The organism is Rahnella variigena (assembly GCF_003610915.1).
GTDB lineage: Bacteria > Pseudomonadota > Gammaproteobacteria > Enterobacterales > Enterobacteriaceae > Rahnella > Rahnella variigena.
This window is the reverse complement of the sequence record NZ_NSDJ01000001.1, coordinates 2,131,238-2,188,908: the sequence shown is the minus strand read 5'-3', so window position 1 is coordinate 2,188,908 and position 57,671 is coordinate 2,131,238. Positions and strand designations below refer to the sequence as shown.

General features: G+C 51.9%; 55 protein-coding genes, 3 tRNA genes and 1 other RNA gene (2 of these 59 running past the window's edge). 22 read left to right on the top strand and 37 right to left on the bottom strand.

Going from position 1 to position 57,671, the window contains the following annotated elements:
* Nucleotides 1–137, top strand: partial view of an ABC transporter substrate-binding protein gene (locus tag CKQ54_RS10110; RefSeq protein WP_120160438.1) — the 3' portion only. Its footprint begins 643 nt before the window's first position; 137 of the gene's 780 nt are visible here — the last part of the coding sequence; its start codon lies off the left edge, out of view; it ends in the stop codon at nt 135–137.
* A 99-nt stretch (nt 138–236) separates the two neighbouring features.
* Here CKQ54_RS10110 and aphA read toward each other — a convergent pair whose 3' ends face one another.
* Nucleotides 237–950: an acid phosphatase AphA gene (gene aphA / locus CKQ54_RS10105; protein ID WP_112291817.1), complete on the bottom strand. Its 714-nt coding sequence runs from the start codon at nt 948–950 to the stop codon at nt 237–239.
* A gap of 271 nt (nt 951–1,221) precedes the next feature.
* Between aphA and CKQ54_RS10100 the strand changes: the two genes are divergently transcribed.
* The 4 genes from CKQ54_RS10100 (at nt 1,222) to CKQ54_RS10085 (ending at nt 4,931) form a co-directional block, all read left to right on the top strand.
* Nucleotides 1,222–2,259 (top strand): NADP-dependent oxidoreductase, encoded by a 1,038-nt coding sequence (locus CKQ54_RS10100; RefSeq protein WP_120160436.1) that lies wholly within the window; start codon nt 1,222–1,224, stop codon nt 2,257–2,259.
* A gap of 57 nt (nt 2,260–2,316) precedes the next feature.
* Entirely contained in the window at nt 2,317–3,009 is a 693-nt protein-coding gene (locus CKQ54_RS10095; RefSeq protein WP_120160434.1) for a type 1 glutamine amidotransferase domain-containing protein, read from the top strand.
* Nucleotides 3,010–3,045: 36 nt separating this feature from the next.
* On the top strand, nt 3,046–3,528 hold the full coding sequence (locus CKQ54_RS10090) for a kinase inhibitor (RefSeq protein ID WP_095921239.1): 483 nt from the start codon (nt 3,046–3,048) through the stop codon (nt 3,526–3,528).
* 122 nt (nt 3,529–3,650) lie between these two features.
* Nucleotides 3,651–4,931: a putative acyl-CoA thioester hydrolase gene (locus CKQ54_RS10085; RefSeq protein WP_120160432.1), complete on the top strand. Its 1,281-nt coding sequence runs from the start codon at nt 3,651–3,653 to the stop codon at nt 4,929–4,931.
* Nucleotides 4,932–5,025: 94 nt separating this feature from the next.
* Here CKQ54_RS10085 and CKQ54_RS10080 read toward each other — a convergent pair whose 3' ends face one another.
* Both CKQ54_RS10080 and pgl read right to left on the bottom strand, forming a co-directional pair.
* Entirely contained in the window at nt 5,026–6,537 is a 1,512-nt protein-coding gene (locus CKQ54_RS10080; protein ID WP_120160430.1) for a methyl-accepting chemotaxis protein, read from the bottom strand.
* Nucleotides 6,538–6,792: 255 nt separating this feature from the next.
* Nucleotides 6,793–7,791 (bottom strand): 6-phosphogluconolactonase, encoded by a 999-nt coding sequence (gene pgl, locus CKQ54_RS10075; protein ID WP_120160428.1) that lies wholly within the window; start codon nt 7,789–7,791, stop codon nt 6,793–6,795.
* A 370-nt stretch (nt 7,792–8,161) separates the two neighbouring features.
* Between pgl and CKQ54_RS10070 the strand changes: the two genes are divergently transcribed.
* Nucleotides 8,162–8,983 carry a pyridoxal phosphatase gene (locus tag CKQ54_RS10070; protein ID WP_120160426.1) on the top strand — a complete coding sequence of 274 codons (822 nt, stop codon included), beginning with the start codon at nt 8,162–8,164 and terminating at the stop codon, nt 8,981–8,983.
* A 63-nt stretch (nt 8,984–9,046) separates the two neighbouring features.
* Here the strand turns inward: CKQ54_RS10070 and CKQ54_RS10065 are convergent, their stop codons facing one another.
* Nucleotides 9,047–9,334, bottom strand: a complete 288-nt coding sequence (locus CKQ54_RS10065) for a helix-turn-helix domain-containing protein (protein ID WP_120160726.1) — start codon at nt 9,332–9,334, stop codon at nt 9,047–9,049.
* A 144-nt stretch (nt 9,335–9,478) separates the two neighbouring features.
* Between CKQ54_RS10065 and CKQ54_RS10060 the strand changes: the two genes are divergently transcribed.
* Entirely contained in the window at nt 9,479–9,742 is a 264-nt protein-coding gene (locus CKQ54_RS10060) for a helix-turn-helix transcriptional regulator (RefSeq protein ID WP_120160424.1), read from the top strand.
* 18 nt (nt 9,743–9,760) lie between these two features.
* Here CKQ54_RS10060 and CKQ54_RS10055 read toward each other — a convergent pair whose 3' ends face one another.
* From CKQ54_RS10055 to CKQ54_RS10030, 5 genes are all read right to left on the bottom strand, one after another.
* Complete coding sequence (locus tag CKQ54_RS10055; RefSeq protein WP_120160423.1) at nt 9,761–11,077, bottom strand: Fic family protein; 1,317 nt, start codon at nt 11,075–11,077, stop codon at nt 9,761–9,763.
* 114 nt (nt 11,078–11,191) lie between these two features.
* Nucleotides 11,192–12,253 carry a molybdenum ABC transporter ATP-binding protein ModC gene (modC, locus tag CKQ54_RS10050; protein WP_120160421.1) on the bottom strand — a complete coding sequence of 354 codons (1,062 nt, stop codon included), beginning with the start codon at nt 12,251–12,253 and terminating at the stop codon, nt 11,192–11,194.
* A 1-nt stretch (nt 12,254) separates the two neighbouring features.
* On the bottom strand, nt 12,255–12,944 hold the full coding sequence (modB, locus tag CKQ54_RS10045; protein ID WP_120133709.1) for a molybdate ABC transporter permease subunit: 690 nt from the start codon (nt 12,942–12,944) through the stop codon (nt 12,255–12,257).
* Nucleotides 12,945–13,125: 181 nt separating this feature from the next.
* Entirely contained in the window at nt 13,126–13,899 is a 774-nt protein-coding gene (modA, locus tag CKQ54_RS10040; protein ID WP_120160419.1) for a molybdate ABC transporter substrate-binding protein, read from the bottom strand.
* A gap of 244 nt (nt 13,900–14,143) precedes the next feature.
* A complete protein-coding gene (locus CKQ54_RS10030) occupies nt 14,144–14,299 on the bottom strand; it encodes an AcrZ family multidrug efflux pump-associated protein (protein WP_120160415.1) in 156 nt (51 codons plus the stop codon).
* 188 nt (nt 14,300–14,487) lie between these two features.
* Here CKQ54_RS10030 and modE point away from each other — a divergent pair, with 188 nt between their 5' ends.
* A complete protein-coding gene (gene modE, locus CKQ54_RS10025) occupies nt 14,488–15,270 on the top strand; it encodes a molybdenum-dependent transcriptional regulator (RefSeq protein ID WP_120160413.1) in 783 nt (260 codons plus the stop codon).
* A gap of 123 nt (nt 15,271–15,393) precedes the next feature.
* Nucleotides 15,394–16,863 (top strand): molybdate ABC transporter ATP-binding protein ModF, encoded by a 1,470-nt coding sequence (gene modF, locus CKQ54_RS10020; protein ID WP_120160412.1) that lies wholly within the window; start codon nt 15,394–15,396, stop codon nt 16,861–16,863.
* Here the strand turns inward: modF and CKQ54_RS10015 are convergent.
* Nucleotides 16,817–17,647 (bottom strand): hypothetical protein, encoded by an 831-nt coding sequence (locus CKQ54_RS10015; protein WP_244220192.1) that lies wholly within the window; start codon nt 17,645–17,647, stop codon nt 16,817–16,819. The genes modF and CKQ54_RS10015 overlap by 47 nt on opposite strands.
* A 149-nt stretch (nt 17,648–17,796) precedes the next feature.
* Here CKQ54_RS10015 and CKQ54_RS10010 point away from each other — a divergent pair, with 149 nt between their 5' ends.
* From CKQ54_RS10010 to CKQ54_RS09970, 9 genes are all read left to right on the top strand, one after another.
* Nucleotides 17,797–18,696 (top strand): LysR substrate-binding domain-containing protein, encoded by a 900-nt coding sequence (locus CKQ54_RS10010; protein ID WP_120160410.1) that lies wholly within the window; start codon nt 17,797–17,799, stop codon nt 18,694–18,696.
* Between the two features lie 248 nt (nt 18,697–18,944).
* The gene (gene galE, locus CKQ54_RS10005) at nt 18,945–19,961 is read left to right on the top strand and encodes a UDP-glucose 4-epimerase GalE (protein WP_120160409.1); all 1,017 of its coding nucleotides are present in this window, start codon (nt 18,945–18,947) and stop codon (nt 19,959–19,961) included.
* 18 nt (nt 19,962–19,979) lie between these two features.
* Entirely contained in the window at nt 19,980–21,032 is a 1,053-nt protein-coding gene (galT, locus tag CKQ54_RS10000; RefSeq protein WP_113877920.1) for a galactose-1-phosphate uridylyltransferase, read from the top strand.
* Nucleotides 21,029–22,177 (top strand): galactokinase, encoded by a 1,149-nt coding sequence (gene galK / locus CKQ54_RS09995; protein ID WP_112291865.1) that lies wholly within the window; start codon nt 21,029–21,031, stop codon nt 22,175–22,177. Before galT ends, galK begins: the two co-directional genes overlap by 4 nt.
* Nucleotides 22,171–23,217 carry a galactose-1-epimerase gene (gene galM / locus CKQ54_RS09990; protein ID WP_120160407.1) on the top strand — a complete coding sequence of 349 codons (1,047 nt, stop codon included), beginning with the start codon at nt 22,171–22,173 and terminating at the stop codon, nt 23,215–23,217. Before galK ends, galM begins: the two co-directional genes overlap by 7 nt.
* Before the next feature lie 180 nt (nt 23,218–23,397).
* On the top strand, nt 23,398–23,733 hold the full coding sequence (locus tag CKQ54_RS09985; RefSeq protein ID WP_112291867.1) for a PsiF family protein: 336 nt from the start codon (nt 23,398–23,400) through the stop codon (nt 23,731–23,733).
* A gap of 204 nt (nt 23,734–23,937) precedes the next feature.
* Nucleotides 23,938–24,690 (top strand): 2,3-diphosphoglycerate-dependent phosphoglycerate mutase, encoded by a 753-nt coding sequence (gpmA, locus tag CKQ54_RS09980; RefSeq protein WP_112291869.1) that lies wholly within the window; start codon nt 23,938–23,940, stop codon nt 24,688–24,690.
* A 243-nt stretch (nt 24,691–24,933) separates the two neighbouring features.
* Entirely contained in the window at nt 24,934–26,199 is a 1,266-nt protein-coding gene (locus CKQ54_RS09975; protein WP_120160405.1) for a DUF1479 domain-containing protein, read from the top strand.
* A gap of 62 nt (nt 26,200–26,261) precedes the next feature.
* Complete coding sequence (locus tag CKQ54_RS09970; RefSeq protein ID WP_120160403.1) at nt 26,262–26,735, top strand: GNAT family N-acetyltransferase; 474 nt, start codon at nt 26,262–26,264, stop codon at nt 26,733–26,735.
* 65 nt (nt 26,736–26,800) lie between these two features.
* Here CKQ54_RS09970 and aroG read toward each other — a convergent pair whose 3' ends face one another.
* Nucleotides 26,801–27,853 carry a 3-deoxy-7-phosphoheptulonate synthase AroG gene (gene aroG, locus CKQ54_RS09965; protein ID WP_120160401.1) on the bottom strand — a complete coding sequence of 351 codons (1,053 nt, stop codon included), beginning with the start codon at nt 27,851–27,853 and terminating at the stop codon, nt 26,801–26,803.
* A 201-nt stretch (nt 27,854–28,054) separates the two neighbouring features.
* Here aroG and CKQ54_RS09960 point away from each other — a divergent pair, with 201 nt between their 5' ends.
* Nucleotides 28,055–28,384 carry a protein YbgS gene (locus CKQ54_RS09960; RefSeq protein ID WP_112291877.1) on the top strand — a complete coding sequence of 110 codons (330 nt, stop codon included), beginning with the start codon at nt 28,055–28,057 and terminating at the stop codon, nt 28,382–28,384.
* Between the two features lie 127 nt (nt 28,385–28,511).
* Nucleotides 28,512–29,465 (top strand): CDF family zinc transporter ZitB, encoded by a 954-nt coding sequence (gene zitB / locus CKQ54_RS09955; RefSeq protein WP_120160399.1) that lies wholly within the window; start codon nt 28,512–28,514, stop codon nt 29,463–29,465.
* Nucleotides 29,466–29,525: 60 nt separating this feature from the next.
* On the opposite strand, the gene pnuC is transcribed toward zitB, so the two are convergent.
* The 25 genes from pnuC to sdhC form a co-directional block, all read right to left on the bottom strand.
* The gene (gene pnuC / locus CKQ54_RS09950) at nt 29,526–30,248 is read right to left on the bottom strand and encodes a nicotinamide riboside transporter PnuC (RefSeq protein WP_120160722.1); all 723 of its coding nucleotides are present in this window, start codon (nt 30,246–30,248) and stop codon (nt 29,526–29,528) included.
* A 40-nt stretch (nt 30,249–30,288) separates the two neighbouring features.
* Complete coding sequence (nadA, locus tag CKQ54_RS09945) at nt 30,289–31,353, bottom strand: quinolinate synthase NadA (RefSeq protein ID WP_120160397.1); 1,065 nt, start codon at nt 31,351–31,353, stop codon at nt 30,289–30,291.
* A gap of 368 nt (nt 31,354–31,721) precedes the next feature.
* Nucleotides 31,722–31,797: transfer RNA gene (locus CKQ54_RS09940), tRNA-Lys, on the bottom strand.
* Between the two features lie 69 nt (nt 31,798–31,866).
* Nucleotides 31,867–31,986: non-coding RNA, RtT sRNA (locus CKQ54_RS09935), on the bottom strand.
* 14 nt (nt 31,987–32,000) lie between these two features.
* A tRNA-Lys gene (locus CKQ54_RS09930) sits at nt 32,001–32,076 on the bottom strand.
* 73 nt (nt 32,077–32,149) lie between these two features.
* A tRNA-Lys gene (locus CKQ54_RS09925) sits at nt 32,150–32,225 on the bottom strand.
* 197 nt (nt 32,226–32,422) lie between these two features.
* Nucleotides 32,423–33,214 (bottom strand): cell division protein CpoB, encoded by a 792-nt coding sequence (cpoB, locus tag CKQ54_RS09920; RefSeq protein WP_120160395.1) that lies wholly within the window; start codon nt 33,212–33,214, stop codon nt 32,423–32,425.
* Between the two features lie 9 nt (nt 33,215–33,223).
* A complete protein-coding gene (gene pal / locus CKQ54_RS09915; protein ID WP_013576426.1) occupies nt 33,224–33,736 on the bottom strand; it encodes a peptidoglycan-associated lipoprotein Pal in 513 nt (170 codons plus the stop codon).
* 47 nt (nt 33,737–33,783) lie between these two features.
* Nucleotides 33,784–35,076 carry a Tol-Pal system beta propeller repeat protein TolB gene (gene tolB / locus CKQ54_RS09910; protein WP_112289187.1) on the bottom strand — a complete coding sequence of 431 codons (1,293 nt, stop codon included), beginning with the start codon at nt 35,074–35,076 and terminating at the stop codon, nt 33,784–33,786.
* Between the two features lie 130 nt (nt 35,077–35,206).
* Nucleotides 35,207–36,439: a cell envelope integrity protein TolA gene (gene tolA, locus CKQ54_RS09905; RefSeq protein WP_120160393.1), complete on the bottom strand. Its 1,233-nt coding sequence runs from the start codon at nt 36,437–36,439 to the stop codon at nt 35,207–35,209.
* A gap of 113 nt (nt 36,440–36,552) precedes the next feature.
* Nucleotides 36,553–36,984, bottom strand: a complete 432-nt coding sequence (gene tolR / locus CKQ54_RS09900; protein ID WP_013576429.1) for a colicin uptake protein TolR — start codon at nt 36,982–36,984, stop codon at nt 36,553–36,555.
* An 11-nt stretch (nt 36,985–36,995) separates the two neighbouring features.
* Nucleotides 36,996–37,685, bottom strand: a complete 690-nt coding sequence (gene tolQ / locus CKQ54_RS09895) for a Tol-Pal system protein TolQ (RefSeq protein WP_056771666.1) — start codon at nt 37,683–37,685, stop codon at nt 36,996–36,998.
* Nucleotides 37,682–38,086, bottom strand: coding sequence for a tol-pal system-associated acyl-CoA thioesterase (ybgC, locus tag CKQ54_RS09890; protein WP_015698108.1), 405 nt, complete (start codon nt 38,084–38,086; stop codon nt 37,682–37,684). The genes tolQ and ybgC overlap by 4 nt, the downstream gene beginning before the upstream one ends.
* A 149-nt stretch (nt 38,087–38,235) precedes the next feature.
* Nucleotides 38,236–38,529 (bottom strand): cyd operon protein YbgE, encoded by a 294-nt coding sequence (gene ybgE, locus CKQ54_RS09885; protein ID WP_112289185.1) that lies wholly within the window; start codon nt 38,527–38,529, stop codon nt 38,236–38,238.
* 2 nt (nt 38,530–38,531) lie between these two features.
* Nucleotides 38,532–38,645, bottom strand: coding sequence for a cytochrome bd-I oxidase subunit CydX (gene cydX / locus CKQ54_RS09880; protein WP_013576433.1), 114 nt, complete (start codon nt 38,643–38,645; stop codon nt 38,532–38,534).
* A 10-nt stretch (nt 38,646–38,655) separates the two neighbouring features.
* Complete coding sequence (cydB, locus tag CKQ54_RS09875; protein ID WP_037037106.1) at nt 38,656–39,795, bottom strand: cytochrome d ubiquinol oxidase subunit II; 1,140 nt, start codon at nt 39,793–39,795, stop codon at nt 38,656–38,658.
* 14 nt (nt 39,796–39,809) lie between these two features.
* The gene (gene cydA / locus CKQ54_RS09870; RefSeq protein ID WP_120160391.1) at nt 39,810–41,378 is read right to left on the bottom strand and encodes a cytochrome ubiquinol oxidase subunit I; all 1,569 of its coding nucleotides are present in this window, start codon (nt 41,376–41,378) and stop codon (nt 39,810–39,812) included.
* Between the two features lie 699 nt (nt 41,379–42,077).
* Nucleotides 42,078–42,950 (bottom strand): succinate--CoA ligase subunit alpha, encoded by an 873-nt coding sequence (sucD, locus tag CKQ54_RS09865; RefSeq protein ID WP_101077378.1) that lies wholly within the window; start codon nt 42,948–42,950, stop codon nt 42,078–42,080.
* Nucleotides 42,950–44,116, bottom strand: a complete 1,167-nt coding sequence (gene sucC, locus CKQ54_RS09860) for an ADP-forming succinate--CoA ligase subunit beta (RefSeq protein WP_113876027.1) — start codon at nt 44,114–44,116, stop codon at nt 42,950–42,952. Before sucC ends, sucD begins: the two co-directional genes overlap by 1 nt.
* 100 nt (nt 44,117–44,216) lie before the next feature.
* Nucleotides 44,217–45,434, bottom strand: a complete 1,218-nt coding sequence (odhB, locus tag CKQ54_RS09855) for a 2-oxoglutarate dehydrogenase complex dihydrolipoyllysine-residue succinyltransferase (RefSeq protein ID WP_120160389.1) — start codon at nt 45,432–45,434, stop codon at nt 44,217–44,219.
* Between the two features lie 45 nt (nt 45,435–45,479).
* Nucleotides 45,480–48,287 carry a 2-oxoglutarate dehydrogenase E1 component gene (gene sucA / locus CKQ54_RS09850; RefSeq protein WP_120160387.1) on the bottom strand — a complete coding sequence of 936 codons (2,808 nt, stop codon included), beginning with the start codon at nt 48,285–48,287 and terminating at the stop codon, nt 45,480–45,482.
* 405 nt (nt 48,288–48,692) lie between these two features.
* On the bottom strand, nt 48,693–49,409 hold the full coding sequence (locus CKQ54_RS09845) for a succinate dehydrogenase iron-sulfur subunit (protein ID WP_013576440.1): 717 nt from the start codon (nt 49,407–49,409) through the stop codon (nt 48,693–48,695).
* A 19-nt stretch (nt 49,410–49,428) separates the two neighbouring features.
* Entirely contained in the window at nt 49,429–51,195 is a 1,767-nt protein-coding gene (gene sdhA, locus CKQ54_RS09840; protein ID WP_112289181.1) for a succinate dehydrogenase flavoprotein subunit, read from the bottom strand.
* A 3-nt stretch (nt 51,196–51,198) separates the two neighbouring features.
* Nucleotides 51,199–51,546, bottom strand: coding sequence for a succinate dehydrogenase membrane anchor subunit (sdhD, locus tag CKQ54_RS09835; RefSeq protein WP_095921202.1), 348 nt, complete (start codon nt 51,544–51,546; stop codon nt 51,199–51,201).
* Nucleotides 51,540–51,929, bottom strand: a complete 390-nt coding sequence (gene sdhC / locus CKQ54_RS09830; protein WP_015698116.1) for a succinate dehydrogenase cytochrome b556 subunit — start codon at nt 51,927–51,929, stop codon at nt 51,540–51,542. The genes sdhD and sdhC overlap by 7 nt, the downstream gene beginning before the upstream one ends.
* Before the next feature lie 877 nt (nt 51,930–52,806).
* Here sdhC and CKQ54_RS09825 point away from each other — a divergent pair.
* Nucleotides 52,807–54,090, top strand: a complete 1,284-nt coding sequence (locus CKQ54_RS09825; RefSeq protein WP_112289179.1) for a citrate synthase — start codon at nt 52,807–52,809, stop codon at nt 54,088–54,090.
* Nucleotides 54,091–54,570: 480 nt separating this feature from the next.
* Nucleotides 54,571–57,546 (top strand): autotransporter family protein, encoded by a 2,976-nt coding sequence (locus CKQ54_RS09820; RefSeq protein WP_244220191.1) that lies wholly within the window; start codon nt 54,571–54,573, stop codon nt 57,544–57,546.
* Nucleotides 57,547–57,592: 46 nt separating this feature from the next.
* Here the strand turns inward: CKQ54_RS09820 and nei are convergent, their stop codons facing one another.
* Nucleotides 57,593–57,671 carry the 3' portion of an endonuclease VIII gene (gene nei / locus CKQ54_RS09815; RefSeq protein ID WP_120160383.1) on the bottom strand. 716 nt of this gene lie beyond the right edge of the window, so 79 of the gene's 795 nt are visible here — the last part of the coding sequence; its start codon lies off the right edge, out of view — the gene reads right to left on this strand; its stop codon occupies nt 57,593–57,595.

The window sequence follows — 57,671 nt, the reverse complement described above, 5'->3', positions numbered from 1 at the left end:
TCGCATTCGGCCTGCGCAAAGGCGATACCCAGCTGAAAGAGAAGCTGGATAAGGCTATCGTGAAAGTGCAAAAAGATGGCGTGGTGAAAGAGCTTTCGAAGAAATACTTTGGCGATATTGATGTGAGCGTGAAGTAAAGCCGCCTGGAAGACAGGTCTTACTTTTGCTCCTCCCCCTGTGAAGGCTGTCTCTTGATCAGATCTCCTGATCAAGAGACTTCGCAGGGAGGGAGCCACTCAATACTCGGAATTCACAATCACTTCTTCGCCAAACACACCGGCCTGCGGCAATGGTTTGTAGCTTGAGTTAGAAGCGCGCAGTACGCGAATGCCCCTCGCGCTCACGGCCTGAGCGGCAGTGATATCGTTGTCAGAATCGCCGTAAAATATTTTAATCTGTTTGTCTTTCAGCCACTGGACTTTGGTGTTCTGCCCGGCTTTGTCACCGGCAAAAATCACCGGATTCACCTTGTCCTGCGGGATCTGGAAATCGTTCTGCAAGGTTTTAGTCACAGTCTCAGTTTTAGTTTCACTGCGTCCCGTTACGAAGTAAATGCTGTCGCCACGCTTGAGGTGCATGGCAATCAGGCTCTTTGCCACCTCTTTTGGCATGCTGAATTCATCCCAACCGTTATTCATTTTTTCCCAGAATTGCGGGTTCTTCAGGTAATCCTGCTTACCCGGTGAAAACTCGACCTGACCGCGGTAAAAGCCCGGCGAGGAGAACAGCACGGTGTCATCAATATCAAACCCCACCGCCATCGGCGGGCGGCCGCTGAGGCTGTTTTCAATCTGAGCGACAGACACCCAGTGAACTGGAGCTTGCTGCGCGAGTTGCGCGACATTCACACCCGGATAAAGCGGTGCAGGCGTGGCGTCTTTAGCGACAGCCGACTGATTCAGGCTGAGCAGCAGGAAGATGGCACTCAGTGCCAGAGGCGTTTTACGCATTCGGATCCCTTTTTTATGCTTATTAATCTTGCAGATAAAGTGGAGCAACAGGTCAAAAATCTTAACGACCATACCTGCGCAACCTGCAGATTTAAAGGAATTTTCCGGCGGATGTCATAGGAAAAGATGATGGTCACATTTCAGGGTAAAACCGTCTGAATTTTTCCAACATGGCATAAAGCGCTTGGTTCGAAAACTGTTTAGCGTCCTATACTTATTCCCAATTACGTTAGCTTTTAACTTTCTTATAAGAAAACGAAAAGGAATGACTATGCCCCAGTTACAGTCTGAAAACCGCCGCATCGTGCTGGCTTCACGTCCTCACGGTAAACCTGTCGATGATAATTTCCGTCTGGAAAAAGCCCCGTTACCGCAAACCAAAGACGGCCAGTTATTGCTGCGCACCGTCTGGCTTTCGCTCGATCCGTACATGCGCGGAAGGATGAGCGATGCGCCTTCTTACGCCGCGCCGGTACAAATCGGCGAAGTGATGACCGGCGGCGCAGTTTCCCGCGTGGTGGAATCAAAAAGCCCGGATTTCAAAGCCGGTGATTTAGTGGTCGGCAGCACCGGCTGGCAGGATTATTCCGTGGCTGATGCCAAAGCAGTGAAGAAACTGGAAGGCGCAGCACTCAAACAGCCTTCCCTGGCGCTGGGTGTTTTGGGTATGCCCGGCTTCACGGCCTTTATGGGTCTGCTGGATATCGGCGAACCTAAACCGGGTGAAACGTTGGTGGTCGCTGCGGCAACCGGTCCGGTCGGCTCGCTGGTCGGGCAGATTGGTAAAATCAAAGGCTGTCGCGTGGTGGGGATTGCCGGTGGCGAAGAGAAATGCCGCTATGCGGTCGAACATTTCGGCTTTGATGAATGTCTGGATCACCGCGCGCCGAATCTGGATGAACGCCTGAAAGCGGCCTGTCCGGACGGTATCGACGTGTATTTCGAAAACGTCGGTGGCGCGGTATTCGACGCAGTGCTGCCGCTGCTTAACACCAAAGCACGTATTCCGGTGTGCGGACTGGTTTCGCAGTACAACGCGACCGGGCTCAAAGACGGGCAAGATCGCCTGTCGCTGCTGACCGGAACTATCCTGAAGAAACGCATGCGTGTGCAGGGCTTCATTATTTTTGATGATTACGGCCATCGTTATCCTGAGTTTGCAAAACAGATGAGCGAATGGTTTGAAGCAGGAAAAATCAAATTCCGCGAAGATGTTGTGGAAGGATTAGAGAACGCGCCGCAGGCGTTCTTTGGCCTGCTGGAAGGTAAAAACTTTGGCAAACTGGTCGTTCGTGTCGGTCAGGACTGATCTCTCTTTAACGTCAGCTGACGACAACTTCAGCTGACGACGTCCACAGGAGGTAACATGAAATTACTGATTGTATTGACATCACACGATAAGCTCGGCGAAACCGGTAAGAAAACAGGTTTCTGGCTCGAAGAATTTACCGCGCCGTATTATGAGTTTCTGGATGCAGGCGCTGAACTGACACTGGCCTCACCCAAAGGCGGGCAACCGCCGCTGGATCCCAAAAGCTCTGAGCCGGATGCCCAGACGGAAACCACGGCGCGTTTTCACAAGGATGACAACGCCAGACAGGCGCTGGCAAATACCGTGAAACTCAGTGACATCAGTGCTGATGACTTTGATGCCGTTTTCTATCCCGGCGGTCACGGGCCGTTGTGGGATCTGGCGGAAGATGCGGATTCTATTGCGCTGATCGAGGCGTTCTGGAAGGCCGGCAAACCGGTTTCTGCCGTCTGTCATGCGCCGGGTGTTTTGCGCAATGTCCTGATTGATGGCACGCCGCTGGTCAAAGACAAACGCGTGACCGGTTTTAGTAACAGCGAAGAAGACGGCGTCGGCCTGACCGATATCGTGCCCTTCCTTGTCGAGGATGAACTTAAGAAAAATGGCGGTGATTACAGCAAAGCCGCAGACTGGCGTTCTTATGCCATCACCGACGGCAAGCTGATTACCGGCCAGAATCCCGCCTCCTCCAAAGCGGTCGCACAGGCCTTGCTGAAAATGCTGGGCGGGGCTGAAATCAGTAAGTAATCTGCGGGTAACCGTTCACCAAAAGATGAGGATTTTATGGCATTTACACTGACCAGTAATGATTTGCGCGATGGCGAAAAAATGCCGGAAACGCAGGTTTTTAACGGCATGGGCTACAACGGCGACAACCTGTCGCCGCATCTGGCCTGGTCCGGCGCTCCGGAAGGCACCAAAAGTTTTGTGATAACCGTTTATGACCCCGATGCTCCTACCGGCTCAGGCTGGTGGCACTGGGGCGTGGCGAATATTCCGGCTGACGTCACCGAATTGCCGCAAGGCGCGGGCTCCGGTAAAGGCGGTTTACCTGCCGGTGCCGTACAGACCCGCACCGATTTTGGCAAAGCCGGTTATGGCGGCGCAGCACCTCCGCAGGGCGAACACCATCACTATCACTTCACCGTATACGCCATCGATACAGAAACGCTTGAAGTGGATGAAAATGCCAGCGGCGCTTATCTCGGCTTCAATGTGCATTTCCATACTCTCGGCAAAGCATCACTGACAGTGATATACAGCTGATTCCTGTGGTATAAAAGACGCAGAAAAGGTGGTCAGTTTTACTGGCCACCGTTTTTTTATTGCGGCGATGACCGCAACATTGAAAAAAAAGAACAATCTTCTTCATCAAGGAGTCAGTCACAGTGAAAATTTCCACCCTGTCGCGCGCGTGCGCTATGTTGTCTGCCAGCCTGATCCTGGCGGCATGTAGCAGCAGCCATCAAGGCTTATCCAGCCAGGTTGCTCCGGGCACCGCGTCACTGCCCGTGTTATCTGCGGACGAAGCGGCCAACTTTACAGCGAAAAATTACCTGGCCTTTGGCGGCCCTTCTTTGCAGGTTCAGCAGCAGGGCTGGTTCCCTAAACTGGCAAGCACTGACGGCGCGAAAACCGACTTCGTGGTCGGCCCGCAGTTAGGCACCGACGGTGCGGCTTATGCCAACGTTCAGCAGGCAGTCAATGCCGCGCTGGCAGTGCGTAACCACGGCGAACGTATCTTCATTAAAATCCTGCCGGGCACCTATAACGGCGCGGTTTACATTCCTGCTGGCGCACCACCCATCACCCTGTTCGGTGCCGGCAACAGCTCCGCTGATGTGACCCTGGCCCAAGGCCTGGAAGCGTCAGCAGCGCCAGCCGTTTACCGTTCAACCGTCAGCCCTGCCGGTCAGTTCCTGCCAGGTGATCGCGCATTCTATATGTTCCAGAACTGCGCAACGCTGACCACTGAAACCATCGGCACCGGTTGTACCGCGACTGTGTGGTCACAGAGCAGCAGCCTGCAATTGCAGAATCTGACCATTGGTAATTCCCTGCTTGATACCGTGGATGCCGGTGATCACTCCGCTGTGGCACTGCGCACCGACGGAGATAACATCATTCTGGATAACGTGCGCCTGATTGGCCGCCAGAATACCTTTATGGCCAACACCGCCAATATCCACAATCAGACTGACAACAGCCGTTACAGCCGCGTTTACGTGCATAACAGCCTGATCGTCGGTGATGTGGATTACGTGTTTGGTCGCGCCAATGCGGTGTTCGATCACGTTGAATTCCACACTGTCAGCAGCCGTGGCGTGAAACAGGCGTCCATCTTCGCACCGAATACGCCGGCAACCGCACCATACGGTTTCCTGGTGATCGACAGCAACCTGACCGGTGACCGTGGTTTCGAGCAGGCAGCGAAAGCAAAAATGGGTCGTGCGTGGGATGCTGACGGCGCGAGCAGCCAGCTGGTGATCCGCGACAGCAGCTTCGACAACAGCTATGACCAGATGAACCCGTGGGGCGCTTCCGTCTTCTCCGGCCAGCCGTTTACAGGCAACGTGCCGAAAGATGAGAAACAACAGCGTAATCTGAACGATACCGACTTCAACCGCCTGTGGCAGTACAACAATGTGCTGACTCAGCCTGCGAAGTAATGTCGTCTGAGGTTGTGATTTAACATGATGAAGAACCGCCGGGATTAACTCCGGCGGTTTTTTTTCGTTCTGCGGATCGGGTTTCGCAACTACTTCAGAGCGCTTCATTTCCCAGACGGAATACCGACACGGTGCGTTCCAGATTCACCGCCTGTTCATCGAGCGAGGCCGCCGCACTGGCTGACTGCTGAACCAGCGCAGAGTTTTGCTGCGTCACGGTATCCATTTCTGCCACTGCCAGCGCAATCTGACTGATGCCCCGGCTTTGCTCGTCAGAGGCCGAGGCAATCTCATGAATGATCTGCGTGACGTGGCGGACTGAACCGACAATTTCTTCCATCGTGTCACCGGCTTTTGCGACCAGCTGCGAACCGCTGGTCACGTTGGCGACTGATTTACCGATCAGGCCTTCAATTTCTTTCGCTGCCTGACCGCTGCGCTGTGCAAGGCTGCGGACTTCACTGGCGACGACGGCGAATCCGCGCCCCTGCTCGCCTGCCCTCGCCGCTTCGACGGCCGCATTCAGCGCCAGAATGTTGGTCTGGAAAGCGATGCTGTTGATGACGGTGGTGATTTCCGAAATCTGTTTCGAGCTGACGGTAATTTCTTTCATCACACCGACGACATCCCCCACCAGCTTGCCACCGCGAGCGGCAGTGTTTGCGGCATCAGACGCCAGCTGGCTGGCCTGAGTGGCATTGTCGGCGTTCTGTTTCACCGTGGACGTCAGTTGCTCCATACTCGCCGCCGTTTGCCCGAGCGCGGCAGCCTGTTCTTCGGTGCGTGCGGACAGGTCAATATTGCCCGCTGCAATTTCGCCTGAGGCGCGTGTCACCTGCATCACGCCTTCGCGGATATCGCCGATAATGCCGTGCAGGTTCTGGTTCATGGTTTCGATAGCGCGGCTCAACTGTCCGACTTCGTCAAAGCTATGGCTGGAGGCGTGGGTTGATAAATCCCCGGCGGCAATACGCTCGGCGGTTTGCAGCGTGCGGCGCAGCGGCAGTGTCAGCTGACGTGTCATGCGCCACGAAATCAGCGCCCCGGCAATAATGGTCGCCACAATAATCGCCAGCATCTCCGAAATGGTACGGCTTACTTCATGGTTAAGGTTGGTCATTTCATGATTCAGCAAGGTGTTCGACGCAGAAGTCAGCGCCAGTCCCGCGGCGGCAAGTTGTGCGCTTATCTGCTGCGGATCACTGCCTGCGGGCGGATTAAGCGTCTGCTGCCAGCTTTCCCGATAACGGCGGATGTTATCCGGCATGGCATCCACCAGCATCTGGTCGCCGCTGGCCCAGGAATGTGCCGCAACATCGGCGCGGACGGTGTCGAGTTTATCCAGCGCCAGATGGTTTTCTTCAACAAATTTCGTGTCTTTGCTGGCCATGTAGGAAAGCCGTGAAAATTTGGCCTCGTTTAGCAGGTCGTTCATGCTTTTAAGCAGCGTGGATTTTTCGGCGCGTTGATTGATGCTGGTGAGATGGTAAATACCGGATAAAGCGATTGAGGATCCCAGTAGCAGCACCAGCGCAAAGCCTGCGCCGAGCTTGTGAGCGATGGTGGCGTGGCGAACCCGGCCAGCGATCCCTGAAAGTACATTCATTTTCTTCTCCCTGATTTCCAAAAGGACTGACTCTGAAGCGGCAGATGCCACCGAAGAATGAGTGAAATACGGGAGAGTTATCGACCAGTGCGGAATAACATTTAGTGGAAATTGGAAATTATTCTTAACTATTGGTGAGAAGCATCAGGCAATAAAAAAGCCCCTTAATACAGAGGCTTGATCATAATATCATGGCGGGATTATTGATCAGCTGAAAAGTAAACATGAGAAAAACTGACCAGTAACTCAGCGTGATTAATTAATTTCCAGAACGCTTACCCACATCGCGCCTTTGCCCACCGGGTAGGTTTTGAGCGTCGTCAGCTGACCGTTTTTCGGATCAATTTTCGCCACTTCAATCGCATCAGATTTCTGACCGGCAGTGATCACGTACTGACCGGAATGATCGATATTAAAACCGCGCGGCTGTGTCTGAGTGGCGTGATGCCCGACCAGCTCCAGTTCGCTGCCATCCGCGGAGACGGTCATGATGGAAATCAGGCTCGCGGTACGGTCGGAAGCGTAGAGATATTTACCGTCAGGCGTGATGTGCAAATCGGCTGCCCAGCAGGTCCCGGTGAAATCAGCCGGCATAATGCCCAGCGTCTGCACCTGACGATATTCGCCGCTGGCGACATCTTTCTGATACACATCCACACTGCTGTTCAGCTCATTCACACAGTAGGCAAAATGATGATTCGGGTGGAATGCCATATGGCGCGGACCGGCACCTTCTGCCGTTTTCAGCTCAGCGGAAGCATGCGGTGTCGCCTCACCTTTCACGCTGAAATCAAACTGGCGGATGCGGTCTTCTTTAAGCGCAGGGATCATCAGCAGATGGTTGGTTGGGTCGATGTTGGCAGAATGCGGCGCCTGAATATTTTCAAGAACCTGAACCGGTGCCAGCGCGTGACCTTTTTCATTCAAAGGATGAATGCTGACATTGTTGAAGCTGTAAGAAGCCGAGAACACAAAACGCCCTTGCAGATCGATGCCCAGATGCGTCGGACTGCCCGGTAATGGCGCCATCGCACCCTCTTCCAGTTTGCCTTCACCATCAATGTGGTAAGTCAGCACGCCAAATTCAGGGCGAACGCCGACGTACAAGCGATGACCATCAGGATGAATAACCATCGGCTGAACCTGTCCCGGAACTTCAACCGTTTGCAGCAGGCTCAGCTCACCATCGTCCGCCAGACGAAAAGCGTGGATTTGCTGGCTCTCAGGGCTGGCAACGTAGACAACTTGCTTCATCACATCTCCTTATTAAGAATCAAATAGTTGTAATACCCAAAATAGTTCGAGTTGCAGGAAGGCGGCAAACGAGAGACAAATCGGTCAGGAACCGATTTGAACAGCGCTTGCGCTGGCCCGCAGGGTGAGCCTCAGGGACGAGGCTCATTAATCCCGATGAGCTTACTATAGTAAGTGATTCGGGTGAGCGAGCGCAGCCAACGCATCTGCAACTTGAAATATGCCGGGTATTAAGCGTAGCTCAGGTTAACACGATTCCCCAACGCTCTGGCGGCACCTTTAGTGCCGGAAGCGCGGTTTAATTAGCAGGCTAAAAAAGGTAATATGGCGATAATTTCCCCGATCCTCCTTCACTTACGACGGACTGCTCATGACTTATCGCATTATCGCGCTCGATCTCGACGGTACACTGCTGGACCGCCAAAAACGTATCCTTCCTGAATCCCTTGCCGCTCTGGCTGATGCCCGCGCACAGGGTGTCAAAGTGGTCGTGGTCACCGGACGTCATCATGTGGCGATACATCCGTTTTATCAGGCATTGCAGCTCGATACACCTGCTATCTGCTGTAATGGCACGTATTTGTATGATTATCAGGCACGTAAGGTCTTAACGTCTGATCCACTCGACAGTGTGAAAGCCAAAAAAGTGATCGACCTGCTGGAGTATCACGGTATTCACGGTTTGTTGTATGTCGATGACGCCATGCTGTATCAGCAACCCAGCGGCCATGTGAGCCGTTCTATCGCCTGGGGACAAACCCTGCCGGAAAATCAGCGCCCGAACATTATTCAGGTTAACAGCTTGCGCGAGGCGGCTGATGAAGCGCAGTCCATCTGGAAATTCGCGACTTCCCATCAGGATCTCGATGCATTGCATACTTTTGCCGCGCAGGTGGAAAACGAGCTGGGTCTGGCGTGCGAATGGTCGTGGCACGATCAGGTGGACGTCGCCAAAGGCGGCAACAGCAAAGGCCGTCGTTTGCAGGAATGGGTCGAATCTCAGGGCATGAGCATGCAGGATGTGGTCGCGTTTGGTGATAACTACAATGACCTGAGCATGCTGGAAAATGTCGGTCTGGGTGTGGCGATGGGCAATGCGGCGGATGCTATCAAAGAGCGCGCGGCGCTGGTCATCGGTGACCATGAAACGCCAGGAATTGCAGACGTTATCCGCAGTAAAGTGCTGAACTGATGAGCGTTGCACGCCTTCCCATGTCTTACAGGGAAGGCGTTATTCTTCTGACCCGGACATGGGTTATTCTTCTTGCTCTGCTTTCTCTACTTTCACCACTTTCACCTTCGCCGGTCTGACAGAACGGAGGATCCGACAGTTCTTCTCGTCGAAGTAACGGCTTGGCCAGATGCTTGACGGCGGAACACCGAGCGCCTGCGCAATCAGCATTTCACCTTTTGCCCAGGGACGTGCCAGCGCGTTTGCCAGCGTTGAAGACCCCAGTCCTGCCTTGCGTGATACGGCGGCCAGTGTGGTTCTTTTCTTACGTAATCCGGCAATAATATCTGCGGGATGCCAGTCATTTCCCATTTTCATCGTTCTTCCTTTCGTGATTGATACAGCCTTCAGAAATCTGCACTACACTTTTCGGTTACAACGTTCAGTAACTCTAAACAACAATGATGTTAAGGGATGCTTAACATAACGTCAATACAGTTTTTATGGTTATTGGCTATGATCCCTCACCGACTGAAGTCAGCACGAGCAAAAGCAAAACTTACGCAGGAAAAATTAGGTGTTTTAGCGGGTATTGATGAAAGCACCGCACGCTCGCGGGTTTCTCAATATGAAAGCGGCACGTACAGCCCGAACTTCGACACCATGTGTCATTTCGCCCGCGTGCTGAACGTGCCGGAATGTTATTTCTATATCATTGACGATGCGTTTGCCGAACAGGTTCTGGCGCTTTACGAAGCGTATAAAACCGCTAAGTATTAGTGTATAAGACTCTGAGTATTACCAACTGCTCCCGCGTGGAGCAGTTTGAGCATTCCATTTATTTAACTGTGGTAGAGTTTTAGGGGATACGTAAACCGTTTCTTTTCCATCTTTATGGGATTTCAACAGGCCTAATTTCTCCAGCGCAGAGAGGTCTTTACGTGCCGTATTGTCTGAAACAGCCATTCGCTCCCTGACCTCAGCAACCGTGAAAATATTCCCAGACCGGGCGAAAGCGACATTCAGCAGACTGATCTGACGACTGTTCAGCCCCGCAGCAAGACCTGATTCATAGAGAAAACTGTCAAGTTCCTGTCTTACTTTGATCATATGATGAATATATTCAACATATTCACCTAATGACCTGCTCACAATACTGCACTGGTACTCAACGAAATAAGTGAGATCCATATCATCCGTTTCAGAGTAACAATAAGATTTTGCGTAAGCAGTGGACGCTTTTTTTAGTAATTTGCTGACGGATATATGCCGAAATGCACTGTACCCGCAACGCAGCATATACCAGTAAAAGAACGCCCTTGCAGTCCGACCATTACCGTCATAAAACGGATGAAGGTAACCTACCATGAAATGCAAAATGCATGCCTTTACCAGCGGATGTAAGTAATTTTTGCCTTCAAGGCGCTCATGCGGCGTATTCGCCCATGCAAGCAGCAGAATGAGCCTGTGATTTATTTCAGTATGATCCGGCGGGGTATGTATAACGTTATTTTCTGTATCAACAACGACGACATCATTCGATTGTCGAAATCTTCCCGGGAGATATTTTTCGTCATCGATTCCCTCCACAGCAATAACATGTAATTTTCTCAAAAATTCCATGCTCATTTCTTCAGTGCAATGCGAGTTTACGTATTCCATCATGTGGAAATTACCCATGATCATTTTTTCGCTCTCGTCACGTGGAGCACGTTTCACTTTGATCATTTCTAATGCAACACGGCTAGTTGTCGCGGCGCCTTCCAATTGACTGGAGGAAATTGATTCCTCCGCACGCAATTCATCAAGCAGATGTTGATATGCCGCTAAAGGTTCAAGCAATTCAGCCTCACCGCCAGAGGTGGTCAGACGGTCAACCATTGAGGACGTTTGGAGAATAAGTGGGGTATTTTTTATGAAAGCATGTTGAGCATCATTAGAACCCGTCAATGATAAAAACTGACCATCAGCCCGTCTGATCATACTCAACAATGACCAGACACATTCCTCATCAGTTCCTGATGGTAAACGGTGCCGGAGCTGATCCCAATGCAGATAATCTCCCTTTGCTGATAAATCTTTTGCTAATGGAAAGTTAATGACGAAGCTTTCCATGCGGATTTCTGACACGGGAATTTTCTTGGGAGGGCGCTTAATTTTCAACTTACACCTCAAAAAATCGCTAAATTGAGATGAAGGGTGGACTCAACTGATCATTTTTGCAAGGCGTCATCTGTTCACCGACACGCTTTTGATCTGCGCATACAGCCACTGTCCGGCGCGGATCATCAGTTCGTCTCGCGCCCATGGCGTAATGCGGGCCCAGATAATGTGGTCGGCCATCGCCAGTTTCACTTCCACCTGATTGCCGATATCCAGACATTCCAGCACCTTGGCGGGCAGAATATTACGGATACTGCTGTTGTTGGCCGTCGGTTGCAACACCAGTGAAACGTCCGTGGAGTTCACACGAATACGCAGTGGTGTGCCGGGTTCTTCCTCTACTTTGCTTATCCACAACCGCTGATCCCCCACCGCCAGCGCCGTCATTTCATAACGCGGATGATGTTCCAGCACACTGACATTCAGCACGCTGCTCTGCTCTGCTTTTGGCAGCCAGGGACGCATGACATTGCTCGCCCAGACGTCTTCCAGCGCGCCCATCGCCAGCACGTTGCCAGCATCCAGAACCAGCACCTTTTCAGCCAGCCGCAAAATCTCATCCAGGCTGTGCGTTACGTATAAAATCGGAATACTGACTTCCTGCGCCAGACGCTCCAGATACGGCATCAGTTCCCGTTTACGCGGGATATCCAGTGCCGCCAGCGGTTCGTCCATCAGCAGAATTTCCGGCGCAGTCAGTAAGGCACGGCCAATCGCCACACGCTGCTTTTCGCCCCCGGATAAGGTGAGCGGAAAACGATCCAGCAGGGATTCAATACCCAGCAAATGAACGATGCTGTCAAACTGACCGCGCATCGACGCGGCCATGCCGTATTGCAGATTGCCTTTCACGCGATAATGGGGAAACAGCCGCGCATCCTGGAAAACATAGCCCACGCGGCGTTTTTCCGGCGGCAGGAAAATGTTGTTTTGCGCATCTGACAAGATACGACCGTTTAAGGTGATGCGGCCATTATCAGGTTTGGTCAGTCCGCCGATGGCGTTGATCAGCGACGTTTTTCCTGCGCCCGACAGGCCAAAAATGGCCGTGATACCCTGCGCCGGTAAAGTTTGCGTAACCTGTAAATCCAAATCGCCCAGCTTTTGACTGAAATCGAGTTCGAGCATTTCAGCCTCCCAGCCGGATACGGCTGCGTTTTGCCAGCCAGTCAGAAATCAGTAACGCTGCCAGAGACAACAGAATGGCCAGCACGCAAAGGCGCGCGGCGGCACTTTCTGCGCCCGGCGTTTCAATGAGGGTATACATCGCCAGCGGAATGGTGCGGGTCTCGCCGGGAATGTTCGACACGAAGGTAATGGTTGCGCCAAATTCACCCAGTGAACGGGCGAAGGCCAGCACCACGCCGACGATGACGCCGGGCACAGAAAGCGGCAATGTAATGGTGAAAAAGACCCGCCACGGTGAAGCCCCGAGTGTGCGGGCGGCGAGTTCCAGTTTAGGATCAACGGCTTCGAGTGACTGACGTATTGCGCGAACCATCAGCGGGAATGCCACCACGGCAGATGCCAGCACAGCGCCGTGCCAGCTGAAGCTGAAGCTGAAGCCAAACCATTCATATAAACGCTGGCCGATAAAACCGCGCCGTCCCATTACCACCAGCAACAAATAGCCGATGACCACCGGGGGTAATACCAGCGGCAGATGAATAATGCTGTCGAGCAGGGATTTGCCGGGAAAGCGGCAGCGGACCAGGATCCACGCCATCAGAATTCCAAGCGGCAGACTGCAAACTACGGCCAGACTCGATACTTTCAGACTGAGAAGTACCGCCTGCCACTCATATTCACTCAACATCATGTCGGTTTGTTAATCCTGAAGTAAATGTGCCGCTAAAGATAAAATATCGGCAAAAATTTAAAAGCCTTTAATCGCGGAAGCCTGTGTCCGCAAAGTATAAACCTTGATGCAGTGGCGTTGAGACAAAAAAGCCATCCCCAGAGGCGATGGCTTAAGTGTTTCATCTGACGAACAGATGACGTTAACCGCGCGGGGTGAAACCGTATTTTTTGAAGATTTCAGCCGCAGCAGGCGTTTTCAGATAATCATAGAAACCTTTCACGGTGACGTTGTCATGGTCTTTTACAATCGCCATCGGGTATTCAACCGGTTTATGGCTGGATGCCGGGAAGATGCCCACGACTTTCACTTTTTTGCTGGCGACGGCGTCAGAACCGTAAACAATTCCGACCGGCGCTTCTTCACGCTCAACCAGCGCCATTGCGGCACGAACGTCGCTGGCACGCGCCAGTTTAGGCTCCAGCGTGGTCCAGGCACCCAGTTTTTGCAGCGCTTCTTTGGCATAAATACCGGCCGGAACGTGGTCCGGATCCCCGACCGCCAGACGGCTGTCGCCAATCAGTTTGGTCCAATCGGTTTTATCAGAGATGTCGACTTTATCAATTTTGCTGTTGGCCGCAGATATCAGCACCAGTTCATTGCCCAGCAAGGTGTAACGGGTGTTATCGACCATTTGTTGTTTGCCGATCGCGTAATCCATCCACTGCTGATCGGCAGAAATGAACATATCCGCAGGCGCGCCCTGCTCAATCTGGCGAGCCAGCGTAGAAGACGACGCGAAAGAAGAGACAACCTGCACACCTTTTTCTTTCTGATATTGGGTGGCGATATCTTGTAATGCATTGGTCAGGGACGCCGCGGCGAATACAGTGATTTTTTCGGCGGCCTGCGCGTGCATGCTAACGCCTGCCACCAGCACGGTCGCGGTCAGTAATTTGCCCCAGGTGTGTTTCATCGGATTTCCTCTGCTGTTATAGATATGGATACGTTATGTAGAGATGAATATAACGAGAAAAAACACGATGTCATCCGGTTTTTCCGCACTCTGCTGAAGAAGCGGTAGTTTTTTGATCTCAGGCGGAAAATCGAGTCTGTTTCCAAAATGAGCCTGTTTCCAAAATGAGTCTGTTCCCAAAAATAGAAAGCCCGGCACAATGGCCGGGCTTCTGGAAAATGCGTTCTCAGAAAACACTCATGTTTCAGTAATGAGGTTTCTCGCGGGACTCTTTAGAGTGACCCACGTGGGAGATGAGGTTGAATACTTCGCCCAGTCCCCAGATCAGCCCCAGGATCACAGCGATGAAGACTGGCACCATGACGGCAGCGAAAAGCAAACTTTCTAATAGTTCTAACATGATAGCCTCACTTAGCTGGCTGAACCGCCCGCAGACGGTGTAGGACTTCTTGCATGAAGTCAAAAACGTAAATCAAACTGTGGCAGATAATAACAGCACGGGACTGTAAATACTTTAGCATTTAGCCAACTTGCCTGCCTGCGGGTTTAGCGGCGACAATAAAGCATGATTCAATTAAGGAAGCTGCAATGCAAGCCGAAATTCTCTTAACTCTCAAGCTCCAGCAACGCTTGTTCGCCGATCCACGTCGTATCGAATTATTGCGACAAGTGCGTCACACCGGTTCAATCAGCCAGGGCGCGAAGCTCGCGGGGATCAGTTATAAAAGCGCCTGGGATGCCATCAACGAGATGAATCAGCTTGCGGATGAGTCGCTGGTTGACCGCAGTACCGGCGGCAAAGGTGGCGGGGGCGCCGTACTGACGCCTTACGGCGAGCGCCTGATCCAACTTTATGAGCTGCTGGCGCAAATCCAGCAAAAAGCCTTTGACGTGCTTAAAGAAGATTCCCTGCCGCTGGACAGCCTGCTGGCCGCAATTTCCCGTTTTTCACTGCAAACCAGCGCACGTAATCAGTTCTTCGGCACCGTCGTGGAGCGCACCCATCAGACCGTCCAGCAGCATATTGATATCCTGCTGGCGGACGGAAAAACGCAAATTCGCGCCGCCATTACCGAGCAAAGTGCCGACCGTCTGGCGCTGACACCGGGTAAAGAAGTGCTGGTGCTGATTAAAGCGCCGTGGATAACCCTCGGATTTAACGCTGAAAACAGCCACAACGCGCTGCGGGGCGAAGTTATCAGTATTCAGCACGGCGAGAAAAACAGCGAAGTGCTGGTAAAATTACTCAGCAGCGAGACATTGTGCGCCACGGTGCCAAATACTGAGATGGATAAACTGGCGCTGAAAACCGGTCAGACGGTATTTGCTCAGTTTGACGATGACAAAGTCATCATCGCCACCCTTTGCTAAAAACGGGTATTTAATCAGTATCTTGCAAAATCAGCGTTTTCATTTTGCAGAATTGTCAATTGACTTGCGAAGGTGCAGCGCTTATCCCTTATTTTATAATCATTTCAAAATGAGAGATAAAAAATGTCGTCGTTGCATATTTCGCAAGGCGTTTTCCGCCTCAGTGACACCCGAACCCTCACACTTTCCGATCTGACTCTCCGCCAGGCCGACAGCTGGGCATTTGTCGGTTCGAACGGCAGCGGTAAATCCGCCCTCGCCCGTGCGCTGGCGGGCGACTTAACCCTGCTGAAAGGCACCCGTGAAAACAGTTTTGCGCATATCGTTCGCCTGTCTTTTGAACAGTTACAGAAACTGGTCGCAGATGAGTGGCAGCGTAACAACACCGATTTACTCAGTGAAGGTGAAGACGATACCGGTCGCACAACCGCTGAAATCATTCAGGACGACGTACGCGATCCGGCCCGTTGCACCGCGCTTGCCGCGCAGTTTGGTATTGAGAAATTGCTCGACCGCCGCTTTAAATATTTATCGACCGGTGAAACCCGCAAAACGTTGCTGTGTCAGGTGCTGATGCAACAACCCGATTTGCTGGTGCTGGATGAGCCCTTTGACGGCCTTGACGTTAATGCCCGCGCCCAGCTGGCAGAACTGCTTGAGAAACTTTCCGCCGAAGGCCAGACAATGGTGCTGGTACTTAATCGCTTTGACGATATTCCTTCGTTTGTTAAAAATGTCGGCGTGCTAGCTGACTGTACGCTGGCCTCAGTGGGCCCGCGTGAACAGGTGATGGCCGACGCGCTGGTCGCACAGCTGGCCCACAGCGAAAGCCTGAATGGCATGGCCGTGCCGGAAGCTGAAGATCCAACCGCACGCATCAGTCCGCCTGCTGACAGTCCGCTGATCGTGCTGCGTGACGGCGTGGTGCAGTACAACGACAAACCGATTTTGCATAACCTCAGCTGGCAGGTCGATCACGGTCAGCACTGGCAGATCACCGGCCAGAACGGCGCCGGAAAATCCACGCTGCTGAGTCTGATTACCGGCGACCACGCGCAAGGCTACAGCAACGATCTGACGCTGTTTGGCCGTCGTCGTGGCAGCGGTGAAACCATCTGGGATATCAAACGCCACATCGGTTACGTCAGCAGCAGCCTGCATCTGGATTACCGTGTCAGCACCAGCGTGCGCAATGTCATTACTTCCGGCTTCTTCGACTCTATCGGGATTTATCAGGCAGTCTCTGACCGCCAGCGGCTCCTGACGTCGCAATGGCTGGAACTGCTCGGTCTGGGTGGCAATGCCGGTGAGACGCCATTCCACAGTTTATCCTGGGGACAGCAGCGGCTGGCGCTGATCGCCCGCGCGCTGGTTAAACATCCTGCCCTGTTAATTCTCGATGAACCGTTGCAGGGGCTGGATCCGATCAACCGTCAGCTGGTGCGCCGTTTTGTCGATATTCTGATTGGCGAAGGGGAAACACAGCTGCTGTTTGTTTCGCATCACGCCGAAGACGCCCCGCAATGCATTACGCATCGCCTGAGCTTTATTCCTGACGGCGATATTTACCGCTATCAGATTGACGCATTGTAACTTTCTTCCCTTTCCCGGGGGCCATCAGCGCCGTCACAATGCCGGCCAGCGCCAGTGCCCCCAGCAATGAAAACCCGGTTATAACACCCTGATGACCGGGATTATTCCTCAGCAGCAACGTCAGCAGCGCCAGGATCACCGCAGTGCTGCTGACCTGCGCCAGCACGCCCAGCCGTAAAGAATAATGATATTCATCACCGGTAAGCCCCTCTCTGCCAGCACGTGCTGCGTGACCTGTCAGCCCTGCCCCGAAACCTGTCAGCAGCATGCCCGGCAGCAGCGCCAGCCAGAACGGCGTTGCTGCCGGCATCATGGATATCAGTCCCAGACCGCCCGCCGCCAGCATAAAACCCCAAAGTAAAACCGTGGAGGGTGAGATGCCCTGCCCGAGTTTTTCACCGAGCGCCGTGCCCGCCAGCCGCATCAGCAGCCAGGGGAGAAAGCTGAGAATAATGCCCGGTACGCTCACTGCATAAAGCTGATACATCGCCACTGCCAGCAATAAACCCGCAGTATAGGTTACCGCCGGAGAGAAAATGCACGTCCAGAGGCTTATCTGTAACGGCAGCGATGAACGTAACGGACGCGGCAGCAGCGGATCCGGATGATAATTTTCACTGATGATAAACAATAAAAAAAAGAGCGCAGCGGCCCCCGCCAACGTGTGACTCAGCGGTGTATCCAGCCCGTAAAAAGCGACACTTAACAGCGTCAGAACCAGACTCACAATAAACACCACACCCGGGATCAGGGACCACAAGGGCGAACGGAAACGGATCATCATTAATCTTTCCTCTATCAGAATCTTGCAAAAAACATCTGCCATGAAAGATGATTCAATCTCATCCTCAGCATCTTGATAAAGGAGCTTACACCGCCTATTTTAGGCTGTTCAAAGTCATAGATTTCAGCAAAGGATGAAAATAACTCATCATGAAAAAAGTCCGGTTGCCGCCACTTGGCTCGCTCAGGGCATTTGATGTCGTGGCACAGCAGAACAGCTTCAAGCGCGCGGCAGAAGAAATCGGCGTGACCGCCACCGCCATCAGCCATCAGATCCGCGTGCTGGAAGAGGCGCTGGGCACCGCTGTTTTTGAGCGCAGTGCGAGGGAAGTCCGGCTGACGGCCGCCGGGGAGATTTTGCGTCAGGCAACGCGGCAGGCTTTTGCCGGATTACAGGCGGCGGTAGAAGATATTCATCACGCAGCAAGACCCGCGGCGCTGACACTCACCACCACGTCCAATTTTCTGACTCACTGGCTGGTGCCAAGGCTGGCGGATTTGAAAAGTGCGGCACCGGACATGGATTTACGTCTACACACCGGTATCGAACTGGTGGATTTGTCCCGCAATACGGTGGACGTCGCTATCCGTTACAGCGAGTCGGCAGATGAAACGCTGAATTCAACGCTGTTGTATCAGGACACATTTGTGCTGGTCGCCAGCCCTTCCCTTCGTCTGACCACGGCGGAAGATTTAGCTGACGCGACTTTATTTCATGTGGAAAATCGCCACATTCCGCAACCTTCCCCCGACTGGGAAAACTGGCGTCAGCATTTCGGTCCGGCGACATTAAAAATCGACAGCGGGCTGCGTTTCACCGATGAAACGCATGCGATTCAGGCGGCGATTGCGGGTCAGGGCGTAGCCATTGTCAGCAGTTTGCTGGCCCATGATTTCATCGAAAAAGGCATCCTTTCTACCCCGTTCCTGCACCATCTTCCCGGTGCTAATTACTATCTGGTGACGACGAAAGAGAAAGCGGAACGGGCAGATATCGTCATTCTGCGGCGCTGGCTGCTGGATAAAATGAGCACCATTCCCAGGATGTAGTCCGAAAAATCACATAAAACGCTGATTAAGATAATGCAACTAAATCAGTGTAAGCGATTACACTTACCATCAATTCTGACTTAATGCCGGATGTTGCGGGCTTTCTGTACGGCGCACTGTACCTGTTTGCTCATCCTGAAAGGTGCTAAACTGTTTGTGTAAGCGATTCCATTTTATTGGGGATGGATCACCTTTTTCAGCCTTGCAGCGTGATATCGTTGCAGCAAGATAATCATCGGGGAGCTCTTATGTACGTCTTAGTCACAGGTGGTAGCGGTTACATTGGCAGTCATACTTGCGTGCAACTGATTGACGCAGGTTATACGCCAATCATTCTGGATAACCTTCACAACAGTAAAGTCAGCGTGCTTGAACGCATTAATACGCTGACCGGCAAAACGCCGCTGTTCTATGAAGGAGACATCCGCGACCGTGCACTCCTCGATAAAATTTTCAGTGAACATCATATTCATTCCGTCATTCATTTCGCGGGCTGGAAAGCCGTGGGTGAATCTGTGGCAAAACCGCTGGCGTATTACGACAACAACGTCACCGGCACGCTGGTATTGCTTGAAGCAATGCGCTCCGCGGGCGTCAAAAACATGATTTTCAGCTCTTCGGCAACCGTGTACGGCGACCAGCCAAAAACGCCTTATGTCGAAGACTTCCCGACCGGCAATCCTTCCAGCCCGTATGGCCGCAGCAAACTGATGGTTGAGCAAATTCTGGAAGACGTGCAACGTGCGGAACCGGAATGGAGCATGACGCTGCTGCGTTATTTCAATCCGGTCGGCGCGCATCCGTCTGGCCTGATGGGCGAAGATCCGCAAGGCGTACCGAATAACCTGATGCCATTTATCGCGCAGGTCGCGGTAGGTCGTCGCGAATCGGTGGCCATTTTCGGCAACGACTATCCGACCCCGGACGGTACCGGCGTGCGTGACTATATTCACGTGGTGGATCTGGCTGACGGCCACATCGCGGCGATGAAAACCCTGCACAATAAAGCGGGCGTGCATATTTACAACCTGGGCGCGGGCTTTGGTCACAGCGTGCTGGACGTGGTTAACGCCTTCAGCAAAGCCTGCGGCAAGCCGGTGAATTACAAGTTTGCACCACGTCGCGATGGCGATTTACCTGCCTACTGGGCGGATCCGACGAAAGCCGAGAAAGAGCTGCACTGGAAAGTCACCCGCACGCTGGAAGACATGGCCAATGACACCTGGCTGTGGCAGTCGAAAAACCCGCAGGGCTACCCGGATTAAGGAGCACTAAGGAAAGTTATGACAACGTTTAACCCGATTGACCATCCGCATCGCCGCTACAATCCGCTGACCGATCAGTGGGTTTTAGTCAGTCCGCACCGTGCCAAGCGCCCGTGGCAGGGCCAGCAGGAAGCGGTTTCGCAGGAAGTGCTGCCAGCACACGATCCGGACTGTTTCCTGTGTCCGGGAAATACCCGTGTGACCGGTGATGTGAATCCGAAATACACCGGCACCTACGTGTTCACCAATGATTATGCCGCGCTGATGCCGGACACGCCGTTTGCACCGGAAAGCGACGATCCGCTGATGCGCGTTCAGAGCGCACGCGGCACCAGCCGTGTGATTTGCTTCTCGCCGGATCACAGCAAAACTTTGCCTCAGTTGTCAGTTGAAGCACTGACGGAAATCGTCAGAACCTGGCAGGAACAGAGCGCAGATTTGGCAAAAACTTATCCGTGGGTGCAGGTTTTTGAGAATAAAGGCGCCGCGATGGGTTGCTCAAATCCGCATCCGCATGGCCAGATTTGGGCCAACAGTTTCCTGCCTAACGAAGCCGAGCGTGAAGACCGCCTGCAACGCGCCTATCTGGAAAAACAGGGCTCGCCGATGCTGGTGGATTACGTACAGCGCGAGCTGGCAGACGGCAGCCGTACGGTGGTCGAAACCGAACACTGGCTGGCGGTAGTGCCTTACTGGGCGGCGTGGCCGTTCGAGACGATCTTACTGCCGAAAGTGCACGTGAAGCGCATCACTGAGCTTTCTGATGAGCAGCGCAGTGATCTGGCGCTGGCGCTGAAAAAGCTGACCAGCCGCTACGACAATCTGTTCCAGTGCTCTTTCCCGTATTCAATGGGCTGGCACGGCGCGCCGTTTACCGAAGGCGACAACGAACACTGGCAGTTGCATGCGCATTTCTATCCACCGTTGCTACGTTCAGCGACAGTGCGCAAATTCATGGTCGGCTACGAAATGCTGGCTGAAACCCAACGCGACCTGACAGCGGAACAAGCCGCAGAACGTCTGCGGGCGGTGAGTGATGTTCATTATCGTGAGGCCGGAGAAAAACAATGAAACTGAAAACCAAGACCCTGGAAATCTTTGCCGATAAATTTGGCTACCCTGCGACCATCACTATCAAGGCACCGGGCCGCGTAAATCTGATTGGCGAACATACCGACTATAACGACGGCTTCGTATTGCCGTGCGCGATCGACTACGAAACGGTGATCGCCTGTGCGCAGCGCAACGACCGCACCATCCGCGTGATCGCCGCCGATTACGACAATGACGAAGACAGCTTTTCTCTCGACGAACCGATTCTGCATACCGACGCGCACCCGTGGGCCAACTATGTGCGTGGCGTGGTGAAACATCTGATGCTGCGTAACAAAGATTTCTCCGGCGCTGACATGGTGATCAGCGGCAACGTGCCGCAGGGCGCGGGCCTGAGTTCATCGGCATCGCTGGAAGTGGCCGTCGGTCAGGCGCTGAAATCGTTATACGATTTGCCGCTGGATGGCGTCGCCCTGGCACTGAACGGTCAGGAAGCGGAGAACCAGTTTGTCGGCTGTAACTGCGGCATTATGGATCAGCTGATTTCCGCACTCGGCAAGGAAAATCATTCCCTGCTGATCGACTGCCGTTCACTGGAAACCCGTGCGGTGTCTATGCCGACAAACGCGGCGGTGGTGATCATCAACTCCAACGTGAAACGCGGTCTGGTCGACAGCGAATATAATGCCCGTCGCGAACAATGCGAAGTCGCCGCCCGCTTCTTCGGCGTAAAAGCGCTGCGTGACGTGGATCCTGCCCTGTTCTTCTCCATTCAGGATGAACTGGATCCGGTGGTCGCCCGCCGTGCGCGTCACGTGATCACTGAGAACGACCGCACACTGGCGGCAGCAGATGCACTGGCCAGTGGCGACCTGAAACGTATGGGCGAACTGATGGCGGAATCTCACGCTTCCATGCGCGATGATTTTGAAATCACTGTTCCACAGATCGACAAGCTGGTAGAAATCGTCAAAGAAGTGATTGGCGATAAAGGCGGCGTGCGTATGACCGGTGGCGGTTTCGGCGGCTGTATCGTCGCGCTGGTTCCGGAAGACATGGTGGAAAAAGTCCGTCATGCCGTTGAACAGCAATATCACGCCCACAGTGGCCTGAAAGAAACCTTCTATGTTTGCACCGCATCACAGGGAGCAGGCATATGTTAAAACCTGAAAACACACAGCTGGCGCCCGACGGCCAGCCGTTTGAACAGGTGACGCTACAGAATGCGGCGGGTGCCACCGCCACGTTTATGGACTGGGGCGCGACCTGGTTATCCTTCACACTGCCGCTGGCCGACGGCACCTCTCGTGAGCTGTTGCTCGGCTGCGAGTCGCCGCCGGAGTACATGAATCAGAGCGCGTATCTGGGTGCCACCGTGGGGCGTTATGCCAACCGCATCGCCCGCTCGCAGTTTGAAATTGACGGCAAACCGCATCTTGTGGTCGCCAATCAGGGCGTTCATCAGCTGCACGGCGGGCCGGAAGGGTTCCATGCGCGTCGCTGGAAGATCGTCGGGCAAACCGCGCAGAAACTGACGTTCGAGCTGTTTTCTGCCGATGGCGACCAGGGTTATCCTGGCAATATGACCGCCAAAGTGCATTATCAGCTGACTGACGATAACCGTCTGGAAATTCGTTATGAAGCGACTGTCGATAAGCTGTGCCCGGTCAATCTGACCAATCACGCCTATTTCAATCTCGACGGCGAAGGCACTGACGCGCGCCAGCATAAGCTGCAACTGTTTGCTGACCGCTTCCTGCCGGTCGACAGCTACGGCATTCCTTGCGCCGATCCGACGCCGGTTGAACATACCGGCATGGATTTCAACGCCGCAAAAACGCTGGCGAAAGATTTCCTCAAGGATCGCGATCAGCAACGGGTGAAAGGTTATGACCACGCGTATCTGCTCAACCGCTCATGCAATGCCGCTACAAATCCGGCAGCACATTTGTGGTCGGCGGACGGCAAAGTGAAAATGACCATGTTTACCTCGGCACCAGCGGTCCAGCTTTATAGCGGCAATTTCCTCGGCGGAACACCGAATCGCAGCGGCGGCGAATATGCCAGCTATAGCGGTGTGGCGCTGGAAAGTGAATTCCTGCCAGACAGCCCGAACCACGCAACCTGGCCACAGCCAAGCTGCTGGATCAAACCGGGGCAGGCATATAAATCTGCCACCACGTATCAGTTCTTCGCGCTATAACGTCCATCATCTTTAACGTTTATCAGACAGGGTCGCCCGGCCCTGTCTTCATTTATTCCGACTTCTGCAAATTTGTGACTCACGGCGCATCTGTATCAGCACATTTTCAGCTAAAGGCATTTCCCGCATCTACTCTTAGAGAGTGTCCTGCATAAAAGGACGTTTAATAAGGAGTTTGATATGCGTTTACCCGTTGTGTTATCCCTGCTGGCAACGCTTTGCGCGGCTGGCTCCGCTCTGGCGGCTGACCCTGTGAAAGTGCCTTCTCCTGCTCAGACTGAGCAACGCCAAAAGATGACCGACTGTAATCAGCAGGCCACTACCCAGTCCCTTAAAGGCGATGACCGTAAAAAATTCATGAGTCAGTGCCTCAAGGCTGAAACCAAACCGGCGACGGCAGGCATGACGCCTCAGCAGGAAAAAATGAAAACCTGTAACGCTGACGCAGCGAAAAAAGAATTGAAAGGCGATGCACGTAAAACCTTCATGAGTACCTGCCTGAAAAAAGCCAGCTAACTGCTGTCCTTTTGCAAAAAACGCGCTGTCCGGGAAACCGTTCGCGCGTTTTGTTTTACATCGCCGCAGCAAATTCGTTATGTTTAATACAAACGGTGTCCCGCAAAGGCTTCCTGAGGAAGTTTCAGATTGCTGTCCGGGAGGCCAAGCCCCTATAATGATAACCGTTATCATTGAAAATTCAGTTAACTGAGGAGTTTAGCTATGGCTGTAACCAAGCTGGTGCTGGTAAGACACGGTGAAAGTGAGTGGAACAAAGAAAACCGTTTTACCGGTTGGCATGATGTTGAACTGTCCGATAAGGGTCGCACTGAAGCAAAAGCTGCTGGTCAGTTGCTCAAAGACGAAGGCTTCCAATTCGACTTCGCTTATACCTCTGTGCTGAAACGTGCCATCCATACTCTGTGGAGCGTTTTGGACGAACTGAACCAGCCATGGCTGCCGGTTGAGAAATCCTGGAAACTGAACGAACGTCATTACGGCGCGTTGCAGGGTCTGGATAAAGCAGAAACCGCTCAGAAATACGGTGACGAGCAAGTTAAACAATGGCGTCGTGGCTTCGCGGTGACTCCGCCAGAACTGGATCGCGCTGATGAGCGTTTCCCTGGCCATGACCCGCGCTATGCAAAACTGACTGCGGCTGAACTGCCAACGACTGAAAGCCTGGCGCTGACCATCGAACGTGTCATCCCTTACTGGACTGACGTGATCAAACCACGTATCGCCAGCGGCGAGCGCGTGATCATCGCTGCGCACGGTAACTCCCTGCGCGCACTGGTCAAATATCTCGACGATCTGAGCGAAGACGAAATTCTGGAACTGAACATCCCTACCGGTGTTCCATTAGTTTACGAATTCGACGAAAACTACAAACCAATCAAACGTTACTATCTGGGTAATGCCGACGAAATCGCAGCGAAAGCAGCGGCCGTGGCAAACCAGGGTAAAGCGAAGTAATTTCGCGTTTTCTGTGTTAAACAGAGCGATTGGAACAGGCACGCGCAAGCGTGCCTGTTTTGTTTTCTAAATCTGACACTCCCCTGCCCTTCTCCAGACTTTCCGGAAAATCCTCCCTTTTTGAAATTCGTGATCCAGCGCTGGATTTTTAAATAACAGTTTTGCTACATTCTTTTATCTTTCGAATGAAAGCAAAACAATATTCGTACGAAATAATTATTTCACCAGTCTGCCGGAGGTTTTATGGATAACAGATTTACGTCAACGACATTACCTGTTGATTATAAAAAGAATATTATTGAGATGAAAAAACAACTCCGCGCACAGATTGGCGATGTTGAAGGACTCTTCCGGCAGGTCTGCGAAAAAATTGAAACGGAGATAGCCGCAGCAAGGGCGGAGGAAGCGGCTAACGGCACTGCATGGCCGCAAATTAGCTGGTCAGAACTGGCAGAAGGCCGGGTATCTGATGCGCAGATTGCGCAGGTGAAACGTCGTGGATGTCTGGTGGTACGTCAGACATTTGAACGTGATGACGCGCTTGCAATGGATAAATCCATGCTGCATTACCTTGATGAAAACAATTTCGATGAGGTTTATCGCGGACCGGGTGATAATTTCTTTGGTTCACTGGACGCTTCCCGCCCTGAGATTTATCCCATCTACTGGTCTGCCGCACAGATGGAAGCCAGACAGAGTGAGGAAATCGGCACGGTTCAGTCATTTTTAAACCGTCTCTGGAAGTTCGGCGACCATCAGGGCGCATGGTTTAATCCCGACGTAAATATTATCTATCCGGACAGGATCCGCAGGCGTCTTCCGGGCACCACTTCTAAGGGGCTGGGCGCGCATACCGATTCCGGCGCGTTAGAACGCTGGCTGTTACCAGCGTATCAGAAAGTCTTCCGCAAGATTTTCACCAACCGTTTTGAAGAATACGATCCATGGGATGCGGCTTTCAGACCCGACGTCAATGAATACGATGTGGATAACACGACTAAATGCTCAGCTTTACGGACATTCCAGGGCTGGACTGCGCTGTCTGATATGCAAACCGGACAGGGCTTGCTGCACGCCGTTCCGGTGCCTGAGGCGATGGCGTATGTGCTGCTGCGTCCGCTGCTTGATGATGTGCCTGAAGATGAACTCTGTGGCGTTACGCCTGGCCGCGTTTTACCTGTTTCCGAAAAATGGCATCCGCATCTGATTAAAGGCCTGTGCAGTATTCCGGAACTTCAGGCGGGCGACTCGGTATGGTGGCATTGTGACGTCATTCATTCCGTCGCGCCGGTTGAAGATCAGCAAGGATGGGGAAATGTGATGTACATTCCGGCCGCACCACTGTGCGAAAAGAATGTCGCTTATGCCCGCAAGGTACACGAAGCACTGAAGACAGGCGCTTCACCTGCGGATTTCCCACGCGAAAACTATGAAGCGAACTGGACAGGCCGATTCCTTGAACGTGATCTCAACGCTAACGGACGGCTGGGTGTCGGGATGAAGAAGTAACTGTTCGCGCTATTTTGTGGTAATACGTTTTAATTAAAACGAACAGCCATAAGGAGAAACCGATGCCCGTCAGACTCGCCTCCCCCGATGAAGCGGAAATACTCTGGGAAATCAGAAATCAGGCTATCCGCCACGGATGTAAAAATACCTATGGCGCCGACATTGTGATGGCCTGGACGCCGGATCAGATGCCACCCGGTTACCGTAAGGCCATTACTGAGAATCCTTTTTTTGTGGCTGAAGCGCACGGTCTGGGTACGCCTGCGGCAACGGGTTATCTAGACCTGAAAAATGGCAGTGTTGAGGCGATATTCACCTTGCCGGAATTCGAAGGAAAAGGACTCGCGACGCAAATTCTCAATAAACTAAAAGCCGAAGCAAAATCGCGGGGATTTAAAGAGATCATCCTGTCATCCACGCCCAATGCTTTTGAGTTTTATAAGAGGAACGGATTCAGCCTGGTAAAAGAGGGTTTGTACCGGTCAGAAATGGCGAATGCCGATTTGCGTTGCATGGATATGCGCTGCGCACTTTGACGTATTCAGCTAATAAAAAAGCCCCGCAAAAGCGGGGCTCAGAAAGATGTACTGGTGTTAAAGAATTATCCGCGACGCGCTTTAACGGCGTTCGCGAGATTACGCAGCAGCACTTCTGTGTCTTCCCAGCCGATGCAGGCATCGGTCACGCTCTGGCCGTAAACCAGTGGCTCGCCGCTGTCGAGGCTCTGGTTCCCTTCAACCAGATGGCTCTCAACCATCACGCCCATAATTGCCTGTTCACCACCAGCAATCTGCCCGCAAACGTCTTCACAGACTTCCATCTGCTTTTTGAATTGCTTGCTGCTGTTTGCATGACTGAAGTCGATCATGATACGTGCTGGCAGACCGCCTTTTTTCAGGCCGTCTTTCACTTCGAGCACGTCCTGAGCGCTGTAGTTTGGCTTTTTGCCGCCACGCAGAATGATATGGCAGTCGTTGTTACCGCTGGTATTCACGATGGCGGAATGACCCCATTTGGTGACAGACAGGAAGCAATGCGGCGCGCCTGCGGCGTTAATGGCGTCGATAGCCACTTTGATGGTGCCGTCGGTACCATTTTTGAAACCGACCGGGCAGGATAAACCGGAGGAAAGCTCACGGTGAACCTGAGATTCTGTGGTACGCGCACCGATTGCGCCCCAGCTCATTAAATCCGCCAGATATTGTGGCGTGATCATGTCCAGGAACTCGCCGGCGGCAGGCAAACCGGTGTCATTAATATCAAGTAACAATTTGCGGGCAATGCGCAAACCATCGTTAATCTGGTAGCTGTTGTTCATGTGCGGGTCATTGATCAGCCCTTTCCAGCCCACCGTAGTACGCGGTTTTTCGAAATAAACGCGCATTACCACTTCCAGTTCCCCCTGCAATTCTTCACGCATTTTCAGCAGGCGTGCGGCATATTCTTTGGCAGCTTTAGGATCATTGATTGAGCAAGGCCCGATAACAACCAGCAGACGATCATCGTTTCCTTTCAGGATCTTATGAATGGCATTACGAGCCTGAGAAACTGTTTTTGCCGCTTTGTCAGTGGCGGGAAATTTTTCGAGCAGGGCAACCGGAGGTAAAAGTTCTTTGATTTCTTTGATGCGTAAATCGTCGTTTTGATAATTCATAACAGTTCCATTCGGGTGTTCATAAGAGACAAAGCGAAACGCTGACCGCGTTCAATCTAGCCGTAATGAGGGGCAGTGTAAACCTGCTTTTACACTTACGATTAGTCTCATTTTGATTTAGGACATAATTTATTTAGCTAGGCTTTAAGCAGACACATGAAACACGACCACGGACCTTTCTGAAACAATGGAGATGACATTATGAAAAAGCTCGCAATCATGTTACTGACTGCCACTATGGCTCTGACAACGGGCGCGGCCTTTGCTGCCGGTGAAACCTCGGCTGGTGATAACAACGGTCAGGCCAATCAGTCCGGTTCACCTGGCTCAATTCAGAATATGGCACCTAAAAGTGTTGATAATGACCAGATTAACAACACGAACAAGCCAGCAGATGAAGTGAATACCAAAACGGATACCACCAAGCAGCATATGAGCAAGGACAAACAGCATAAGAAAGCGATGTGCAAAGATGGTCGTTGTCCTGACCAGGCACCTGGAACCACGCAATCAAAAGAAACTGGTAAATAAATACGCCGGTAGCATCTCGTTCAGGAGGAACTTCGGTTCCTCCTTATTTCGAAACTTCCCCTTCTTGCAACGTCATCTGATTACGCTATTGTGATCGTCTCTGTTCATCATCTTTGTGAATATAACTATGTCTTCTTCCCTGTTACCGCAGGATAAAAATAGCCGTCGCCTGTTACTGGCTTTCCTTGTAACCGTTGTTTTTATGGTCGCGGAAGTCATCGGCGGGCTGATTTCTGGCTCTCTGGCGTTGCTGGCCGATGCCGGTCACATGCTGACAGATGCTGCCGCTTTGCTCGTGGCGCTGATGGCCGTGCGTTTTGCAAAACGTAAGCCCAATTCCCGTCATACCTTTGGTTATCTGCGCCTGACGACAATGGCCGCGTTCGTCAATGCCGCCGCGCTATTGGTAATTGTGGTGCTGATCGTCTGGGAAGCCATTGCCCGCTTCTTCAATCCACAGCCGGTGATGGGTACCACGATGCTGGTCATTGCTATCGCCGGGCTGTTTGCCAATATTCTGGCGTTCTGGTTACTGCATCAGGGTCAGGAAAAAGCCAACATCAACGTGCGCGCTGCGGCTCTGCATGTGCTGGGGGATTTACTGGGATCGATTGGTGCGGTCGCTGCAGCACTGATCATCATGTATACCGGCTGGACGCCCATTGACCCGATTCTGTCGGTGCTGGTGTCGTGTCTGGTGCTGAACAACGCCTGGCGGCTACTGCGCGAAAGTTTTCATGAGTTGCTGGAAGGTACGCCTGAGGAAATTGATATCGATAAACTGCGCCGTGATTTGTCGCTGAGCATCCCTGAAGTTCGCAATGTCCATCACGTTCACGTCTGGCAGATTGGTGAACAGCGGCTGATGACGCTGCATGTGCAGGTGGTGCCACCTCACGATCACGATGCGCTGTTAGACCGCATTCAGCATCATTTGCTGGAGAAATGCCATATCGGACACGCGACGATTCAGATGGAATACGGTCGCTGTGAAACGCCGGATTGCGAGATTAATGAAATCCCGGCTGCCAGCGCAGGGCACGATCATCATGGTCACTCCCACGCACACCATCATCACTGATGTTCACCAATAGCAGAAAGCAAAACGCCTCCGGTATGGAGGCGTTTTTGTTAAGCAGATTCAGACGTTTTGCAGGGGCTGCGAGCCATTTTGCTTCGCGCTCTTGATCCACAGCCACGAACCGTTGAGTGCAATCAGCGTCAGCAACACGTATTCGAGCGCCATCGCATAGACGCCCTGATAGGCAAAAATCGCCACGCTTATCACGTCGATCACCACCCACAGCAACCAGTTCTCGACATATTTACGCGTCATCAGCAGCATCGCCACAATCGACAGCACCATCATTGATGAATCCCAGAACGGGAAAGCATCCGGCTGCAATTCTGGCATCTGCACATTCATCCCCAGCGCCTGCATCAGATTCACCGCCACCAGAGTGAGCGCGGCAAATACGCGGTCAATGTTAAACGTCATCAGTAAAATGCCAGCGACGCACACCACGCCCCAAATCAGCGCTTTCCCGCGTGGTAACCAGCGGATCTGCAATTCGGCTTCCTGATCCGCTGTCTGACGGCTCCAGGCGTACCAGCCATAAATATTGGCGGCAAAGAAGAAGATTTGCAGCAGCAAACTGGCGTAGAGCTGGATCTGGAAAAAGATGATCGCAAACAAGGTGACGTTGATCAGACCAAACGCGTAATTGATGAGCTTTTCTTTACTGGCGTACCAGATACAAAGCAAACCAAAAATGGTGCCAACCGCTTCAATCCAAGACAGGTCATACCCGCCTTTGCCGAGAGGAATATGAACCAGAATATTGCTGGTACTGAAAAAATCCATCATCACGTCCTTCCTTTTTCGTCAGTCACATCGCGTTTGCTTACAGGGCTTTGGCCTGTGTGCGTAATTTGAGTTGCGCGGCAAAATCCAGCATACGATTCAGCGGAATCAATGACTTCACACGCAGCGCCTCATCCACTTCTATCGCATGTTCTGCTCCGCCGTGCTCCAGACCTTCAGCAATGGCTTTCAGGCCGTTCATCGCCATCCACGGGCAATGCGCGCAGGTGCGGCAACTTGCGCCCTCACCTGCTGTCGGTGCTTCAAACAATTCTTTATCCGGGCACGCTTGCTGCATTTTGTAGAAAATCCCGCGGTCAGTAGCGACGATCAGCTGTTTCTGAGGCAAGGTTTTTGCAGCCTGAATGAGCTGACTGGTAGAACCGACCGCATCAGCCATATCCACAATCGCCTGAGGAGACTCAGGATGTACCAGAACAGCGGCGTTTGGATACAAGCCTTTCATTCGGGTCAGGGCCTGGGATTTAAACTCGTCATGGACGATACAGGCGCCCTGCCAGCACAAGACATCAGCGCCCGTCTGCTTGCGAACATAATTGCCGAGGTGACGATCCGGTGCCCAGATGATTTTTTCGCCCAGACTATCAAGATGTTCAATCAGTTCTACCGCAATGCTCGACGTGACTACCCAGTCGGCACGGGCTTTCACCGCCGCCGAGGTATTAGCGTAGACCACAACGGTGCGATCGGGGTGCTGGTCGCAGAAATCTGAGAAAGCCTGTTCCGGGCAGCCCAGATCCAGCGAGCATTCCGCATTGAGCGTCGGCATGAGGACTGTTTTTTCAGGACTGAGGATTTTGGCCGTTTCACCCATGAAGCGCACGCCGGCCACCAGCAACGTGGAAGCCGGATGCTGACTGCCAAAGCGCGCCATTTCCAGAGAGTCTGCGACAATGCCCCCGGTTTCTTCTGCAAGCGCCTGAATTTCAGGATCAGTGTAGTAATGCGCCACCATCACGGCATCACGTTCCCTGAGCAGTTTTCTGATCTTCTCTTTGTAGAAAGTCTTTTCATCTGCACTCAGAACTGCGGGTTTAGGAGGAAAAGGATAAACCGTCGAATTCAGGTCCAATGTTTCGCTCATACTCGTCATCTCATTCAGTCAGGCAGCACGCCTGAAAAGCCAGAAGCCGCAACAGATCCCATTCAGAAACCCGTTGGTTTTGTATGCTAAACAAAATACCGTAAAATTCTGAGAAAGTCGTCCAGATATTAGCCATAAGGCTTAAAATGTTTACTGCACTTAAAACTGGAGTGAGTTGAGCAAAATACAGGAAAATTGAAGATAACGATGGAAGGAGGTTTCGTGCATCACATGCGAAAAAAGCGCCAAAAGGCGCTTTTCTCTGAATTCTGCAATTTAGATGGCTTCACAATAGTGTGCGGGGCGTGCTGGATTAACTCGGTTTCACCTCATCCTGCACTGCTTCACTACATTTTCCACTTTAAAAGTGGTGGGCCGTGCTGGATTCGAACCAGCGACCAATTGATTAAAAGTCAACTGCTCTACCAACTGAGCTAACGGCCCATCTAAATGCTGGGTACTACTTTTTACTGTCGGCGTCTAAAACTATTCAGGGCGTTCACTCTAAAAGAGTGGTGGGCCGTGCTGGATTGACTCGGTTTCACCTCGCCCTGCGGGCAACGCTTGCGCGTTGTCGTCTCGCTTCGCTCGGCTCGAACCATTGGTTCTCATCCTGCACTGCTTCACTACATTTTCCACTTTAAAAGTGGTGGGCCGTGCTGGATTCGAACCAGCGACCAATTGATTAAAAGTCAACTGCTCTACCAACTGAGCTAACGGCCCTTCCTGAATACTTCTGTCTGCCTGCGTGTCTTGCAGTTGGTGTGCAAGCCACATGCAATAAATGATTTAGATTTGGTGGGCCGTGCTGGATTCGAACCAGCGACCAATTGATTAAAAGTCAACTGCTCTACCAACTGAGCTAACGGCCCTTCTAAACCTACTGCATATTGCCTAAATCTCTGACAGCGTTAGCCGTTTGGAGTTGTCTGGGCAACGGCGGCATATATTACTTATTTAACTTTTCAGTGCAACTTTAATTTTCAGAAAGAGTGCTAACTGATGGCGTTTCACACACTCAAGCCCAGAAAATGCACGATATGTACATTTTCCAGACCTGAATGAGGAACTACTTTGCAGATAAACGTTTTTGAGCTTGTTTTGCCGCATCGGTATTTGGGTACTGTTTTACAACCTGCGTGAAGACGGCTTTGGCTTTATCAGCCTGACCTTTCTCCTGCATGATCACCCCAACCTTAAACATCGCGTCAGAACTTTTTGGAGACTTAGGGTAATTTTTGACCACAACTGCAAAATAATACGCAGCGTCGTCTTTTTTACCTTTGTTGTAATACAACTGTCCTAACCAGTAGTTGGCATTAGGCTGATAAGTTGAATCAGGATATTTTTTTACGAAACTCTGAAAGGCAGCAATCGCCTCATCATACTGTTTCTTTTCCAGCGCCAGTGAAACCGCAGCATTGTAATCGCTGTTCACGTCACCGGTGCTTGCAGGCGCTTGTGCAGCACCCGCGTCCGGCGTTGCGGCAGCAGAACCGGCTGTGTCACCTGTGGCTGCTGCAGCGCCCGTACTGGCGGCTCCTGCATTGCCCTGGCTTAAGCTGTCCAGTTGATTAAAAATTTGCTTCTGGCGATCACCAAGCTGACTCAACTGATACTGGTTCTCCTGGATTTGACCACGAAGAGTATCCATATCACGTTGGGTATCAGAAAGTTGTTGCTGGAGTTGAGTTAATAGCTGGCTGTGAGCGTTAGAAATACGCTCCAGAGAGGTGACCCGATCTTCAATCGAGCCTGAGCCGACATTACTGATTGGCGCTTGGGCAGTAGCGGCCCATGGGACCGCTACGCCAACCAGTAACGACAGACTCAACAAGTGAGTTCTGAAGTTACTGCTCATACTATTCTCTTAGTATACCAGTACTGCACGACGGTTTTTAGCGTATGCCGCTTCGTCATGACCCAGTACAGCTGGTTTTTCTTTACCGTAAGAAACGATAGAGATTTGGTCAGCAGAAACGCCTTTGCCTTGCAGGTACATTTTAACAGCAGTAGCACGACGTTCGCCCAGGGCGATGTTGTACTCTGGCGTACCACGTTCGTCAGCATGACCTTCTACAGTCACTTTGTAAGACGGGTTGCTACGCAGGAATGCTGCGTGCGCGTCTAACATCTGAGCGAATTCAGAAGACACATCGTATTTGTCCAGGCCAAAGTAAACGATGTTGTTTTTCTGCAGTTCTTGCATCTGCAGACGAGCTTGCTCTTCTGAAGACATGTTTGCGTTTTCAGTGCCTGCGCCAGAGTTCAGACCCATACCATTAGATTGGTCGTTGTCTGCGTTCTTGTGAGAACTACAAGCAGCTACAGCCAGTACAGGCAACGCCAGCATCAGCCCTTTCAGCACTTTATTCAGTTGCATCTATTCGATCCTTTTATAATTTTTTGCCATACATAGTTTTCTATGCATTACAGATACGGCGACCAGGCAGGGAATTTGACCTGTCCATCAGTTGCCGGAAGACGCGCTTTGAAGCGCCCATCAGTCGATACCAACTGCAATACGGAACCCAGGCCCTGTGAAGAGCTGTAAATTACCATGGTGCCGTTTGGTGCGAGGCTAGGCGTTTCATCCAGGAACGTGTCCGTCAATGTTTGAACGGCTCCCGTTGCCAGATCTTGTTTAGCGATGTGCTGTGTACCGCTGGCGCTGCTCACCATCACCAGGAACTTACCATCTGCACTTACGTCAGAGTCCTGGTTCTGCGAGCCTTCCCAGGTCAGACGCTGAGGCGCACCGCCATTAATATTGACTTTATAAACTTGCGGACGACCACCCTGATCCGATGTGAACGCCAGATTCTGGCTGTCCGGGAACCAGGTTGGTTCAGTGTTGTTGCTGCGTCCGTTGGTCACCTGACTAATCTGACCAGAAGACAGATTCATTACATACAGGTTCAGGCTGCCGTCTTTAGACAGAGCGAAAGCCAGTTTGCTGCCATCAGGTGAGAACGCCGGTGCACCGTTGTGACGCGGGAATGAAGCAATCTGTTTGATCGCGCCATTAGCCAGAGTCTGAACAACCAGTGCTGAACGACCGCTTTCAAACGTGACGTACGCCAGTTTGCTGCCATCCGGCGACCAGGCCGGAGACATCAGTGGCTCTGGTGAACGGTGAACCACGAACTGGTTGTAACCGTCATAATCCGCTACGCGCAGTTCATACGGGAATTTACCGCCGTTGGTCTGCACGATATAAGCGATACGGGTACGGAATGCGCCTTTCACACCGGTCAGCTTTTCGAAAACTTCGTCACTGGCGGTATGGGCGGAATAACGTAACCACTGTTTGGTCACTTTGTACTGGTTTTGTGCCAGCACGGTACCTGGTGCGCCAGAGGTATCAACCAGCTGGTAAGACACCACGTAGCTGCCATCGGCTGCAGGCTGAACCTGACCGATAACAACCGCATCAATGCCCAGCGCAGTCCATGCAGCAGGAGTTACTTCTGCGGCAGAGGTCGGCTGTTGTGGCATACGTGATGCATCAATAGGATTGAACTTGCCGCTGTTACGTAAGTCAGCTGCAACGATACCACCCACATCTTCAGGTGGTGTACCCGGGCCAGCCCATTTGAATGGCACAACGCCAATCGGGCGAGCTGTATCTACCCCTTGGGTAATTTCAATGCGAACTTCTGCATGAACCACAGATGCCCACATCATCAAAAGGCCGAACGCTACTCGAAATGCCTGCTTCATTGTATCTCCCTTATCTGGACGTATCTGCCCGCGATAATTTAGCAGAATTTTAACAAACCAACGCATACAAAACTAGAATTACACCCTGCAATCTATCGTAAAATTCTGAAAAGAAATTATTTTCGTCTTTCTACGGTTTAAAATCTATCGGAGCATTTTTAAAGACTTCATAGACTGCTTCAGAAGGTGGTTTCGGGAACTTCGCCTGTCGGGCTGCGGCAAGCGCTGCCTGACAAAGTGCAGGATCCCCACCTTCCGCCGACACGCTGATAAGCGAGCCATCCGGGTTCATTTTAACGCGCAACGAACAAGTTTTACCCGCATACGATGACGCGTCATAGAATCTGCTCTCGATAGCTGCCTTAATCTGGCTGCCATAGTTAGCAATATCGGCACCTGATGCGCCTGCCTTTTTCTGAGTCCCCTTCCCTGCCGGAGCAGAAGCGCCGCCACCTGTTGCGCCTTTTGGTGCATTTTTGGAGTCAGCAAGACCATCAAATAAGTTATTCGCATCAGCTGCTTCTTTCGCAGCGGCGGCAGCGGCAGCTTTTTTATCGGCTGCGGCTTTCTTCGCTGCAGCTGCAGCTTCTGCTTTTTTCTCAGCGGCAGCAGCGGCTTTGGCATCAGCAGCCGCTTTCGCATCCGCTTCAGCCTGGGCTTTTGCATCTGCAGCGGCCTGCGCTTTAGCTTCTGCAGCAGCTTGTTTCTTCGCTTCTGCAGCCGCTTCTTTCTTCGCGTCAGCTTCTGCTTGTTTCTTCGCAGCGGCAGCAGCGGCGGTTGCTTCGGCCTCTGCTTTTTTCTGAGCATCCGCAGCAGCTTTTTTCTGTGCGTCTGCTTGGGCTTTAGCCGCTTCTTTCGCAGCATCCGCTTTGGCCTGTGCCGCCGCTTTTGCTGCTTCGGCTTTCGCCTGTGCAGCGGCAGCTTCAGCCTGCTTCTGTTGTTCTTTCGCCTGTTCAGCGGCTTGCTCAGCTTGTTTTTGCTGCTGAGCCTGTTCCTGAGCCTGCTGCTTCGCATCCTGCTGCGCTTGCAGACGCTCTTTTTCAAGTTCTTTCAGGCGCTGTTGTTCGGCGGCCTGTTTCTGCTGAAGCTCTTCAGCCTGTTGTTCTGATTTTTTCTGACGCGCTGCAGCAGCGCGTTGGGAATCAGCCTGTTGCTGTTGCTGACGGTTGTACTGATCGACCACGGCACTGGGATCAACCATTACGGCAGAGATATCGCTGCCGCCACCGCCCCCACTCATGCTGGTATCTTCGTCCAGCGATCCCAAAATCAGCAGGCCTATAATGATGATATGCAGAACGACCGAAACAATAACGGCGCGTTTGAGCTTATCGTTTTGTTCAGTTGCAGTTGCCTTTACCAAAATAGATTTCCCAAGACAGGATTACTAAAAACCCGGTTTCCTGTATTGCCTGTCATACTTTTAACAAGCCAGAGAATGCCGGGTTTCAAATAAGTGTTACAAATTACCTATCCTCAGATAGGTTGTGTCATCAATCCGACAGACTTCACGCCAGCCTGATGCAGCATATTCAGCGCCTTAATGATTTCATCATAAGGCACATCTTTAGCGCCGCCGATCAGAAATACCGTCTTCGGATTGGCCTGAATACGGCTGGTCGCTTCCGCGATAACCTGCTGTTCAGGCAATTGTTCCATACGCTGATGATCCACCACTATGGTGTACTGACCCACGCCTGAGACTTCGACAATCACTGGCGGGTTATCATCGCTGGATACCGTTTTGGAATCCGTCGCGTCTGGCAGATCCACTTCCACGCTTTGGGTAATGATGGGAGCTGTTGCCATAAAAATCAGTAACAGAACCAGCAGTACGTCCAGCAGCGGAACAATGTTGATCTCCGACTTACCTTCGCGACGGTTACGACGACCTCGTGAACGAGCCATACTCTCCCCCTTTAGTTACTGCTGGTTTCGCGAGAGAAAGCCTGACGGTGCAGGATGGCCGTAAATTCTTCCATGAAGTTATCGTAGTTTTGCTCAAGCTTATTTACACGCTGGTTCAGGCGGTTATACGCCATAACCGCAGGGATAGCAGCAAACAAACCAATCGCGGTGGCGATCAGTGCTTCTGCGATACCCGGTGCAACCATTTGCAGGGTGGCTTGTTTTACAGAACCTAAGCCGATAAAGGCGTGCATGATCCCCCAGACCGTACCAAACAGGCCGATATACGGGCTGATGGAACCGACGGTACCCAGGAAAGGAATGTGCATTTCAAGAGATTCGAGTTCACGGTTAAAGGAAATACGCATGGCACGTGAAGAGCCTTCAATCACCGACTCAGGCGCATGGCTGTTGGCACGATGAAGACGCGCAAACTCTTTAAAACCGGAATGGAAGATTTGCTCTGCCCCGCTCAGGGTTTCGCGACGGCCCTGGCTTTCCTGATACAAACGGGAAAGCTCAATACCGGACCAGAATTTATCTTCAAATGCTTCTGCCTCACGGGTGGCGGCATTCAGCACTTTTGTGCGTTGAATGATGATCGCCCAGGACGCGACAGAGAAGCACACCAGGATAAGCATAATCAGCTTAACCAGGATGCTGGCCTTTAAAAATAAATCAAGCATGTTCATGTCAGTCACTGCTTAAACTCCGCGACAATAGACTTAGGAAGCGCACGTGGCTTCATTTGGTGTGGATCAATGCACGCAATCAACACTTCTGCAGAACTCAGAAGGTTTCCATGCGAATCAAGAATTCGTTGTGCAAAAGTAAGAGAAGCTCCGCGAATGGACGTAATCTCACTCTGAACATCCAGCAGGTCATCTAGGCGAGCTGGTGCAAAGTATTCGACCGTCATGCGGCGGACAGCAAAAGCGACATGTTCTCCCAGCAGTTGTTGCTGGTGAAAATTGCGTTGGCGCAACATCTCTGTGCGAGCCCTTTCATAAAAGGCGACGTATCGGGCGTGGTAGACCACACCTCCCGCGTCTGTGTCTTCAAAGTAGACACGAACCGGCCATCGGAACAACGAATTACTCACTCTACATCCCGTAATGCAATTTGACGGCACTACTATACTCAAGTGAGTTGGGGTTGGGAATGGGTTGCATTGCTGGAACGAAAATAATTATGGGCCAGAACGGCCCATAGGACGATTACTGTAAATTTGTCTTTTATTTCAGCAAAGAATCAGCTGAAAAAGTAAAAAAGTCCTGCGGCCAGCGCAATCATGGCAAGTATCGGAGAGAAGAATGCCTTCCATACCGATTTATGCGGACGAAAGCCAAGGCCGTGGATCACACCTGCACAGACTGCCCATATCAGGATGATGCCGTGCCAGACTTCCAGCTGACTGGTTGACGAGGCAAACAGGCCCGGTTTCCAGAATACGCATCCGGCAAGCACCAGTGACATCACAAGCGAAAGGGCCCGCAAGGGGCCCTTGTCTGTGATGGCGTAGAGTTTATCCACGATCACACTCATTATTACTTCTCTTCTTTAGCCGCTTTATTGGCTTCGCTGTGTTCAAACGCCAGCGCGGTAATGATACCGAATGAGCAAGCCAGTAAGGTGCCGAGGATCCAGGCAAAATACCACATGGTGTTCTCCTTAATACAACGAATGCTTGTTGTTCTCGATGTAGTGTTTATCGAGGCGACCGAACATCTTGTAATACGCCCATGAGGTGTAAATCAGGATGATTGGTACAAAGATACAGGCAACAACGGTCATCACTCTGAGCGTCAGCAAGGTGGATGTCGCATCCCACATGGTCAGGCTGGCGTTCGGCTCAGTGATTGACGGCATCACGAACGGGAACATAGTGATACCCGCAGTCAGGATCACACAGGCGATAGTCAGTGAGTTACTGATGAATGCCAGCGCCGCTTTGTTCATGCGTGAGAACAAAATGGTCAGCAGCGGCAGAATCACACCCAGTGCAGGGATCGCCCACAGACCCGGAGTCTTGTTGAAGTTAGCCAGCCATGCACCGGCTTCATGAGACACCGTTTTGCGCAGCGGGTTTGACGGGCCGGCGTGATCCATAACAGACGTCACGGTGAAGCCATCAATCCCTTTCACTAACCAGATACCTGCCAGCAGGAAGCACACCATCATCACCAGTGCAGAAATCTGCGACGCGGTGCGGGTACGCAGGTGCAGTTCACCCACAGTACGCATTTGCAGATAGGTGGCACCTTGCGTGATAAGCATGGTCAGGCTGACCAGACCGGCCAGAATGCCGTACGGGTTCAGCAGGCCAAACAGGTTACCGGTGTAGAACAGACGCAGGTCGCTGTCGATATGGAACGGAACACCCAGCAGCAGGTTACCGAACGCCACACCGAACACCAGTGCAGGGACGAAGCTGCCGATAAAGATGCCCCAGTCCCACATGCCACGCCAGCGCGGGCTCTCGAGTTTTGAACGATAGTCAAAGCCCAGCGGACGGAAGAACAAGGCGCACAGCACCAGCACCATCGCGGCGTAGAAGCCGGAGAATGCCGCGGCGTAAACCATCGGCCATGCTGCAAACAATGCACCACCGGCGGTGATCAGCCAGACCTGGTTACCGTCCCAGTGCGGGGCGATGGCGTTGATCATCACGCGGCGGTCAGTATCGGTTTTACCGATAATGCGCACCAGAATGCCCACGCCCATATCAAATCCATCGGTGACTGCGAAGCCGATAAACAGCACGCCAATCAGCACCCACCAGATGAACCGTAAAACTTCATAATCAAACATAAGTGGACTCCCTATTACCGAGCTTGCTCAAGTGGCGCTGAAGTTTGTTCATAATGATAACGGCCAGTTTTCAGGCTGCTTGGGCCCAGGCGCGCATATTTGAACATCAGGAACATTTCAGCGATCAGGAACAGGGTGTACAGGCCACAGATGAGGATCATCGAGGAGAGTACATCACCCACAGTCAGTGAAGAGTGCGCAACCGCAGTCGGTAACACCTCACCAATCGCCCAAGGCTGACGGCCATATTCGGCCACGAACCAGCCCGCTTCGACAGCAATCCACGGCAATGGCAGGCCGATGAATACCGCGCGGTGTAACCAGCGTTTCTGACCAATCTTGCCGCGCAATACGGTATAGAAGGACAGCGCAATCAGCACGAACATCAGGATGCCGCAGGCAACCATGATACGGAATGCGAAGTACAGCGGCAGAACGCGCGGAATAGAATCTTTGGTCGCTTTCTGAATTTGTGCGTCAGTCGCACCCGCCGGGTTGTCGGTATAGCGTTTCAGCAACATACCGTAGCCCAGATCCTGCTTAGCATTTTCAAAATCGCTGCGTACTTTCGGGTCAGTGTTGCCCGAACGCAGTTCTTCCAGCAGGGTGTAGGCTTTCATACCATTGCGGATACGCACTTCGTGTTGCGCCATCAGGTCTTTCAGACCGGTGACCGGCGTATCAACAGAACGCGTGGCAATCAGGCCGAGCAGATATGGGATCTGAATAGAATATTCGTTCTCCATTTTGTCCTGGTTAGGCATACCAAACAGCGTGAAGCTGGCCGGTGCAGGTTGGGTGTCCCACTCTGCTTCGATAGCTGCCAGTTTGGTTTTCTGCACGTCACCCATTTCATAACCGGATTCATCACCCAGCACGATAACGGAAAGTACGGCAGCCAGACCAAAGCTTGCAGCAATCGCAAATGAGCGTTTCGCGAAACCGACGTCACGACCTTTAAGCAGGTAGTAAGAGCTGATAGCCAGAATGAACATCGCGCCAGTCACATAACCAGACGCTACGGTGTGAACGAATTTAACCTGCGCAACCGGGTTCAGGACCAGCTCAGAGAAGCTGACCATTTCCATACGCATGGTTTCGTAGTTGAAGGTGGAAGCAATCGGGTTTTGCATCCAGCCGTTCGCCACCAGGATCCACAAGGCGGACAAGTTTGAGCCAAGCGCCACAAACCAGGTCACTGTCATGTGTTGAACTTTAGAGAGACGATCCCAACCGAAGAAGAACAGGCCGACTAAAGTGGATTCCAGGAAGAACGCCATCAAACCTTCGATCGCCAGAGGCGCACCGAAGATATCACCGACGTAATGTGAGAAATATGACCAGTTAGTACCGAACTGGAATTCCATGGTTAAACCGGTTGCAACGCCCAGTGCAAAGTTAATTGCAAAGAGTTTGCCCCAGAATTTGGTCATATCTTTATAGATTTGTTTGCCGGAAAGCACATAAACCGTTTCCATAATTGCCAGTAAAAACGCCATACCCAGCGTTAATGGGACAAATAGGAAATGGTACATGGCTGTTAAAGCAAACTGTAAACGCGACAGTTCAACGATATCAAACATCTTGACCCCTTGCTCCTCGGAGGAAGACCCCAAATTGCGATCTTTGACGAACCGGTTGCCGGAACGCCTCTTGACTACCAATATTCAAATGTGTGTAGAACAGAAATGCCCGCGGCAGGCACTCTGAACCCGGAAAACGCACGGTCAGTAAGCCTCTAAGAGGCTGATGAGCAGGCGAAATCACGGGGAAAAGTAAACATACAAAAAACTGATGTTACAGGACCAATATGTTACGCCAGTAATCCCACACATTAAATAGGTTTTTTAGTGACCCAAAGCGGATTTCCGTGTACAGGTCAATTTAAGAACAAAACAGTGAAAATCGCTGTAATTGATCTGCCGCAATTTAAGCCTATCTCCTTGTTTATTTCTATATTACCCACATCAATTTCTGAAAAAATATTTCAGGATGTTAATCATTGGTTTCATTGGGCTTTAAGGGTGGACTTAATGTTAATTAATTGTGCTTATATGGTTGTCATTAATATCTATTTTGCTACCTGTTGAAACCTAATTATTAACCTTTTATTTCCAATGAACCTATCGTGCTGTGTTAATAAATATAGCTCAATTCAGCGAATGTTAAATATTTCGCTTAAAATAAAAAAGGCCACCCGAAGGCGGCCAACATGTCGAATCAGTTTCTTAAATAAATCGACTTACATCGCACCGGATTTTTTCCGGCGCGACGGGTATTACTTATTGCGGCAGGACAGATTTCACGGCTTCGCCGATATCTGCCAGGCTGCGAACGGTTTTAACGCCGGCCGCTTCCAGTGCTGCAAATTTCTCGTCTGCAGTGCCTTTACCACCGGCAATGATGGCACCTGCGTGGCCCATACGCTTGCCTTTGGGCGCAGTCACACCGGCGATGTAGCCCACAACCGGTTTAGTCACGTGTGCTTTGATGTACGCAGCAGCTTCTTCTTCTGCGTTACCACCGATTTCACCGATCATGACGATCACTTCAGTCTGTGGATCTTCCTGGAACAGCTTCAGGATATCGATGAAGTTAGAGCCCGGGATCGGGTCACCGCCGATGCCGACGCAGGTAGACTGGCCGTAACCGTAATCAGTGGTCTGTTTAACAGCTTCATAGGTCAGTGTACCGGAGCGGGAAACGATGCCCACTTTGCCTGGCAGGTGAATATGGCCAGGCATGATGCCAATTTTGCATTCGCCAGGGGTGATCACGCCCGGGCAGTTTGGCCCGATCATCACTGCATCGCTCTGATCCAGTTTCACTTTAACCACCAGCATATCCAGCGTCGGGATGCCTTCAGTGATACAGATGATCAGTTTGATACCCGCATCCAGCGCTTCCAGAATGGAGTCTTTGCAGAACGGAGCCGGAACATAAATTACAGACGCCGTTGCGCCGGTAGTTTCTACCGCTTCGCGCACGGTGTTGAACACGGGCAGACCCAGGTGCTCGGTGCCGCCTTTGCCTGGCGTAACGCCGCCAACCATTTTGGTGCCGTAAGCGATGGCTTGTTCGGAGTGGAAAGTACCCTGGCTACCGGTGAAACCCTGGCAGATAACTTTGGTGTTCTTGTTGATTAAAATCGACATTATTTCCCCTCCACTGCCGCGACAACTTGTTGAGCCGCATTCGTCAGGCTGGTCGCTGCAATGATGTTCAAACCGCTGTCTGCCAGTTTTTTGGCACCCAGCTCTGCATTGTTACCTTCAAGACGTACCACAACCGGTACGCTGACGCCCACTTCTTCCACCGCGCCGATGATACCGTCGGCGATCAGGTCGCAACGTACGATACCGCCGAAGATGTTAACGAAGACGGCTTTCACTTTTTCATCAGACAGAATGATTTTGAAGGCTTCAGTCACGCGTTCTTTGGTTGCACCACCACCAACATCCAGGAAGTTAGCCGGTTCGCCACCGTGCAGTTTCACGATGTCCATGGTACCCATTGCCAGACCGGCACCGTTCACCATGCAACCGATGTTGCCGTCGAGGGCAACGTAGTTCAGTTCCCACTGCGCTGCCTGTGATTCACGGGCATCTTCCTGGCTGTAATCGCGCATTTCGCGCAATTCTGGCTGACGGAACAAGGCGTTGCCGTCCGCACCCAGTTTGCCGTCGAGGCAGATCAGGTCGCCAGCGGTAGTCACCACCAGCGGGTTGATTTCGATCAGCGCCAGATCGCGCTCAAGGAAGATGTTCGCCAGACCCATGAAGATCTTAGTGAACTGCTGAACTTGCTTACCGGTCAGACCCAGTTTGAACGCCAGTTCGCGCCCCTGGTAAGGCTGCGGACCTGCCAGCGGATCCAGGGCTACTTTATGGATCAGGTGTGGCGTTTCTTCTGCCACTTTCTCAATTTCCACGCCGCCTTCGGTAGACGCCATGAACACCACACGACGGGAGCTGCGATCGACTACCGCACCGAGGTACAGTTCCTGATCGATATCCGTTGCCGCTTCAACCAGGATCTGGTTAACCGGCTGACCGCTGGCGTCTGTCTGATAAGTCACCAGACGTTTACCTAACCAGTGTTCAGCAAAAGCGCGAATTTCTTCTTTGCTTTTAACCACTTTCACGCCGCCCGCTTTACCGCGGCCACCGGCATGAACCTGACATTTCACCACCCACGGACCGGCACCGATTTTCGATGCAGCCTCTTCCGCTTCACGCGGGGTGGAACAGGCGAAGCCTGATGGTGCTGGCAGGCCGTAGCGCAGGAACAGCTGTTTCGCCTGATACTCGTGTAAATTCATGATGTTCTATCCATTCTTATTCGGTAAGTAGGAAGGCTTATCAGGGCACAGCGAACTGTGCCGCAGATTTTTCGATCTCTAATCTTTCGTTGCGCCGGGACTAGACGTCCAGCAGCAGACGAGCCGGATCTTCCAGCATTTCTTTAATGGTCACCAGGAAGCCGACCGATTCACGGCCGTCCACCAGACGGTGATCGTAGGACAGTGCCAGATACATCATTGGCAGAATCACTACCTGACCATTGACCGCCATAGGACGATCTTTAATGGCATGCATGCCGAGGATCGCACTCTGTGGTGGGTTGATGATTGGCGTGGACATCAGGGAGCCGAAGACGCCGCCGTTGGTCACGGTAAAGTTACCGCCGGTCAGTTCTTCCACTTTCAGTTTGCCGTCACGACCTTTGATCGCCAGCTCTTTGATTTGCTTCTCGATATCAGCCATGCCCAGCGTATCTACGTCACGCAGAACTGGCGTAACCAGACCACGTGGAGTCGATACCGCAATGCTGACGTCGAAATAGTTATGGTAAACCACATCTTCGCCATCAATAGACGCGTTCACTTCCGGATAGCGTTTCAGCGCTTCAACCACGGCTTTCAGATAGAAAGACATAAAGCCCAGACGCACGCCGTGACGTTTTTCGAAACCATCACCGTACTGCTTACGCAGATCCATGATTGGCTTCATGTTGATTTCGTTGAAGGTGGTCAGCATCGCAGTGCTGTTTTTCGCTTCAAGCAGACGCTCAGCCACGCGCTTACGCAGACGGGTCATCGGCACACGTTTTTCGCTACGTGAACCCAGAGCAGGAGCGGCGCTGGAAGCTGCCGGAGCGGCTGCCGGTTTAGCGTCTTTGGCTTTCGCCAGATGCTGTTCGATATCTTCACGGGTCAGACGACCGCCGACACCGCTGCCTTTGATCGCGCTGGCATCCAGAGAATGTTCAGCAATCAGGCGGCGGATAGCCGGGCTGAGTGCGTCATTGTTCTCTTCTTCCAGTGCTGCTGTGTGGCGTGCCGCAGGAGTCGCTTCTTTTTCGGAGCTTTTCTCAGTGCTTGGCTTACCGGAGCTGTTGCCCGGACGGATACGCGCCAGGATCTGGCGGGAAATCACGGTAGCGCCTTCGTCTTCGATGATGCTGTCCAGAATACCGGCTTCACTTGCTGGCACTTCCAGAACCACTTTATCGGTTTCAATTTCTACCAGTACATCGTCACGCTCAACACTGTCGCCCGGTTTTTTGTGCCAGGTGGCAACCGTCGCATCCGCAACGGATTCAGGAAGGTCAGGGACCAGAATATCTACGCTACTCATTATAAATCCTTCTTATGTTCCATAGTGTTAACTCACGCCAACGCGTTATTTAACGTTAAGCGCATCGTTAACCAGATCTTGCTGTTGCTTCTGGTGAACGGACATGTAGCCGACTGCCGGGGAAGCAGAGGCCGGACGTCCTGCGTAACGTAAAGAAGCCCCGAAAGGAATCACTTCACGGAAATTGTGCTGGCTGCAATACCACGCGCCCTGGTTCAGCGGCTCTTCCTGACACCAGACGAAGTCATGAACGTGTGAGAATTTCTCGAGCACTTCCTGAATCGCTTTGTGCGGGAACGGATACAGCTGCTCGATGCGGACAATCGCCACATCGGTTTGCTCGTTTTTGCGACGTTGTTCCAGCAGGTCGTAGTAAACCTTACCGGAGCACATCACCACGCGCTTAACCTGTTTTGGATCCAGTTCGTCAACTTCACCAATCGCTGGCAGGAAGCTGCCGTCGGCCAGTTCTTCCAGCGTAGAAACCGCCAGAGGATGACGCAACAGTGACTTCGGTGACATCACGATCAGCGGACGACGCATACCACGCAGTGCCTGACGACGGATCATGTGATAAACCTGCGCCGGGGTAGACGGGATACACACCTGCATGTTTTGCTCAGCGCAAAGTTGCAGATAGCGTTCCAGACGCGCGGAGGAGTGCTCCGGCCCCTGCCCTTCGTAGCCATGCGGCAGCAGCATCACCAGACCACACATGCGGCCCCATTTCTGTTCGCCGGAACTGATGAACTGGTCGATAACTACCTGCGCACCGTTGGCGAAGTCACCGAACTGCGCTTCCCAGATGGTCAGGGTGCGCGGTTCAGCAGTCGCATAACCGTATTCAAACGCCAGTACCGCTTCTTCGGAAAGCACGGAATCCCAGACGTTGAACTCGCCCTGGCTGTTATGAATATTGGCCAGCGGCACGTACACGGAACCGTTTTTCTGATTGTGGATCACAGCATGACGGTGGAAGAAGGTGCCACGACCGGTATCTTCACCGGACAGACGAATCGGAATGCCTTCGTCCACCAGCGTAGCGTACGCCAGATTTTCTGCGCCGCCCCAGTCGAATTTCTTATTACCTGCGGCCATCTCGTTACGGTCGCCGTAAATCTTGGCAACGCGTGACTGCATTTCAATCGCATCCGGCACATGGCTGACGCGACGCGCCAGTTCCTGCAGACGTTTCAGCTCAACCTTATTCGGGTATGGCTCGTCCCACTCATGATTCAGATACGGCGACCAGGTGAAAGTGTGCATGTCATTCTGACGCCACTCTTCCACTACACACTCACCGGCATCCAGCGCATCACGGTACAGATTGACCATTTCCGTCGCATCTTCGAGGCTGGCAACGTTCTGCTCAGTCAGGACATCAGCGTAGATTTTGCGTGGCGTCGGGTGTTTCTTGATCTTGGTGTACATCAGCGGCTGGGTTGCGCTAGGTTCGTCGGCCTCGTTATGGCCGTGGCGACGGTAGCAAACCAGGTCGATCATGACGTCACGTTTAAAGGTGTTACGGAAATCCAGTGCCAGACGGGTCACGAAAGCGACTGCTTCAGGATCATCTGCATTGACGTGGAAAATCGGTGCCTGCACCATTTTCGCGATATCCGTACAGTAATCGGTAGAACGTGCATCTTTTGGATTCGAGGTGGTGAAGCCCACCTGGTTATTGATGACGATACGCACGGTACCGCCCACTTCATAACCGCGTGCCAGCGACATGTTCAGGGTTTCCTGAACCACACCCTGACCGGTAATTGCCGCGTCACCGTGAATGGTGATTGGCAGAACCATGTTGCTGCGCGCTTCGTCCAGACGGTCACGACGGGCACGAACAGAACCGATGACGACCGGGCTGACGATTTCCAGGTGCGACGGGTTAAACGCCAGCGCCAGGTGAACCATACCGCCTTCGGTTTCCACATCAGACGAATAGCCCATGTGGTATTTCACGTCACCGGTACCCAGGTGTTCTTTATGCTTACCGGAGAATTCGTCGAACAGGTCCTGAGGTTTTTTCCCCAGCACGTTGATCAGCACGTTCAGACGTCCGCGGTGCGCCATACCCAGCACCACTTCGCGGGTTCCGTTTTTGCCGGCATGACGGATCATGTCTTTGAGCATCGGAACCAGCGCATCGCCACCTTCGAGAGAGAAACGTTTTGCACCCGGGAATTTCGCACCCAGATAACGTTCCAGACCTTCAGCTGCGGTCAGTTCTTTCAGGAAGGTTTTCTTTTCATCATTGGTGAAATTCGCACGACCCGCCACGGATTCGATACGCTGTTGGATCCAGCGTTTCTCTTCGGTGTTGGTGATGTGCATGTATTCCGCACCAATGGATCCGCAATAGGTTTGCTTCAGGGCTTTATACAGCTCGCCGAGCTGCATGGTTTCCTTGCCAATGGCAAATGAACCGACGTTGAAGGTCTCCTGGAAATCAGCTTCTGTCAGATGATGGAACGCAGGATCCAGATCAGGTACATCGTCCAGTTTCCACAGGCCGAGGGGATCAAGGTTCGCGTTCTGATGGCCACGGAAGCGGAAGGCGTTGATTAACTGCAGCACCTTGACTTGCTTGGCATCCGTTTCCGGATCGCTGATGGAGGAGTTATAACGTGACGCGTCTTTCGCCAGTCGGCGGAAGTAGTCTCGTGTTTGAGAATGGAGTTGCTCTGGTTTCACACCCACTGTTGGTAGCTGTTTAAAAATCGAACGCCAGCTATCGTCAACGGAACCAGGATCGGTTAAGTAGTCTTCATAGAGTTGTTCTATGTAAGACTGGTTCGCACCCGCCAGATAGGAGGAATCCAGCCAGGCCTTCATTGCGCCGTTCTGCATCGTGATCCCTTAAGCTTTGAAGCTTTAGTTTTCGCCGTGGTTAATAATATTGACCGTGATACACCGCGGTAAAACGGTTTTCCTTACTAAAACAGTTCGCTGGTTGAGCGTTTGGCTCTTCAAGGAACCTTCAAAAATCATCCATCTGGCTGAGTGATTTTTGAAGTTGCCCTGCTTTTTCTTCCCGACTCTTTACTGCCCTTATATCCCCCTGTTTTTCACCCGGCTATCTTACTCCAGTCAGGCGCAACTTTGTTGCACTTGTTGCTACTTTGTTATTAAAAAATTACTTATTTGCTATCGTCGCCTCAGTTACCGCATTTGTAACTAAAGAAAGTGCAAAACCGGTGGTAACTAAATAACAGCGGGAACCTGAGTTCCCGCTGATTGCGTTACCTAAACCACTCAGGCACCACGCTGCAGAAGCATGGATTTGATATGGCCGATCGCCTTGGTCGGGTTCAGCCCTTTCGGACACACACTCACACAGTTCATGATGCTGTGGCAGCGGAATACGCTGAAAGCATCGTTCAGATCGTCGAGGCGCGATTGTGTTTCGGTATCGCGACTGTCGATCAGGAAGCGGTAAGCGGCCAGAAGGCCTGCCGGACCGACAAATTTGTCCGGATTCCACCAGAACGAAGGACAAGATGTTGAGCAGCAGGCGCAGAGAATACATTCGTACAATCCGTCCAGCTTTTCACGGTCATCCGGCATCTGTAAATGTTCACGCGCCGGAGGATTCTTCCCATCATTCAACAGGTAAGGCTTAATCTTCTCATACTGCTTATAGAATTGTCCCATGTCCACAACAAGGTCGCGCACAACAGGCAAACCTGGTAACGGACGGATAACAATTTTCTTGCTGCCGTTACGCAACGTCGATACCGGCGTGATACACGCCAGACCATTTTTACCGTTCATGTTCACGCCATCTGACCCGCAAACACCTTCACGGCATGAGCGGCGGAAAGCCAGCGTCGGATCCTGTTCTTTCAGCAAAATCAGCGCGTCGAGCAACATCATGTCGCGCCCTTCTTTCGCTTCCAGCACGTAATCCTTCATGTACGGAACGTCATCGACGTCCGGGTTGTAGCGATAAATCGAAAATTCAATTTTCATAATCTGTCTCCGCTCCGCCCTAGTAAGTACGCGCTTTCGGCGGGAACGCCGCGCGAAGCTTAGGCTGCATGTTCACCTCACGGCGGGTCATGCTTTCTGTTTCCGGCTGATACAGCGTATGGCACAACCAGTTCGCATCATCACGCTCAGGGAAGTCGAAGCGGCTGTGTGCGCCACGGCTTTCTGTGCGGTAGTTTGCGGAGACGGCAGTAGAGAACGCAGTTTCCATCAGGTTATCCAGCTCCAGACACTCGACGCGCTGGGTGTTGAATTCTGAGGAGGTATCATCCAGACGCGCTGATTTCAGACGCTCGCGGATCACTTTCAGTTCTTCCAGACCTTTCGCCATCGCATCACCTTCACGGAATACCGAGAAGTTGTTCTGCATGCACGATTGCAGGTCTTTACGGATTGCCACCGGATCTTCACCTGAACGGGTGTTGTTCCAGCGGTTCAGACGTTCCAGAGACACATCGATATCATCCTGAGACGCATCGCGGCTGTCGCCCTGCTCGGCAATGGACTCCTGCAGATGCATACCCGCTGCACGACCAAACACCACCAGATCCAGCAGCGAGTTACCGCCAAGGCGGTTAGCGCCATGAACCGATACGCAGGCGATTTCGCCGACCGCAAACAGCCCCGGGATCACTTCATCCTGACCCTGTGCATTCACTCGCAGCGCCTGACCGGTCACTTTGGTCGGAATACCGCCCATCATGTAGTGGCAGGTTGGGATAACAGGAATTGGCTCTTTCACCGGATCGACGTGTGCGAAGGTACGCGACAGTTCGAGAATACCCGGCAGGCGGGATTCCAGAACGTCTTTACCCAGATGATCAAGTTTCAGTTTGGCGTGCGGGCCCCACGGACCTTCACAGCCACGGCCTTCACGGATTTCGATCATGATGGAACGCGCCACCACGTCACGACCCGCCAGGTCTTTCGCATTCGGCGCATAACGTTCCATGAAACGCTCGCCGTCTTTATTAAGCAGATAACCGCCTTCACCACGACAGCCTTCTGTTACCAGAACCCCGGCACCGGCGATACCGGTCGGGTGGAACTGCCACATTTCCATATCCTGCACCGGCACGCCGGCACGCAGCGCCATACCGACACCGTCACCGGTATTAATGTGGGCGTTGGTGGTGGACTGATAAATACGCCCTGCACCGCCGGTGGCCAGCACGGTGGCTTTGGCTTTGAAGTACACCACTTCACCGGTTTCGATACAGATAGCCGTACAGCCGACGATGGCGCCGTCCTGGTTTTTCACTAAATCCAGTGAATACCATTCGGAGAAAATCGTGGTGCCGTTCTTCAGGTTTTGCTGATACAGCGTGTGCAGCAAGGCATGACCGGTACGGTCAGCGGCTGCCGCAGTACGTGCCGCCTGCTCACCGCCGAAGTTCTTCGACTGGCCGCCAAACGGACGCTGATAAATACGACCGTCTTCGAGACGGGAGAAAGGCAGCCCCATGTGCTCCAGTTCCAGAATCGCTTCCGGGCCGGTTTTACACATATATTCAATGGCGTCCTGGTCACCGATATAGTCGGAACCTTTTACGGTGTCGTACATGTGCCATTCCCAGTCATCCTCATGGGTGTTACCCAGCGCGACGGTGATACCGCCCTGCGCTGACACCGTATGGGAGCGGGTCGGGAAGACTTTTGAAATCAGGGCGCAGGACAGCCCCATTTGTGAAATTTGTAACGCGGCACGCATACCGGCGCCACCTGCACCGATAACGACAGCATCAAACTCTCTGACTGGCAGATTCATTTACTACGCTCCCCAAACAACAATTGTTCCGTAAAGTAGGTAAACCACTAATGTCACGACAATGGCCAGTTGCAGCACAAGCCGGACAGCTACCGGTTTCACATAGTCCGTTAACACCTGCCACATGCCGATCCACGCGTGGATCAGAATCGACAGCAGCGCCAGCAGTGTGAATACTTTGGTGATGGAGGAAGAGAAGAAGCCATGCCAGACATCAAATGTCAGTTCCTGAGCCAGAACCACGAAGCCCAGAATATAGAGGATGTACAGGGTGAGGATAATTGCGGAAGCACGCAGTAACAGCCAGTCGTGCACACCATTGCGCCCTAACGCAGAAACGTTGCTTACCATACGAGGACTCCAGCCAGAATTGACAGCACGACGGTCAGACCGATTGCCACCTGGGCAGAACGGGTACCGGCAGCCAAACTCTCTTCGATATAGCCAAAATCCATCAGCAAATGGCGGATGCCACCGCAAACGTGATAGGCCAGCGCAGTGAGTATTCCCCAAAAGATGAATTTGACGAAGAAGCTATTCATGATGGCGGCAGCATGTGCAAACCCTTCAGGAGAAGAGAGAGACAGGCCTAACAGCCAGAGGAGGATACCGACGGCGACGAAGGTAATTACGCCAGAGACTCGGTGTAAGATGGACGCTATCGCAGTAACAGGAAACCGGATCGTTTGCAGATCCAGATTGACAGGTCTTTGTTTTTTCACGGTTTTGCCCACACAGCTCTTATTATTTTACTTCCTCCGGGCCCGGAGCAGTATGTCAGACAGCATCCTTTCCTTCGTTCTTGTCGCTGTGGGTGCGTTGGCTGCGCGCGCTCACCCTAATCACTGACCTATGTCAGCTCATAGGGATTCGGTTGCTTGCCGTCTTCCCACAACACCAATAACTTTGGAAAGCTGAGCTAAAAGCTCATCAGTTTTCGCGCTCAAAGGACGACATCCAGTGTGCTTAAAAGGCGCGATAAACGTATTTTCGTAGCCGTAACGTAAAGGGCGAAGAAAATGATGCTGGGTGCTCCTACTTCGGATTGTCCGGAGACCTTGTAGGAGTATAGGTTGATCACATTCTTATTACAATTGCCCTACAAATGCTTTATTCACATTTCTCTGAAACAGTGAGTTAGCTCTCACTTTTCATAAAATACACAAAATAAATTATCTGGTTTGACAATTGATCAACATTTCCATTACAAATGAGTTATCTCTATAGGACTGTGATACTGAGCACATACCGGCTTTCGCCTGATGCACCAGAAAGGCGAAAGTTTCTGAAGAATCAGTGGATCACACAATCGCAAATACGGGTCTTCCCTGATGGCTCAAGTTATGCAAAAGTGGTGATTGTGTAAATCCTCATGCTTCTCACAGGTACTGAGTGACAGAACAGTAATGATTTACCGAATCTTTAACAACGATGAAACGCCGCTTGTTTGTCACAGAGCAGTCTGAGACTGCAATTCGACTCAGCTCTACGTTCCCTTTTTCATTCGATCGAAGAGCTAAGGCTGACAATAATAATGACCTTACAAGGCGTCGCTTCCAGGCATTTCTGTTGTTAGGGATTTTTAAAAATAAGGCGCTAAGGAGACTGTAAATGGCTGATAAGAAAGCGACACTTACCCTACAAGGTCACGACCCGATTGAACTAAACGTGCTATCCGGCACGCTGGGCCAGGATGAAATTGATATCCGCCCGTTAGGCGCGAAAGGTTTTTTCACCTATGACCCCGGTTTTACGTCTACCGCATCTTGCGAATCTAAAATCACCTTTATCGACGGTGACGAAGGGATCCTGTTACATCGCGGCTTCCCGATTGATCAACTGGCGCAAGAATCTACTTTCCTGGAAGTGAGTTATCTGCTGCTCAACGGCGAAACCCCGACGCCAGAACAGTATGAAGAATTCAAAACCAATGTGACCCGTCATACGATGGTTCACGAGCAAATCACCCGCCTGTTCCACGGTTTCCGTCGTGACTCTCACCCGATGGCTGTGCTGTGTGGTGTGACCGGCGCACTGGCGGCGTTTTATCACGACTCGATTGACGTCGAAAATGAACGTCACCGTGAAATCGCGGCTTACCGCCTGCTGTCCAAAATGCCGACCGTGGCAGCCATGTGTTACAAATATTCCATCGGCCAGCCGTTTGTTTATCCGCGCAACGACCTGTCGTATGCCGGTAACTTCCTGCACATGATGTTCTCCACGCCGTGCGAAGAGTACAAAGTGAACCCGATTCTGGAACGCGCCATGGATCGTATTCTGATCCTGCATGCTGACCACGAACAAAACGCGTCGACGTCTACCGTGCGTACCGCCGGTTCTTCTGGCGCTAACCCGTTCGCCTGTATCGCTGCGGGCATCGCGTCCCTGTGGGGACCGGCTCACGGCGGTGCCAACGAAGCTGCGCTGAAAATGCTGGAAGAGATCAGCAGCGTTGATCACATTCCGGAATTCGTTAAGCGTGCAAAAGACAAAAATGATTCCTTCCGCCTGATGGGCTTCGGTCACCGTGTTTACAAAAACTATGACCCGCGCGCTACCGTAATGCGTGAAACCTGTCATGAAGTGCTGAAAGAGCTGGATCTGAAAGACAACCTGCTGGAAGTGGCGATGGAACTTGAGCACATTGCGCTCAACGACCCGTACTTCATCGAGAAGAAACTGTATCCGAACGTCGATTTCTACTCCGGCATCATTCTGAAAGCGATGGGTATTCCGTCTTCCATGTTTACCGTTATCTTCGCGATGGCGCGTACTGTTGGCTGGATTGCTCACTGGAGTGAAATGCATCAGGAAGGCATTAAAATCGCCCGTCCTCGTCAGCTGTATACCGGTTACGACAAGCGCGATTTCCATTCTCAGCTGAAAAAATAATTCTCCTCTAATATATAAGGCCGATGAATAACTCATCGGCTTTTTTATTTGTTAATTCACATGACAACTTAATTATATATTAAGATTTTTGAAAAAATATAAAAAGCAATACCAATGTTTGACGATTATCCCTCTGTGATATACCATCCCCCGAAATTCACCGGGCTACAAAAGCCATAGTCACCAGTAACACGATTCATTGCAATCCGGTAATTAAAAGAACGGATAAATGAAACATGTAATATAAACATGCCATTATTAAACCAAGGACATTCTGACATGGAAGAATATCGGAACGGCTCACGATCGTTTAAAAGAACATTATTATCGAGTGCCATTTTTAGCCTTTTATTACCGTCATCGGTTGTACTTGCAACAACAACATTTTCTGGCGGGAATCCCACACCTTTTGACTATCTAACCTATTCAACTACAGCTGACGGGGAACATGCCTATGTCATCACTGACGCGAATACAATAGTGACCGTCGATGGTGAAATTACTCTTGGCGAGATGACATCACCTTACCTATCTGTAGTCTCCACGACCGGCAACGAAGCCTATGCCTTCAATATTATTAATGAAGGCAAACTGGTACTTAATTATGCTGACGTCAGCACAACAAATTCCAGTAAAACATTTAACATCACTACCGGTGCTTCGGCTGAAATTAATAATGCCGATATAAGTTCAGGCAAACAGGATAGCAGTGTTATTTATGTCTCCGATAAAGGATCGGCTTTAACTGGCAATGATATTCGTATCACCAGTGATGCAGCTCAGGCCCGGGGAATTAATATCCGCTCAGGTGCGTCAGCTGATCTGAGCAATATTGACATTACCTTAACCAATGGCCGAAACGCGATCACAGTATCGGACTCAACCGCGATCATTGAAAACCTCACCATTAGTCAAAATTCTGAAAGTACTCAATCAGCTGTTTATGTATCAGGTTCGAGCGACACCAAGAAAGCCACCGCTGAGATAATAAACGGCAACGTCGAAATGACCGGTACTGGCGATATTATGGTGAACACAAACATTTACAGCGATGTCACGCTCAATGGCGGGACATATAAAGCGGTAGGTGATAATAACACCGGATTTTTTACAGCGACTAAGGGCGCGAAATTAATCGCCAATGACCTTACACTCATCACCGATGGCACGCACTCCAATGCGGTGGATGCACGGGGGGAGACAGAATTAAATAACGTCAGTATCACGACTCTGGGTAATCAGTCTTACGCTCTCTATGTCGATTCCAATGAAGCGACAAACGCGGGATTACCGCCCGTCATGCTGACTGCCAAAGATATGAAGATCAACACCACAGGGGCCAGTTCAGCCGCTGTTGTCGCTGCCCGCGCAGGGATTATGGATCTTGATGGCGCGGAGATCACAACTCAGGGATCAAACAGTAATCTGCTGGTAGCAATGAATGATTCCACCCTTGATGCCAATGCAGTCAAGGGAATGTCGACTGGCCAAGCTGCTTCCGCTATCCGTTCCTACGCCAACAGCCAGATGACCATCAGCAATAGCGAATTATCAGCCACCGGTGCATTAGCAAATGGCATCTATACGCAGGGTTTTGATGCAGACCATCAGGCCGTCGTAACGCTGGATAACAGCCTTGTCAGCAGCGCCACCAGCGAGGGAATACTGGCTGCAGGTGCCAATACCCGGATTAACGTGAACAACGGATCAACCGTGCAAAGCGGAAACGGTATTCTGCTGAAAGCTGAAAGTTTCATAGATACTGATACGGGCGTGACCGTGCAAAGTCAGGTGAACTTATCCGCCAGTAACTCGCATATGGAAGGCGAAATCATTGTCGATACCGGCAGTATTGTGGATGTCTATCTTAACAGCGGCTCTGAATGGCAAGGCACTACCGCAAATACCAACAGCGTCAATATCGATGATTCCAGCCTGTGGACACTGACGGGTGATTCGACGATTTCGCAGATGAATTCAAGCGGCACCACACACTTCACTCACAGCGGCAATGAATATTCAGAGCTGACAGTGAATGGCAATATGACCGGTGACGGCGTTTATAGCATTAATACCTACCTTGATGACAGTAATTCGCCGACAGATAAGATCCACGTAACGGGCGACATTACCGGTCAAAATACCCTGTTTGTCACCAGCACTGGCGGCAACGGTAATAATACGCTGGGTAACGGGATTGAAGTGGTTACCGTGGATGGAACGAATACGCAGGGAACCGATGCTTTCACGCTGGGGAATTCTGTTTCTGCCGGCGCTTTCAACTACGGTCTGCGTAAAGGCGATATCACCACCGGTGAGGGCGAAAACTGGTATCTGAGCAATTGCGCCAGTTACGATTGTTCAACGCCTATCCCGGATCCAGATCCTATTCCGGACCCAACGCCAGATGATAATCCGGACGACAATCCTGATGATATTCCTGATGATATTCCTGATGATATTCCTGATGATATTCCTGACGATATCCCGGATGACAATCCTGATGTCAATCCAATCCCGACGCCATCCGATGACACTCAGCCATGGCGTGAGGAAGTGCCGGGATACATCGCGGCGCCAGTGCTGAATATGCAGTATGGCTTTGATGTGATCGGGACTTACCATCAGCGTACCGGCGGTGATGTGCTGCATAAAGACGGAGCCTGGGGTCGGATTGTCGGTACTCACACTGAGAATGACGCTGGTCGTTACAGCTTTGACACCGATACCTGGTATGCACAGTTGGGTATGGATCTGATGTGGGATAAAAACGAAGAAAATACCGAACGCAGTGCCGGTATTATCGTGACACTCGGACGTCAGAATACTGATGCGCAAGACAGCCTTCGCAGCAATAACCCGATGTATTCCGTACAAACCGGCAGTTTAGACAGCGACATCTACAGCATTGGTGGTTATTACACGCTGAAAGCGCAAGATGGCGGATACATTGACGCGGTGGGCATGGGCAGCTGGTATAAAAACAGTTATGACAGCACACATGATGCCGATCAGGACGGTTATGGCGTCGCGTTATCAGTAGAAGCTGGCAAGCCATTTACCCTGCATGAAAATCTGAAAATTGAACCACAGGCGCAGGTGATCTATCAGTATCTTAATCTGGAAGATTTCAACGATGACATCAGCCATGTCTCCGGCGTATCAACCAGTAACGCGCAGGCACGCGGCGGTGTGCGGCTGTTCCTGGATAATCCGACCTGGACGCCTTATCTGACGCTGGATGCTGTCACCACTATCGGCGATGAACCAGATGTACAAATCGCGGATCAGCGACTGAAAGCAGAATTCAGCGACAGCTGGTGGCAGACAGGCGCAGGTCTGGCGGGCAAACTCAGTGAAAACACCACGATTTATACTGACGTCCGCTACCAGAAAGGCTTTGATTCAGATCTGGAAGGCTACAGCGGCAATCTGGGTATCAAAGTGAATTTCTGATCCTTATTGGACTGAGCAAGGGCACTCCGGTGCCCTTTTTTTTCACTCATACCTGACACACCGGACACCAGAAAAACGGTCGCGATGACACGCTGGTTTTCGCGATCGGATCACCGCAGCGCTCA

Excerpts from the sequence above, each read along its gene's own strand:
- aphA (WP_112291817.1), bottom strand. The coding sequence starts at position 950 with ATGCGTAAAACGCCTCTGGCACTGAGTGCCATCTTCCTGCTGCTCAGC.
- CKQ54_RS10100 (WP_120160436.1), top strand. The coding sequence starts at position 1,222 with ATGCCCCAGTTACAGTCTGAAAACCGCCGCATCGTGCTGGCTTCACGT.
- CKQ54_RS10095 (WP_120160434.1), top strand. The coding sequence starts at position 2,317 with ATGAAATTACTGATTGTATTGACATCACACGATAAGCTCGGCGAAACC.
- CKQ54_RS10090 (WP_095921239.1), top strand. The coding sequence starts at position 3,046 with ATGGCATTTACACTGACCAGTAATGATTTGCGCGATGGCGAAAAAATG.
- CKQ54_RS10080 (WP_120160430.1), bottom strand. The coding sequence starts at position 6,537 with ATGAATGTACTTTCAGGGATCGCTGGCCGGGTTCGCCACGCCACCATC.
- pgl (WP_120160428.1), bottom strand. The coding sequence starts at position 7,791 with ATGAAGCAAGTTGTCTACGTTGCCAGCCCTGAGAGCCAGCAAATCCAC.
- CKQ54_RS10070 (WP_120160426.1), top strand. The coding sequence starts at position 8,162 with ATGACTTATCGCATTATCGCGCTCGATCTCGACGGTACACTGCTGGAC.
- CKQ54_RS10065 (WP_120160726.1), bottom strand. The coding sequence starts at position 9,334 with ATGGGAAATGACTGGCATCCCGCAGATATTATTGCCGGATTACGTAAG.
- CKQ54_RS10060 (WP_120160424.1), top strand. The coding sequence starts at position 9,479 with ATGATCCCTCACCGACTGAAGTCAGCACGAGCAAAAGCAAAACTTACG.
- CKQ54_RS10055 (WP_120160423.1), bottom strand. The coding sequence starts at position 11,077 with ATGGAAAGCTTCGTCATTAACTTTCCATTAGCAAAAGATTTATCAGCA.
- modC (WP_120160421.1), bottom strand. The coding sequence starts at position 12,253 with ATGCTCGAACTCGATTTCAGTCAAAAGCTGGGCGATTTGGATTTACAG.
- modB (WP_120133709.1), bottom strand. The coding sequence starts at position 12,944 with ATGATGTTGAGTGAATATGAGTGGCAGGCGGTACTTCTCAGTCTGAAA.
- modA (WP_120160419.1), bottom strand. The coding sequence starts at position 13,899 with ATGAAACACACCTGGGGCAAATTACTGACCGCGACCGTGCTGGTGGCA.
- CKQ54_RS10030 (WP_120160415.1), bottom strand. The coding sequence starts at position 14,299 with ATGTTAGAACTATTAGAAAGTTTGCTTTTCGCTGCCGTCATGGTGCCA.
- modE (WP_120160413.1), top strand. The coding sequence starts at position 14,488 with ATGCAAGCCGAAATTCTCTTAACTCTCAAGCTCCAGCAACGCTTGTTC.
- modF (WP_120160412.1), top strand. The coding sequence starts at position 15,394 with ATGTCGTCGTTGCATATTTCGCAAGGCGTTTTCCGCCTCAGTGACACC.
- CKQ54_RS10015 (WP_244220192.1), bottom strand. The coding sequence starts at position 17,647 with ATGATGATCCGTTTCCGTTCGCCCTTGTGGTCCCTGATCCCGGGTGTG.
- CKQ54_RS10010 (WP_120160410.1), top strand. The coding sequence starts at position 17,797 with ATGAAAAAAGTCCGGTTGCCGCCACTTGGCTCGCTCAGGGCATTTGAT.
- galE (WP_120160409.1), top strand. The coding sequence starts at position 18,945 with ATGTACGTCTTAGTCACAGGTGGTAGCGGTTACATTGGCAGTCATACT.
- galT (WP_113877920.1), top strand. The coding sequence starts at position 19,980 with ATGACAACGTTTAACCCGATTGACCATCCGCATCGCCGCTACAATCCG.
- galK (WP_112291865.1), top strand. The coding sequence starts at position 21,029 with ATGAAACTGAAAACCAAGACCCTGGAAATCTTTGCCGATAAATTTGGC.
- galM (WP_120160407.1), top strand. The coding sequence starts at position 22,171 with ATGTTAAAACCTGAAAACACACAGCTGGCGCCCGACGGCCAGCCGTTT.
- CKQ54_RS09985 (WP_112291867.1), top strand. The coding sequence starts at position 23,398 with ATGCGTTTACCCGTTGTGTTATCCCTGCTGGCAACGCTTTGCGCGGCT.
- gpmA (WP_112291869.1), top strand. The coding sequence starts at position 23,938 with ATGGCTGTAACCAAGCTGGTGCTGGTAAGACACGGTGAAAGTGAGTGG.
- CKQ54_RS09975 (WP_120160405.1), top strand. The coding sequence starts at position 24,934 with ATGGATAACAGATTTACGTCAACGACATTACCTGTTGATTATAAAAAG.
- CKQ54_RS09970 (WP_120160403.1), top strand. The coding sequence starts at position 26,262 with ATGCCCGTCAGACTCGCCTCCCCCGATGAAGCGGAAATACTCTGGGAA.
- aroG (WP_120160401.1), bottom strand. The coding sequence starts at position 27,853 with ATGAATTATCAAAACGACGATTTACGCATCAAAGAAATCAAAGAACTT.
- CKQ54_RS09960 (WP_112291877.1), top strand. The coding sequence starts at position 28,055 with ATGAAAAAGCTCGCAATCATGTTACTGACTGCCACTATGGCTCTGACA.
- zitB (WP_120160399.1), top strand. The coding sequence starts at position 28,512 with ATGTCTTCTTCCCTGTTACCGCAGGATAAAAATAGCCGTCGCCTGTTA.
- pnuC (WP_120160722.1), bottom strand. The coding sequence starts at position 30,248 with ATGGATTTTTTCAGTACCAGCAATATTCTGGTTCATATTCCTCTCGGC.
- nadA (WP_120160397.1), bottom strand. The coding sequence starts at position 31,353 with ATGAGCGAAACATTGGACCTGAATTCGACGGTTTATCCTTTTCCTCCT.
- cpoB (WP_120160395.1), bottom strand. The coding sequence starts at position 33,214 with ATGAGCAGTAACTTCAGAACTCACTTGTTGAGTCTGTCGTTACTGGTT.
- pal (WP_013576426.1), bottom strand. The coding sequence starts at position 33,736 with ATGCAACTGAATAAAGTGCTGAAAGGGCTGATGCTGGCGTTGCCTGTA.
- tolB (WP_112289187.1), bottom strand. The coding sequence starts at position 35,076 with ATGAAGCAGGCATTTCGAGTAGCGTTCGGCCTTTTGATGATGTGGGCA.
- tolR (WP_013576429.1), bottom strand. The coding sequence starts at position 36,984 with ATGGCTCGTTCACGAGGTCGTCGTAACCGTCGCGAAGGTAAGTCGGAG.
- ybgE (WP_112289185.1), bottom strand. The coding sequence starts at position 38,529 with ATGAGTGTGATCGTGGATAAACTCTACGCCATCACAGACAAGGGCCCC.
- cydX (WP_013576433.1), bottom strand. The coding sequence starts at position 38,645 with ATGTGGTATTTTGCCTGGATCCTCGGCACCTTACTGGCTTGCTCATTC.
- cydB (WP_037037106.1), bottom strand. The coding sequence starts at position 39,795 with ATGTTTGATTATGAAGTTTTACGGTTCATCTGGTGGGTGCTGATTGGC.
- cydA (WP_120160391.1), bottom strand. The coding sequence starts at position 41,378 with ATGTTTGATATCGTTGAACTGTCGCGTTTACAGTTTGCTTTAACAGCC.
- sucD (WP_101077378.1), bottom strand. The coding sequence starts at position 42,950 with ATGTCGATTTTAATCAACAAGAACACCAAAGTTATCTGCCAGGGTTTC.
- sucC (WP_113876027.1), bottom strand. The coding sequence starts at position 44,116 with ATGAATTTACACGAGTATCAGGCGAAACAGCTGTTCCTGCGCTACGGC.
- odhB (WP_120160389.1), bottom strand. The coding sequence starts at position 45,434 with ATGAGTAGCGTAGATATTCTGGTCCCTGACCTTCCTGAATCCGTTGCG.
- sucA (WP_120160387.1), bottom strand. The coding sequence starts at position 48,287 with ATGCAGAACGGCGCAATGAAGGCCTGGCTGGATTCCTCCTATCTGGCG.
- CKQ54_RS09845 (WP_013576440.1), bottom strand. The coding sequence starts at position 49,409 with ATGAAAATTGAATTTTCGATTTATCGCTACAACCCGGACGTCGATGAC.
- sdhA (WP_112289181.1), bottom strand. The coding sequence starts at position 51,195 with ATGAATCTGCCAGTCAGAGAGTTTGATGCTGTCGTTATCGGTGCAGGT.
- sdhD (WP_095921202.1), bottom strand. The coding sequence starts at position 51,546 with ATGGTAAGCAACGTTTCTGCGTTAGGGCGCAATGGTGTGCACGACTGG.
- CKQ54_RS09825 (WP_112289179.1), top strand. The coding sequence starts at position 52,807 with ATGGCTGATAAGAAAGCGACACTTACCCTACAAGGTCACGACCCGATT.